At 74.8% G+C, this 55,787-nt stretch carries 53 protein-coding genes and 1 riboswitch (2 of these 54 running past the window's edge); of the genes, 20 read left to right on the plus strand and 33 right to left on the minus strand.

Annotation, left to right across the window (positions count from 1 at the left end; genetic code table 11):
• The 4 genes from NHH00_RS16210 to NHH00_RS16225 form a co-directional block, all read right to left on the minus strand.
• A protein-coding gene (locus NHH00_RS16210; RefSeq protein WP_253054934.1) for a beta-xylosidase/alpha-l-arabinosidase crosses the window boundary here: on the minus strand, positions 1-1,610 show its 5' portion. 853 nt of this gene lie to the left of the window's left edge; the window shows 1,610 of its 2,463 coding nt (coding positions 1-1,610); the start codon lies at positions 1,608-1,610; its stop codon lies off the left edge, out of view.
• Between the two features lie 170 nt (positions 1,611-1,780).
• Complete coding sequence (locus tag NHH00_RS16215; RefSeq protein ID WP_253054128.1) at positions 1,781-2,674, minus strand: carbohydrate ABC transporter permease; 894 nt, start codon at positions 2,672-2,674, stop codon at positions 1,781-1,783.
• A complete protein-coding gene (locus NHH00_RS16220) occupies positions 2,674-3,693 on the minus strand; it encodes a carbohydrate ABC transporter permease (protein ID WP_253054130.1) in 1,020 nt (339 codons plus the stop codon). Before NHH00_RS16220 ends, NHH00_RS16215 begins: the two co-directional genes overlap by 1 nt.
• Before the next feature lie 8 nt (positions 3,694-3,701).
• On the minus strand, positions 3,702-4,988 hold the full coding sequence (locus NHH00_RS16225; protein WP_253054132.1) for an extracellular solute-binding protein: 1,287 nt from the start codon (positions 4,986-4,988) through the stop codon (positions 3,702-3,704).
• Between the two features lie 265 nt (positions 4,989-5,253).
• Between NHH00_RS16225 and NHH00_RS16230 the strand changes: the two genes are divergently transcribed.
• The 3 genes from NHH00_RS16230 to NHH00_RS16240 all read left to right on the plus strand — a co-directional run bounded on the left by NHH00_RS16230 (position 5,254) and on the right by NHH00_RS16240 (position 8,591).
• Positions 5,254-6,255 (plus strand): LacI family DNA-binding transcriptional regulator, encoded by a 1,002-nt coding sequence (locus tag NHH00_RS16230; protein WP_253054134.1) that lies wholly within the window; start codon positions 5,254-5,256, stop codon positions 6,253-6,255.
• A 474-nt stretch (positions 6,256-6,729) separates the two neighbouring features.
• Positions 6,730-7,149 (plus strand): transferase, encoded by a 420-nt coding sequence (locus NHH00_RS16235; protein WP_253054136.1) that lies wholly within the window; start codon positions 6,730-6,732, stop codon positions 7,147-7,149.
• Positions 7,150-7,292: 143 nt separating this feature from the next.
• Positions 7,293-8,591 carry a PrsW family intramembrane metalloprotease gene (locus NHH00_RS16240; protein WP_253054138.1) on the plus strand — a complete coding sequence of 433 codons (1,299 nt, stop codon included), beginning with the start codon at positions 7,293-7,295 and terminating at the stop codon, positions 8,589-8,591.
• A 21-nt stretch (positions 8,592-8,612) separates the two neighbouring features.
• On the opposite strand, the gene NHH00_RS16245 is transcribed toward NHH00_RS16240, so the two are convergent.
• Positions 8,613-9,233 carry a helix-turn-helix domain-containing protein gene (locus NHH00_RS16245; RefSeq protein WP_253054140.1) on the minus strand — a complete coding sequence of 207 codons (621 nt, stop codon included), beginning with the start codon at positions 9,231-9,233 and terminating at the stop codon, positions 8,613-8,615.
• 88 nt (positions 9,234-9,321) lie between these two features.
• On the opposite strand from NHH00_RS16245, the gene NHH00_RS16250 reads away from it, so the two are divergent.
• On the plus strand, positions 9,322-10,542 hold the full coding sequence (locus NHH00_RS16250; protein ID WP_253054142.1) for a benzoate/H(+) symporter BenE family transporter: 1,221 nt from the start codon (positions 9,322-9,324) through the stop codon (positions 10,540-10,542).
• Positions 10,543-10,575: 33 nt separating this feature from the next.
• Here NHH00_RS16250 and NHH00_RS16255 read toward each other — a convergent pair whose 3' ends face one another.
• Together NHH00_RS16255 and NHH00_RS16260 are read right to left on the minus strand one after the other, a co-directional pair.
• On the minus strand, positions 10,576-12,906 hold the full coding sequence (locus NHH00_RS16255; RefSeq protein ID WP_253054144.1) for an LLM class flavin-dependent oxidoreductase: 2,331 nt from the start codon (positions 12,904-12,906) through the stop codon (positions 10,576-10,578).
• Positions 12,903-13,847, minus strand: a complete 945-nt coding sequence (locus tag NHH00_RS16260) for an LLM class flavin-dependent oxidoreductase (RefSeq protein ID WP_253054146.1) — start codon at positions 13,845-13,847, stop codon at positions 12,903-12,905. The genes NHH00_RS16255 and NHH00_RS16260 overlap by 4 nt, the downstream gene beginning before the upstream one ends.
• A gap of 91 nt (positions 13,848-13,938) precedes the next feature.
• Here NHH00_RS16260 and NHH00_RS16265 point away from each other — a divergent pair, with 91 nt between their 5' ends.
• Positions 13,939-14,496, plus strand: coding sequence for a MarR family winged helix-turn-helix transcriptional regulator (locus tag NHH00_RS16265; protein WP_253054148.1), 558 nt, complete (start codon positions 13,939-13,941; stop codon positions 14,494-14,496).
• A gap of 66 nt (positions 14,497-14,562) precedes the next feature.
• Here the strand turns inward: NHH00_RS16265 and NHH00_RS16270 are convergent, their stop codons facing one another.
• Genes NHH00_RS16270 through NHH00_RS16280 form a run of 3 tightly spaced genes read right to left on the minus strand, consistent with a single transcriptional unit; the run spans position 14,563 to position 18,166 of the window.
• Positions 14,563-16,011, minus strand: a complete 1,449-nt coding sequence (locus NHH00_RS16270) for an MFS transporter (RefSeq protein WP_253054150.1) — start codon at positions 16,009-16,011, stop codon at positions 14,563-14,565.
• Positions 16,008-16,958, minus strand: coding sequence for a polysaccharide deacetylase family protein (locus NHH00_RS16275; RefSeq protein WP_253054152.1), 951 nt, complete (start codon positions 16,956-16,958; stop codon positions 16,008-16,010). The genes NHH00_RS16270 and NHH00_RS16275 overlap by 4 nt, the downstream gene beginning before the upstream one ends.
• Positions 16,955-18,166, minus strand: a complete 1,212-nt coding sequence (locus NHH00_RS16280; protein WP_253054154.1) for an ROK family transcriptional regulator — start codon at positions 18,164-18,166, stop codon at positions 16,955-16,957. The genes NHH00_RS16275 and NHH00_RS16280 overlap by 4 nt, the downstream gene beginning before the upstream one ends.
• Positions 18,167-18,316: 150 nt before the next feature.
• Here NHH00_RS16280 and NHH00_RS16285 point away from each other — a divergent pair, with 150 nt between their 5' ends.
• Positions 18,317-18,898: a 1-acyl-sn-glycerol-3-phosphate acyltransferase gene (locus tag NHH00_RS16285; protein ID WP_253054156.1), complete on the plus strand. Its 582-nt coding sequence runs from the start codon at positions 18,317-18,319 to the stop codon at positions 18,896-18,898.
• 28 nt (positions 18,899-18,926) lie between these two features.
• On the opposite strand, the gene NHH00_RS16290 is transcribed toward NHH00_RS16285, so the two are convergent.
• Genes NHH00_RS16290 through NHH00_RS16305 form a run of 4 tightly spaced genes read right to left on the minus strand, consistent with a single transcriptional unit; the run spans position 18,927 to position 22,456 of the window.
• The gene (locus tag NHH00_RS16290; RefSeq protein ID WP_253054158.1) at positions 18,927-20,045 is read right to left on the minus strand and encodes an FtsX-like permease family protein; all 1,119 of its coding nucleotides are present in this window, start codon (positions 20,043-20,045) and stop codon (positions 18,927-18,929) included.
• Positions 20,042-20,686 carry an ABC transporter ATP-binding protein gene (locus NHH00_RS16295; protein WP_253054160.1) on the minus strand — a complete coding sequence of 215 codons (645 nt, stop codon included), beginning with the start codon at positions 20,684-20,686 and terminating at the stop codon, positions 20,042-20,044. The genes NHH00_RS16290 and NHH00_RS16295 overlap by 4 nt, the downstream gene beginning before the upstream one ends.
• Complete coding sequence (locus tag NHH00_RS16300) at positions 20,683-21,819, minus strand: peptidoglycan-binding domain-containing protein (protein ID WP_253054162.1); 1,137 nt, start codon at positions 21,817-21,819, stop codon at positions 20,683-20,685. Before NHH00_RS16300 ends, NHH00_RS16295 begins: the two co-directional genes overlap by 4 nt.
• Before the next feature lie 55 nt (positions 21,820-21,874).
• Positions 21,875-22,456 (minus strand): hypothetical protein, encoded by a 582-nt coding sequence (locus NHH00_RS16305; protein ID WP_253054164.1) that lies wholly within the window; start codon positions 22,454-22,456, stop codon positions 21,875-21,877.
• Positions 22,457-23,226: 770 nt separating this feature from the next.
• Between NHH00_RS16305 and NHH00_RS16310 the strand changes: the two genes are divergently transcribed.
• The 3 genes from NHH00_RS16310 to NHH00_RS16325 all read left to right on the plus strand — a co-directional run bounded on the left by NHH00_RS16310 (position 23,227) and on the right by NHH00_RS16325 (position 26,081).
• Entirely contained in the window at positions 23,227-23,967 is a 741-nt protein-coding gene (locus NHH00_RS16310) for a lytic polysaccharide monooxygenase (protein ID WP_253054166.1), read from the plus strand.
• A 411-nt stretch (positions 23,968-24,378) separates the two neighbouring features.
• Positions 24,379-25,122, plus strand: a complete 744-nt coding sequence (locus NHH00_RS20805) for a lytic polysaccharide monooxygenase (protein ID WP_290445540.1) — start codon at positions 24,379-24,381, stop codon at positions 25,120-25,122.
• Between the two features lie 230 nt (positions 25,123-25,352).
• A complete protein-coding gene (locus NHH00_RS16325; protein ID WP_253054168.1) occupies positions 25,353-26,081 on the plus strand; it encodes a lytic polysaccharide monooxygenase in 729 nt (242 codons plus the stop codon).
• A 114-nt stretch (positions 26,082-26,195) separates the two neighbouring features.
• Here NHH00_RS16325 and NHH00_RS16330 read toward each other — a convergent pair whose 3' ends face one another.
• Positions 26,196-26,576 carry an RNA-binding S4 domain-containing protein gene (locus NHH00_RS16330; protein ID WP_253054170.1) on the minus strand — a complete coding sequence of 127 codons (381 nt, stop codon included), beginning with the start codon at positions 26,574-26,576 and terminating at the stop codon, positions 26,196-26,198.
• Between the two features lie 130 nt (positions 26,577-26,706).
• On the opposite strand from NHH00_RS16330, the gene NHH00_RS16335 reads away from it, so the two are divergent.
• Both NHH00_RS16335 and NHH00_RS16340 read left to right on the plus strand, forming a co-directional pair.
• Complete coding sequence (locus NHH00_RS16335; protein ID WP_253054172.1) at positions 26,707-26,976, plus strand: GlsB/YeaQ/YmgE family stress response membrane protein; 270 nt, start codon at positions 26,707-26,709, stop codon at positions 26,974-26,976.
• Positions 26,977-27,127: 151 nt separating this feature from the next.
• Positions 27,128-28,312: a GNAT family N-acetyltransferase gene (locus tag NHH00_RS16340; protein ID WP_253054174.1), complete on the plus strand. Its 1,185-nt coding sequence runs from the start codon at positions 27,128-27,130 to the stop codon at positions 28,310-28,312.
• 63 nt (positions 28,313-28,375) lie between these two features.
• Here the strand turns inward: NHH00_RS16340 and NHH00_RS16345 are convergent, their stop codons facing one another.
• Positions 28,376-29,173, minus strand: coding sequence for a dienelactone hydrolase family protein (locus tag NHH00_RS16345; RefSeq protein WP_308202335.1), 798 nt, complete (start codon positions 29,171-29,173; stop codon positions 28,376-28,378).
• Between NHH00_RS16345 and pgi the strand changes: the two genes are divergently transcribed.
• Positions 29,172-30,899, plus strand: a complete 1,728-nt coding sequence (gene pgi / locus NHH00_RS16350) for a glucose-6-phosphate isomerase (RefSeq protein ID WP_253054178.1) — start codon at positions 29,172-29,174, stop codon at positions 30,897-30,899. The two genes, NHH00_RS16345 and pgi, sit on opposite strands and share 2 nt — an antisense overlap.
• Before the next feature lie 99 nt (positions 30,900-30,998).
• On the opposite strand, the gene NHH00_RS16355 is transcribed toward pgi, so the two are convergent.
• From NHH00_RS16355 to NHH00_RS16365, 3 genes are all read right to left on the minus strand, one after another.
• The gene (locus NHH00_RS16355) at positions 30,999-31,454 is read right to left on the minus strand and encodes a hypothetical protein (protein WP_253054180.1); all 456 of its coding nucleotides are present in this window, start codon (positions 31,452-31,454) and stop codon (positions 30,999-31,001) included.
• Positions 31,455-31,563: 109 nt separating this feature from the next.
• A complete protein-coding gene (locus NHH00_RS16360; RefSeq protein WP_253054182.1) occupies positions 31,564-32,187 on the minus strand; it encodes a dihydrofolate reductase family protein in 624 nt (207 codons plus the stop codon).
• A gap of 190 nt (positions 32,188-32,377) precedes the next feature.
• On the minus strand, positions 32,378-32,851 hold the full coding sequence (locus tag NHH00_RS16365; protein WP_253054184.1) for a DUF6069 family protein: 474 nt from the start codon (positions 32,849-32,851) through the stop codon (positions 32,378-32,380).
• 224 nt (positions 32,852-33,075) lie between these two features.
• On the opposite strand from NHH00_RS16365, the gene NHH00_RS16370 reads away from it, so the two are divergent.
• Together NHH00_RS16370 and NHH00_RS16375 are read left to right on the plus strand one after the other, a co-directional pair.
• Positions 33,076-34,320, plus strand: a complete 1,245-nt coding sequence (locus NHH00_RS16370; protein WP_253054186.1) for a sensor histidine kinase — start codon at positions 33,076-33,078, stop codon at positions 34,318-34,320.
• Positions 34,317-35,027 (plus strand): response regulator, encoded by a 711-nt coding sequence (locus NHH00_RS16375; RefSeq protein WP_374615145.1) that lies wholly within the window; start codon positions 34,317-34,319, stop codon positions 35,025-35,027. Before NHH00_RS16370 ends, NHH00_RS16375 begins: the two co-directional genes overlap by 4 nt.
• 117 nt (positions 35,028-35,144) lie before the next feature.
• Here NHH00_RS16375 and NHH00_RS16380 read toward each other — a convergent pair whose 3' ends face one another.
• From NHH00_RS16380 to NHH00_RS16395, 4 genes are all read right to left on the minus strand, one after another.
• Entirely contained in the window at positions 35,145-35,468 is a 324-nt protein-coding gene (locus NHH00_RS16380; RefSeq protein ID WP_155100015.1) for a DUF4235 domain-containing protein, read from the minus strand.
• A 68-nt stretch (positions 35,469-35,536) separates the two neighbouring features.
• Complete coding sequence (locus NHH00_RS16385) at positions 35,537-36,646, minus strand: ABC transporter ATP-binding protein (RefSeq protein WP_253054188.1); 1,110 nt, start codon at positions 36,644-36,646, stop codon at positions 35,537-35,539.
• Positions 36,646-38,361 (minus strand): ABC transporter permease, encoded by a 1,716-nt coding sequence (locus tag NHH00_RS16390; protein ID WP_253054190.1) that lies wholly within the window; start codon positions 38,359-38,361, stop codon positions 36,646-36,648. Before NHH00_RS16390 ends, NHH00_RS16385 begins: the two co-directional genes overlap by 1 nt.
• 91 nt (positions 38,362-38,452) lie before the next feature.
• Complete coding sequence (locus tag NHH00_RS16395) at positions 38,453-39,553, minus strand: thiamine ABC transporter substrate-binding protein (protein ID WP_253054192.1); 1,101 nt, start codon at positions 39,551-39,553, stop codon at positions 38,453-38,455.
• An 80-nt stretch (positions 39,554-39,633) separates the two neighbouring features.
• A riboswitch (TPP riboswitch) is annotated at positions 39,634-39,738 on the minus strand.
• A 177-nt stretch (positions 39,739-39,915) separates the two neighbouring features.
• On the opposite strand from NHH00_RS16395, the gene NHH00_RS16400 reads away from it, so the two are divergent.
• The 3 genes from NHH00_RS16400 (at position 39,916) to NHH00_RS16410 (ending at position 43,803) form a co-directional block, all read left to right on the plus strand.
• Complete coding sequence (locus tag NHH00_RS16400; protein ID WP_253054194.1) at positions 39,916-40,806, plus strand: ABC transporter ATP-binding protein; 891 nt, start codon at positions 39,916-39,918, stop codon at positions 40,804-40,806.
• The gene (locus NHH00_RS16405; protein WP_253054196.1) at positions 40,806-43,340 is read left to right on the plus strand and encodes an ABC transporter permease; all 2,535 of its coding nucleotides are present in this window, start codon (positions 40,806-40,808) and stop codon (positions 43,338-43,340) included. The genes NHH00_RS16400 and NHH00_RS16405 overlap by 1 nt, the downstream gene beginning before the upstream one ends.
• Positions 43,341-43,524: 184 nt before the next feature.
• A complete protein-coding gene (locus NHH00_RS16410) occupies positions 43,525-43,803 on the plus strand; it encodes a DUF4235 domain-containing protein (RefSeq protein ID WP_253054198.1) in 279 nt (92 codons plus the stop codon).
• 94 nt (positions 43,804-43,897) lie between these two features.
• On the opposite strand, the gene NHH00_RS16415 is transcribed toward NHH00_RS16410, so the two are convergent.
• Together NHH00_RS16415 and NHH00_RS16420 are read right to left on the minus strand one after the other, a co-directional pair.
• A complete protein-coding gene (locus NHH00_RS16415) occupies positions 43,898-44,416 on the minus strand; it encodes an FAD-dependent oxidoreductase (RefSeq protein WP_253054200.1) in 519 nt (172 codons plus the stop codon).
• 80 nt (positions 44,417-44,496) lie between these two features.
• Positions 44,497-45,072 (minus strand): FAD-dependent oxidoreductase, encoded by a 576-nt coding sequence (locus NHH00_RS16420; RefSeq protein ID WP_253054202.1) that lies wholly within the window; start codon positions 45,070-45,072, stop codon positions 44,497-44,499.
• Positions 45,073-45,150: 78 nt separating this feature from the next.
• On the opposite strand from NHH00_RS16420, the gene NHH00_RS16425 reads away from it, so the two are divergent.
• Together NHH00_RS16425 and NHH00_RS16430 are read left to right on the plus strand one after the other, a co-directional pair.
• Positions 45,151-45,750 carry a TetR/AcrR family transcriptional regulator gene (locus NHH00_RS16425; RefSeq protein WP_253054204.1) on the plus strand — a complete coding sequence of 200 codons (600 nt, stop codon included), beginning with the start codon at positions 45,151-45,153 and terminating at the stop codon, positions 45,748-45,750.
• A gap of 73 nt (positions 45,751-45,823) precedes the next feature.
• Positions 45,824-47,275, plus strand: a complete 1,452-nt coding sequence (locus tag NHH00_RS16430; protein ID WP_253054206.1) for a hypothetical protein — start codon at positions 45,824-45,826, stop codon at positions 47,273-47,275.
• Here NHH00_RS16430 and NHH00_RS16435 read toward each other — a convergent pair.
• From NHH00_RS16435 to NHH00_RS16460, 6 genes are all read right to left on the minus strand, one after another.
• Positions 47,264-47,689, minus strand: a complete 426-nt coding sequence (locus NHH00_RS16435; protein WP_253054208.1) for a GntR family transcriptional regulator — start codon at positions 47,687-47,689, stop codon at positions 47,264-47,266. The two genes, NHH00_RS16430 and NHH00_RS16435, sit on opposite strands and share 12 nt — an antisense overlap.
• The gene (locus NHH00_RS16440; RefSeq protein WP_253054210.1) at positions 47,686-48,645 is read right to left on the minus strand and encodes a hypothetical protein; all 960 of its coding nucleotides are present in this window, start codon (positions 48,643-48,645) and stop codon (positions 47,686-47,688) included. The genes NHH00_RS16435 and NHH00_RS16440 overlap by 4 nt, the downstream gene beginning before the upstream one ends.
• Before the next feature lie 83 nt (positions 48,646-48,728).
• Entirely contained in the window at positions 48,729-49,292 is a 564-nt protein-coding gene (locus NHH00_RS16445) for a hypothetical protein (RefSeq protein WP_253054212.1), read from the minus strand.
• Positions 49,289-49,960: a DUF4352 domain-containing protein gene (locus tag NHH00_RS16450; protein ID WP_253054214.1), complete on the minus strand. Its 672-nt coding sequence runs from the start codon at positions 49,958-49,960 to the stop codon at positions 49,289-49,291. The genes NHH00_RS16445 and NHH00_RS16450 overlap by 4 nt, the downstream gene beginning before the upstream one ends.
• Positions 49,957-50,655 (minus strand): hypothetical protein, encoded by a 699-nt coding sequence (locus NHH00_RS16455; protein WP_253054216.1) that lies wholly within the window; start codon positions 50,653-50,655, stop codon positions 49,957-49,959. Before NHH00_RS16455 ends, NHH00_RS16450 begins: the two co-directional genes overlap by 4 nt.
• A gap of 33 nt (positions 50,656-50,688) precedes the next feature.
• Complete coding sequence (locus NHH00_RS16460; protein ID WP_253054218.1) at positions 50,689-51,393, minus strand: DUF1361 domain-containing protein; 705 nt, start codon at positions 51,391-51,393, stop codon at positions 50,689-50,691.
• 117 nt (positions 51,394-51,510) lie between these two features.
• Between NHH00_RS16460 and NHH00_RS16465 the strand changes: the two genes are divergently transcribed.
• Entirely contained in the window at positions 51,511-52,737 is a 1,227-nt protein-coding gene (locus NHH00_RS16465; protein ID WP_253054220.1) for an MFS transporter, read from the plus strand.
• Positions 52,738-52,804: 67 nt separating this feature from the next.
• On the opposite strand, the gene NHH00_RS16470 is transcribed toward NHH00_RS16465, so the two are convergent.
• Entirely contained in the window at positions 52,805-54,799 is a 1,995-nt protein-coding gene (locus NHH00_RS16470; RefSeq protein WP_253054222.1) for an ABC transporter ATP-binding protein/permease, read from the minus strand.
• Positions 54,796-55,787: the 3' portion of a peptidoglycan-binding protein gene (locus tag NHH00_RS16475; RefSeq protein WP_253054224.1), read on the minus strand. The gene runs 271 nt beyond the window's last position; the window shows 992 of its 1,263 coding nt (coding positions 272-1,263); the start codon falls outside the window, past its right edge; its stop codon occupies positions 54,796-54,798. The genes NHH00_RS16470 and NHH00_RS16475 overlap by 4 nt, the downstream gene beginning before the upstream one ends.

Below are 55,787 nucleotides of genomic sequence, written 5' to 3' on the forward strand. Positions count from 1 at the left end.
ACGGGGGTGCCCGTCGCGACGACCTCCTCGACGAGCCGCCGCTGCACGCCCGGGAGCTCGAGCGACTCGACGTCGTTGCCCTCGCCGACCGTGCCGCGCCCGAACAGTCCGGCCTCGTCGCCCACGACGACGACCGCGACGTCCGCGTCCCGCGCGACGGCGACCGCCTCCGCGATCCCCGAGGTGTCGAGACCGTCCACCGTGCAGCCGACGGCGTGCGTCACGTCGGTGCCGGGGAGGGCGTCGCGCAGCGACTCCAGGACCGTCGGCAGCGCGATGCCCGCCGGGGTGCCGGGGTGGTGCGCGAGCACGTGGTTGACGAACGAGTAGCAGCCCATGAGCGCCTCGGACGAGTCCGCGTTCGGCCCGACGACGGCGACGCGCCCCGGGGCGGTCGTCGCACCGTCAGCGCTGTCGCGGCGCGCGAGCGGCAGCACGCCGTCGTTCGCGAGCAGCACGAGCGACTCCTGCGCGAGGCGGCGTGCGGTCGCGCGCTGCCGCGGGGTGTCGAGGTCGACGGTCGTCGGCGGCTCGTCGGCGTAGGCGGCCGGGTCCAGGAGACCCAGCTCCTCCTTCTGGTCGAGCACACGCAGCACCGCGCGGTCGACCCACGCCTCGTCGAGCGCGCCGGACCGCACGCGCTCGGCGAGCGGGGCGAGGTAGGCGTCGCCCGTGGGGAGCTCGACGTCGAGGCCCGCCTCGAGCGCCTGCGCGGCGGCCTCGCCGCGGTCCGCCGCGACGCGGTGCATGACCTCCAGGAACGCGACGCCGAAGTAGTCGGCGACGACGACGCCGTCGAACCCCCAGCGCTCGCGCAGGATCTCGGTGAGGTACTCCGAGCTGCCGTGCAGGGGCACGCCGTCGACGTCGACGTAGGACGCCATGACCGACCGGGCGCCGCCGTCGCGCACGGCCATCTCGAACGGCGGGAGGTAGACGTCGGCGAGCTCGCGCGGTCCCGCGCTCACCGGCGCGTGGTTGCGCCCGGCGCGCGAGCCCGAGTACCCGACGAAGTGCTTGAGCGTCGCGTGCACGCCCGCGTCCTGGAGGCCGCGCACGTACGCCGTGCCGACGGTGCCCACGAGGTACGGGTCCTCGCCCACACACTCGTCGACGCGGCCCCAGCGCGGGTCGCGCACGACGTCGAGCACGGGCGCGAGGCCCTGGTGCACGCCGAGCGCGCGCATCGACTCCCCGACCTCGCGCGCCATCTCCTCGACCAGCGCCGGGTCGAACGACGCTCCCCACGCGAGGGGCGTCGGGTACGTCGCGGCCCGCCACGCGGCGAGGCCCGTGAGGCACTCCTCGTGCACGATCGCGGGGATGCCCAGCCGGGTCTCCTCCTTGAGGCGGCGCTGCTCCGCCCACAGCCACGCCGCGCGCTCCGCGGGCTCGACGGGCCGCGTGCCGTAGACGCGCGTGTAGTGCCCCATGCCGTGCCGCGTGATCTCCGCGAGCCGGCCGCCGTCCGCCTGGCCCGCCGTCATCTCCGACTGCATCGGGGCGACGGTGCCGTTCTGGTCGAGCCAGTAGCCCACGAGCTGGGCGAGCTTCTCGTCGAGGGTCATGCGCGCGTGGAGCGCACGCACGCGCTCGGAGACGGTGGGCATCTGCGGGGGTGCCGGGCGTGGGGTCGGCGCGGCGGCGGCGCCCGGGTCCGGGCTGCCGAGGGGTGCCGTCGGGACGGCAGGGACGACGTCGGTCACGGGACCGTTCTCCTTCGGTGGTGGCCCCGTCCCGCGCGCGGCGCGGGACGGGGCGGGGTGCGGACGGGCGGTGGTCAGCCCTTCACGGCGCCGGTGAGGCCCCCGACGATGCGCCGCTCGAACAGCGAGAAGAAGACGAGCGCGGGGATCATCGACAGGGAGGTGAAGGCGAGCACACGGGCGGTGTCCACGGAGTACTGCGACGCGAACGCCTGCACGCCCAGCGGGAGCGTGTACGACGTCTCGTCGTTGAGGATGAAGAGCGGGAGCATGTAGCTGTTCCAGCTCGCGACGAACGCGAGGATCCCCACGGTGATGACGCCCGGCAGCGACAGCGGCACGACCATGCGGAAGAAGAAGCCCAGCCGGCTCGCCCCGTCGATCGACGCCGCCTCCTCGATCTCGCGCGGGATCGCGCGCAGGAACGGGACGAGGATGATGACGGTCGTCGGGAGCGCGAACGCGATCTGCGGGAGCACGAGCCCGCCCACGGAGTTCATCAGCCCGAGCGAGCGGATCATGATGTACAGCGGGGTGATCGCGACGGTCATGGGGAACATGAGCCCCGCCGCGAACAGCGCGTACAGCGCCCCGCGCCCCACGAACGAGTAGCGCGCGATGACGTAGCTCGCCATGAGACCGAGGACGACGACCCCGAGGGTCGTGAGGAGCCCGGCCACGAGCGAGTTCCCGAGCTGCTGCCAGAACAGCGAGCTCGTCAGGACCCCGACGTAGTTCTCGATCTGCCACGGGTCGGGCAGGCCCGACGGGTCGGCCGTGATCTGCGCGTTCGTGCGGAACCCGCCCACCACGATGTACGCGATCGGGGCGAGGCAGACGCCCACGAGCAGCCACGCCACCACGTAGGTCAGGGGGCCGCCCCGGCCGATGCCGGAGCCGCGCGGCTCCTTCGGGGTCTGGACGCCGGCGGCACGCTCGGGCGCGGGTGCGGCGGTGACGGTGGCCATCACTTCTTCCCTTCCGTGATCGCGCCCGCGGTGTCACGGCGCAGGACGTACCGCTGGTAGACGAGCGCCACCGCGAGGGAGATGAGGAACAGCACCACGGCGACCGCGCTGCCGAACCCGTAGTTCCCCGCGTTGCGGCCGTTCGCCACCATGTAGGTCGCCATGGTCGACGTCCCCGCCGTCGAGGCCACGTACTGGCCCCAGATGATGTAGACGAGGTCGAAGAGCTGGAGCGAGCCGATGATCGACAGGAACGCCCAGATGCGGACGGTCGGGCCGAGCAGCGGGAGGGTGACGTAGCGCTGCGTCTTCCAGTACGACGCGCCGTCGATCGCCGCGGCCTCGCCCAGCTCGTCGGGGATGCCCTGCAGGCCCGCGAGGAAGAGGATCACGGCGAAGCCGATGTACTTCCACGTGATGATGAGCAGGAGGGTCCAGATCGCGACGTCGGGGTCGGCGAGCCAGTCGACCGAGAGGAACCCGAGACCGATCTTGTCGAGCAGGTCGTTCACGGCGCCCGTGGTCGCGAGCATGAGGCTGAAGCCCGTCCCGACGATCACCTCGGACACCACGTACGGCACGAACACGAGCACCCGGATCACCGAGCGGCCGCGGATGCGCCGGTTGAGCATGAGCGCCACGACCACGGCGACCGGGCCCTGCAGCACGAGCGACATCACGACGATGAACGCGTTGTGCCGCAGCGCCGCGAGGAACTCGGGGTCGCGGAAGATGATGAGGTAGTTCTCCAGCCCGACGAAGTCCGTCGGCGGGCCGAAGCCCTTCCACTTGAAGAACCCGTAGTACGCCGCCATCACCACGGGGACGATGACGAAGGTCAGGAAGACGACGAGCGCGGGCCCGGCGAGCACCGCGATCTCGGCTCGCTGGGCCCAACGGCCGCCGCGCGGGGGGCGCCGCGCGGCGACCGGGGCGGCCGGGGGCGGCGTGACGCCGCCTCCGGCCCGGTCCTCGGGCGTCGTCGTGCTCGGCGAGATCTCGCCCTGGGACACGTTCATGGAAGGTGCTACTCCTTGGCGGCCGCGTCGTTGACGGCGGTGACGATGTCCTCGGGAGTGCCCTGGCCGGCGAGCAGGTTGACGACGGCCGTGTTCAGCGCGTTCCCGATGTTCTGGCCGTAGAGCGTGTCGAGCCAGACGGAGACGTACGGCGCCTCGTTGTACGCCTCGAGGATCGAGACGAGGGCCGGGTCGACGACGGCGGCCTGCGCCTCCTTGCTCGCGGGCAGCGTCTGGAACGCGGTGGCGTAGGCCTCCTGCGACTCCTTCGACATGGCGTAGTTGAGGAAGTCGGCGCACGCGTCCGGGGCGTCCACGTAGCACGAGTAGCCGTCGACGCCGCCCATCATCGCGCCGGGCTCGCCGTCACCGCCCTCGACCTCGGGGAACGGGAACCACTGGAGGTCGGGCAGGGGCTTCTCGTCCGGCGTGAGGGACGCGATGACGCCCGGGTCCCACGCACCCATGAGCTCCATCGACGCCTGGTGGTTCGCGAGCAGGCCGGCCGACGAGCCGGCGCCCTGCTGCGCGGACGTGGTGAGGAAGCCCTCGTTGAACGGCTCGGTCGCCGCGAAGTCCGCGAGCGCGTTGCCGGCGTCGAGCCAGCACGGGTCGTCGAAGGTCCGCGTCTCGGCGGCCTCGTTCATCGCGTCCTGGGAGCAGTACCGGAGCGCGAAGAAGTAGTACCAGTGCGCAGCGGGCCACGCGTCCTTGGCGCCGAGCGCGATGGGCGCGATGCCGGCGGCCTTGAGCTGCTCGGTCGCCGCCTCGAGGTCGGTGATCGTCCCGGGGGTCTCGGTGATGCCGGCCTGCTCGAAGAGCTCGGTGCTGTAGAACATGCCGCCGGGCAGGATCGACACCGGCATGCCGTAGACCTTGCCGTCGACCGAGAGCGCGCTCAGCGACCCGCCGACCGCCTCCTTGACCGCCGGGTCGATGAGGTCGGTCAGGTCCTTGACCTGACCCGCCTCGACGACGTCCGCGAGCTTGCCGCCGCCGCGCGCCATGAAGATGTCGGGAGCGTCACCCGAGTTCAGCGCGGTCTGGAGCTTGCCGTCCATGTCCTCGTTCTGGATGGCCTGGATCTTGATCGTCACGCCGGGGTTCTCGTCCTCGAACGCCGCGGCCGTGGTCTTCCAGTACTCCATGCCGGGGCCGGTCGTGGAGTTGTGCCAGAACGTCAGGGTGACGTCGCCGTCCTCCGTGCCGGACCCCCCTCCGCCGCCACAGGCCGAGAGCGCCATCGCACTCGCCACCAGCGCGGCCGATGCCGCCAGGAACTTCCGAGACCTCATGATTCGTCCTCTTCGTCGAGCCGCACGGGCGCGCGCTCCGTCGAGCGCGCCGGGCCGCCCCCGCGTCGGGGCCGCCAGAGCGACTCTCGCAAACGCAGGGCCAGCCTGTCAATCGTTATCGATAACGTTTTACACACGATGTGGCGGGCACGATCGACCCGCGCGGCCGCAGGGGTGCGGGCGCGGCCCGCGACGCGTCGGCGGTCCGGGCCGCGCGCCCGGCGGGGCGCCGCCGAGGCGTCGCATCACGGGCTACTGTCTCCCCATGCGCTCCACGGGAAGAGTCACGATCGGCGATGTCGCGCGCACCGCCGGCGTCTCCGTCGCGACCGTCTCCAAGGTGATCAACGGTCGCTACGGCGTCGCCCTGGAGACATCCCGGCACGTCCAGGAGATCATCGACCAGCTCGGGTACGAGTCGTCCATCGTCGCGCGCAGCCTGCGCAGCCGTCGCACCAACGTCATCGGCATCCTGGTCGCCGAGTTCGAGCCGTTCTCGACCGAGCTGCTCAAGGGCATCTCGGACGCGGTCGACGGCACCGGCTACGAGCTCCTCGCCTACTCCGGCGGGCTGCGCCGCGACGACCGCGTGGGCTGGGAGCAGCGCTATCTCTCACGGCTCGGCGGCACGCTGATCGACGGCGCCATCCTCGTCACGCCGACCGTCGTCGCGCCCGGCAACTCCATCCCGGTCGTCGCCGTCGACCCGCACCGCGGCCCGTCGGGCCCGCCGACCGTCGACTCCGACAACCTCGCCGGCGCGCGCGCCGCGACCGAGCACCTGCTCTCCCTCGGCCACCGCCGCATCGGCTTCCTCGCCGGCCGCCCCGACCTCGAGTCCGCGCGCCTGCGCGAGCAGGGGTACCGCGACGCGCTCGCCGACGCCGGCATCCCCTTCGACCCCGACCTCGTCCGCGTCGGTGGCTACCGCCCCGACCTCGCGGACTCCCCCGCGCACGAGCTCCTCTCCCTCCCCGACCGGCCCACGGCGATCTTCGCCGCGAACGACCTGTCCGCCATCCGCACCATGGAGGTCGCCGCCGAGCTCGGCCTGCGCGTGCCCGACGACGTGTCCGTCGTCGGGTTCGACAACGTCCCCGAGTCGGCCCTCACCACCCCGCCCCTGACGACCGTCGACCAGCCGATCCACCGCATGGGCGCCGAGGCCCTGCGCCTCATCGTCGACCTCGTCGAGGGCAACCCCCGCGAGCCCCACCTCCGCCTCCCCACGACCCTCGTCGTCCGCGGCACCACCCGGGCCCTCTGACCCCACCGCCCGCGAGCGAACCCCGGTCGCACGCGAGAGAAAGGCGGTCCGCCGAGGCAGAGCCCTGGTCACCCGAGGTAGAGCCGAGGCCACGCGAGGTAGAGCCGTGGTTGGGCGAGGTAGAGCCCTGGTGGGCCGAAAGAGATCCCTAGCCACGAGGCGTGCGGTCGCCCGGGCGAGCGAGGACCTGGGTGAGACGGCGTAGGGCGGGGTGGGTGGTGGTGCCGCGTCGTGGTCGGGCCTGGCGGGAGCCGCGAGGAACGAGCGGCGGATGGTAGACGCGGCACCACCACCCACCCCGCCCACCCAGGGCAACCACACGCCGTCGAACACAAGAACCACGGCTCTACCTCGGCAGACCGGGGCTCTACCTCGCGCGACCAGGGCTCTACCTCGCCGCGGGGGGCTGGAATCCTGGGCACCGCTCCGACGTTATGTCAGCAGAACACCGCCGACAGACCCTGAGGAGGTCACATGGCCCGCCTCGCACGCCGTGTCCAGGTAGAGAACGACTACGGCGAGATCATGCACTACGAGCGCCACACCGGCGGCGGCCTCGTGTCGCCGCACGCCCGCGTCCCCGAGTCCGTCCCCGTCGGGTCGGGCACGTACGTCGAGAAGGGAGCCGTCGTCGGGTACGGCTCGCAGCTCGGCGAGGGAAGCTGGATCGACCGCGACGTCACCCTCGGCCGGGACGTCCGCATCGGCGACAACGTGCGCCTCTGCCCCGAGACCCGGGTCGGCGACCGCGCCCGCGTCGGCAGCGGCGCGCGCGTCGGGCGCCGCGTGCTCGTGGAGCCGGGCGCCGTCGTCCCGCCGGACGAGATCGTCCCCGACGACGCGACCGTGCGCCGCCGGGGCGGCGTCCGCTCGGGGTACGACGTCGCCGCCTGAGCACCGCCAAACCCGGGGTCGCCGGCGTCGAACCCGGGGACGTCCCGGGTTCGACGCCGCGGGGCACCCACGGCCCCGGGTTCGGCGCCGCGGCCCGTGGACGTCCTTCCGTCGCGGCGGTCGGGTGCGTAGCCTTGCCGACCGTGACCTTCCCGCCGCACGGCCCCGCCGTCCCCCCGCCGCACCCGCAGCCGACGCCGGTGCACCCGCACCCGCAGGGGCCCGCGGGCGCCGTGGGGCCGCTCGACCCGCGCGCCGTGCTCGAGGGCCGGCCGCCGGGCCGGGCTCGCGTGGGCGTGATCGTGACGATCGCGGTCGCGAGCCTGTGCCTGCTGGTCGGCCTGGTGCTCGCGGCGCTGTCCGGGGTCGGGACGTTCACCGTCGGCCTGCTGCTGGCGCTCGTGCCGCTCGGCATCTGGGTGCCGGTCGTGCTCGCGCTCGACCGCCTCGAGCCGGAGCCGCCGAGCGCGCTCGTCGTGGCGTTCCTGTGGGGCGCCGGGATCGCGACGCTCGTCGCGGGGATCCTCAACACGCTCGGCCTGGAGCTCCTCACCGCGCCGCTGTTCGGCGAGGAGGTCGGCTGGTACGTCGTCGCGTCGTTCGGGGCGCCGTTCGTCGAGGAGATCCTCAAGGGCGCGGTGCTGTTCGGGATGCTGTGGTTCCGCCGGCACGAGATCGACGGCTGGACCGACGGCGTCATCTACGCCGCGATGGTCGCGCTCGGGTTCGCGGCGGTCGAGAACGTCACGTACTTCATCATGGCGGCGCAGGACGGCACGCTCGGCCCGACGTTCGTGCTCCGCGCGCTCGTCACTCCCCTGCTGCACCCGCTGTGCACGGCGCTCACGGGCCTCGGCGTCGCGAGCGCGGCCACGAGCCCGCCCGGCCCGCGCCGGGTCCTCGCGCCGATCGGCGGTCTGGCGGCGGCCGTCGCGCTCCACATGCTGTGGAACGCCTCGACGGGGTTCGGCACGCTCGCGCTCGGGGTCGCCTACCTCGCCGGGCTCGGGGTGCTGGTCACGCTGATCGTCCTGCTCGTGCGGGACCGGCGCCGCACGGTCGCGACGATCCAGCGCCAGCTCGTGCCGTACGTCCCGACCGGGCTGGTCACACCGGCCGACCTCACGATGCTCTCGACGCTCGCCGCACGTCGGCAGGCGCGCGACTGGGCGCGTCGCACGGGTGGTGCCGGCGCCGCGCACGCCATGCGGGACTACCAGCAGGCGGCGACCGAGCTCGCGCTGCTCCACGACCGCGTCGCGCGCGGTGCGGTCGAGGCGTGGCGCGTCGAGGGGCAGCGCCGCGCGCTGCTGCAGCTCATGCTCACGGCGCGCCAGGCGTTCCTCGTGCGGACGCCTCAGCCGCCGCCCGCACCGTGGTCCCCGGGCGCGCCGTCCGGCTTCACGACCGACGCGTGGGTGCCCGGCCAGGGCGCGTACTAGCCCGGCGGACTCCGCCGACGACTACCCGGCGCCGCCGCGGGGCGGCGTCCGGATGACGAGCACCGCGTCGACCGGGGCGCCGTCGAGCGCCCGGTAGGAGTGGTCGGCGTCCGACACCCAGCGCAGCTCGTCGCCCTCCTCGACGACCGCCTCCGCCCCGTGGCGCCCGGCACGCAGGCGACCGCGCGTGATGAGCAGGTGCTCGACGACGCCCGGCCCGTGGGGCGGCGAGGTCCGGTCCGCGTGGGCCTCGAGGTGCAGGTGGTAGATCTCGACGGCCGTGCCGCCGGGCAGGTGGTGCGCATCGAGCAGGCGCGCGGTGACGCCCTCGGACGACACCTCCGTGCCCGCCCGCTCGGCGAGGAGCGTCGCGAGCGGGACGCCGAGCGCCCCGGCCAGCGCGTAGAGGGTCGCGAGCGTCGGGTTGCGCGCGCCGTGCTCGATCTCGGAGAGCGAGCCCTTGCCGATGCCCGCCGCGGCGGCGAGCGCCGAGAGGGAGAGGCCTCGCTCCGCACGCAGCGCACGGAGCTGCGCGGCGACCGCCGCGAGCGTCCCGTCCCCGGCCCGTTCCGGCGGGCGCCCAGGCGCTCCCCCGGTGTCCTCGTCCGGCTGACCTTCCGCGCGCCCCGCCCCGTCGCTCACGGGCCGCAGCCTACCGGCGCGAGTGTCGCGAGGCCTCTGCTACCGTTCCATGAACAGAACGCTTCCTCCGCCGTCCGCCAGGAGCAGCATGGACCCCGCCCCGGACCGCCTGCGCCCCGTCCTCGCCGGCCTCGTGACCGCGCTCGTCGGCTTCACGAGCTCGTTCGCCGTCGTGCTCGCCGGGCTGCGCGCCGTCGGCGCGACCCCCGACCAGGCGGCCTCGGGGCTCCTCGCCCTGTGCGTCACGCAGGCCGTCGGGATCCTCTGGCTGACCACCCGGCACCGCACCCCCCTCACGCTCGCGTGGTCCACGCCCGGCGCCGCGCTGCTCGTGAGCACGGGCGCCGTCGCGGGCGGGTGGCCCGCCGCGGTCGGGGCCTTCTGCGTCGTCGGCGGGCTCGTGCTGCTCACCGCGCTCTGGCCGCGACTGGGCGACCTCGTCGCCGCCATCCCGACCCCGATCGCCCAGGCGATGCTCGCCGGCGTGCTCCTCACGCTGTGCCTCGCTCCCGTGCGCGCGGTCGTCGCGACACCGCTGCTCGTCGCGCCGGTGATCGTCACGTGGCTTGTCCTGCTGCGGGTCGCGCCGCGCTGGGCGGCGCCCGCAGCGCTCGCGGTGACGCTCGCGATCGTCGGGTACGAGGCCGTGCACGGCGGCACGCTCACGTGGTCCGACGCCGTCCCGCGCCTCGACCTCACGGCGCCCACGCTCTCGTGGCAGGCGGTGGTCGGGCTCGCGGTCCCGCTCTACGTCGTGACGATGGCGTCGCAGAACGTGCCGGGTGTCGCCGTCATGGCGTCGTTCGGCTATCGCGTGCCGTGGCGCGAGACGATGACCGTCACCGGGCTCGCGACTCTCGCCGGGGCGACGGCGGGCGGCCACACGATCAACCTCGCGGCGATCTCCGCCGCGCTCGCCGCGGGGCCCGAGGCGCACCCCGACCCCCGGCGCCGCTGGCTCGCCGCCCACACCGCCGGGTGGGCGTACCTCGTGCTCGCCGTCGGTTCCGCCGGCCTCGCCGCGCTCGTCGCCGCCGCGCCCGCGGGCCTCGTCGAGGCTGCGGCGGGGCTCGCGCTCGTCGCGACGCTCGGCGCGGCCGTCGCGGGCGCCGTCGCCGAGCCGCGCGGTCGCGAGGCGGCCGTCGTGACGTTCCTCGTCGCGGCGAGCGGCGTCGTCGTCGCCGGCATCGCCGCCGCGTTCTGGGCGATCCTCGCCGGGCTCACCGTCCACGCGGTGCTCACGGCTCGCCGTCGGCCGCCGAACAAGAACCCGGACCCCCGCGAGGTAGAACACCCCGTCGCGAGGTAGAACCCTGCGTCCTCTACCTCGCGACGGGGTGTTCTACCTCGCGGGTGCCGGTGCTGGCTCGAGCGGGTCCGGTCCGAGGACGGGGAGGTTGTCGCGGAAGACGTTCGTCGGGTCGACGCGGCGCTTGACCTCGCGCAGTCGCTCCAAGGTCGCGGGCGGGAACGCGTCCGTCACCCGCTCGGGGCGGCTGTCGGTGTCGAAGCTCAGGTACATGCCCTCGAACACGTCCGCCAGCGCGTCCCAGCGCGCGTCGAGCCGGGAGCGGCTCGCTCCCATCGCCACGACCGAGAAGTTCGCGGACCGGTGCGCGTACGCCGTCGCGTCCACCGGGACGTCCGACGCCGCGCCGCCGGTCGAGCGGATCTGGAAGAAGTACGTGTCGCCGCTCGCGACGAGGCCCGCGAGCCGGGCCGCCGCCTCGGGCGTGAGGTGCTCCAGCAGGCCGGAGCGCGACACCGGCTCGCCCTGACCGCCGTGCGGGCCGGGCGCGGGCGCGGAGACGACGGCGTCGTACGGCACGATCTGCGCCGTCGCCTGCGCGAGCAGCGGGGAGATCGCCGCGAACGGCTGCAGCCGGGCGAGGACGGTGTCGGGGTCGTCGGAGTCGACCATGGTCATGGACTGTGCGACGACCGGCTGCCCCGGCCGCGGGCGCCCGACGATCAGGAAGCTCGTCGTGTCGCGCGGCGACGCCTCGACCGTCGCACCCCAGCGCTCGAGGAACCCGGCGAGGTCGGAGGCGTCGTGCACCATCTGCGCGAACCCCACCGCGGACACCTCGTCCGCGACGAGCTCGAACGACGTCACGATCCCGACCTGCGACCCCGCGCCGCGCACGGCCCAGAACAGGTCCGGGTTCTCCTCCGCGCTCGCCCGCACCACCGACCCGTCGGCGAGCACGACCTCGACGGCGCGCACGTGGTCGATCGTCAGACCGTGGGCGCGGCCGAGGAAGCCGATGCCGCCCGCGGTCGCGAGCCCGCCCACACCGACGCCGCCGTAGTCGCCGGACGTGATCGCCCAGCCCCGCGGCGCGAGCGCCGCCGCGACCTCGCCCCAGCGTGCGCCGGGCCCGACGCGCACGAGGCGCGCGGCGTCGTCGAGCACCTCGACGGCGTCGAGCGCGCCCAGGTCGAGGACGATCCCGCCGTCGTTCGTCGAGCGCCCGCTGATGCCGTGGCCGCCGGAGCGGACGGACAGCGGCACGGTGCGCGTCACCGGCTGGGCGCGTGCGAAGGCGAGCGCCTCGACCACCTCGGCGGTGTCGCGCGGGCGGAGCACGAGCCCGGGTGAGCCGCCGCGCAGGTAGTTCGAGCGCACGCCCGCGTACGCCGCGTCCCCGGGCTCGACCGCGCGCTCCGCGAGCGGGGCGGGGACGTCGTCGTACGCGATGCCCGGACGGCGCGCCGTGCGGACGGCGAGCGGCACGACGCGCGACGTGTCGGTCCCGCGCGCGGCACGCCCGGCGGCGACCGCGTCGCGCAGCGCGGGCGCGACCTCCTCGGCGAACCGGCGGGTCGTGCTTTCGTCGTCGGTCGCGAGGATCAGCGTCGAGACGCCCTCCTCCAGGACGAGCGGCACGAGCCGCTCCACCCAGGCCTCGGGCGGTCCGGCGAGGTCGGGCGCGCCGCCCAGGCCGCCACCGCCGTCGTCCGCCCCGAAGGTCCCGGACACGTTGAGCAGGCGCGTGACCTCGCGCGGGTCGCGCCCGACGGCGGTCGCGGCCTCGTCGATGCGCGCGTTGCCCGCGCGCAGCCCGTCCAGGCCGATGCGACCCAGCGACGGGAGCCAGCCGTCGGCCTTCTCGCCGACGAGGCGCAGCATGCGGGGGCCGAGCGCGCCCAGCCACACGGGGATGCGGCGCGTGGTGCCCGGGCCGGGGGTCGCGCCGTCGAGCCGGTGGTGGCGCCCGGGGACGAACAGATCGCCGGCACCGTCCTCGCCCCAGATCGCGCGGATCACCTCGATCGCCTCGGCGAGCGCGTCGACCGACTCGCCCGGGGTGAGCCGCTCGACGCCCATCGAGACCATGGCGTCCCAGAACGCGCCGGCACCCAGGGCGAGGTCGACGCGCCCGTCGGACAGCAGGTCGAGGCTCGCCGCCGCGCGCGCGAGCACCCCGGGCTGGCGCATCGGGACGTTGACGACGTCGGGCGCGACGTGGATGCGCTCCGTCGTGGACGCGACGTACGACAGCAGCGTCCACGTGTCGAGGAAGCGCGGCTGGTAGGGGTGGTCCTGGAACGTCACGAGGTCGTAGCCGAGGTCCTCGGCGAGACGCGCGAGCCCGACCGTCGCGTCCGGGTCCTGCGCCGAGGGCGTGACGAACGTGCCGAGCCGGAGCGGGTGGCCGTAGTCGGTCATGCGCGGACCTCGCCGTCGGTCGTGGCGCCCGAGGCCGGGCCGCCGGCGCCCCGCGCGGCCGCGACCAGCTCGCGCGCCGCGGGGGCGACCTCCTGACCGACGACGGCGAGCGTCGTCGGGTCGTCGCCCGCGACGATCCACGTGGACACGCCGTGCTCGAGCGTCACCTCCGCGACCTGCTCGGCCCACTGGCGCGGCGAGCCCTGGAGGAAGCCCGCACCGCCGTCGGCGGTGAACCGGCCGCCGACGTTGAGCAGCCGACGCACGGCGCGCGGATCACGACCCGCGGCCTCGGCGGCGGCGTCGATCGTCGCGTTGCCCTGCGCCAGCGCCTCGAAGCTCTGCAGGTACGCGAGCGACGGGAGCCAGCCGTCGGCCTTCGCCCCGACGAGGCGCAGCATGCGGGGCTTGAGCGCGCCGACCCAGATCTCCACGTCGTGCGCGGGTGCGGGCCCACGCTTGGGCCCGTCGACGCGGTGGTGCGTCCCGCCTGCGACGAGGCGGTCTCGGGTCGACGTGTCCCACAGCCCGCGGACGACGTCGATGCCCTCGGAGAGCGCGTCGACCGACTCCCCCGGTGTCAGGCGCTCGCCGCCCATGGCGACGATCGGGTCCCAGAACCCGCCCGCGCCGAGCCCCAGCTCGACGCGCCCGCCCGAGAGCCGGTCGAGGCTCGCCACGGCCCGCGCGAGCACGGCCGGCGGGCGCAGCGGCAGGTTGAGCACGTTGCCCGCGATCCGGACGCGCTCGGTGCGCGCGGCGACCCAGGACATCAGCGTCCACGTGTCGAGGAACGCCGCCTGGTACGGGTGGTCCTGGAACGTGACGAGGTCCAGCCCCACCTCCTCGGAGAGCTGAGCCAGCGCGACGGCCTGGTGCGGCGCCGCGGCGGTGGGCGTGACGAAGGACCCGAAGCGCAGGTCGTGGCCGTAGTCGGGCATAGCTCCTCGCGATCTCGGAATGCGTTGTTGAGCAGAACATATCTGTAACAGATAGGTGGTGCAACCGCATTCCCGGCGGTAGGCTGGGCGGATGAGCACGACCACGACGACCGCCGCACCCACCGGCCCGGCCGAGCTCCCCGGGCGCCTCGAGGACCTCGGCTGGCACCTCGGCGTGCTCCTGCGTGCCTACCGCGCGACGGTCGAGCAGGCCCTCGACGACGTCCCCCACGGCACGCGTGGCTACCAGGTCCTCGTCACCGTCGCACAGGGCGACCACCCCACCCAGCTCGCGCTCGCCGAGCACCACGGCATCGACCGGACCGTCATGACCTACCTCGTCGACGACCTCGTCGCCGCAGGCCTCGTCGAGCGGCAGCAGAACCCCGCCGACCGCCGCGCGCGCCGCGTCGTCGCGACGCCCGAAGGCCGCCGTCGGCTCGCCGGGTGGGCCTCCGCCGTGCACGACGCCGAGGAGCACCTCCTCGACATGCTCTCCCCCGACGAGCGCAGCGCCTTCCGCACACTCATGCGCCGCGTCGCGTGCGACCTGCGCGACGTCGACGCCACCACCGACCCCTGCACCGTCGCCGAGCACACCCTCGGCAACACCACTCCGCCGAAGCAGACCCCCGCTCGACCGAGGTAGAACCCTGGTCGCGCGACCCGGGTTGCACCGCGTGCAACCACGGCTCTACCTCGCGCGGGCGGGGTTCTACCTCGGGAGCGGGTCGGCCGCGGTGGGCGAGGCGTCGGCCTCGGTGAGGGCGGCGTCGGTGTCGTCGGAGTCGTGGCCGCGGAGGGGGTAGAACCAGAAGCACACGAACGCGAGCGCGGCGAGGACCACGGGCACGCCGCCGAGGAGGAGGCGCACGCCCGTCGCGACGCTGTCCGGCTGCACGACGTCGCCCGCGCCCTCGACGTACCCGCTGGCCGAGAGCACTCCGGCGACGAGCACGGCCTGGACGATGACGGACCCGCGCACGACGAACCCGTTGGCGCCGAAGTACATGCCCTCGCGGCGCAGGCCGGTGCGGCGCTCGTCGTCGTCGATGACCTGCGCCAGCGCCACCTCGAGCACCTGCATGAGGCCCGCGACGCCGACGCCCACGGCGAGGCCGGCGAGCGCGGCGCCGAGGACGGTGGACGGGATCAGGTAGAGGCACGTCGCGAGGCCGTACACGGCGACGACCCACAGCATGGCCGAGCGCGGGCCGATGCGCCGCACGACCCACGACCACCCGACGATCGACGGGATCGCGGCGACGAAGATCGGGGCGAGCAGCAGCGTCGCGTCGGCCTCGGCGCCGCCCAGCGTGTACCGCACGTAGAACGGGATCGCGGCGAGCACGATCGCGGTCGTGCTCTGGAGCAGGAGCGACCCGAGCACGTAGGTGACGAACGCCCGGTTGGCGAACGTGTACCGGAGCTGGTCCCCCAGCCCGACGGCGGCCTCGCGCTCGCGCACGGTCGCGACGTCGACCGGGCGCTCGACCATGCCGGCGAGGGACCACACGAAGAACGCGAGGCTCACGACCGCGAGCAGCAGCGCCATCCAGGTCCACCCGAGCGTGCCGTACAGCAGGGGCGCGCCGGCGGTGCCCAGGATCATCCCGACGAGGCCGAAGATCTGGCGCGGGGTGTTCCCGCGGGCGCGCTCCGCCGTCGTGCGGAAGATCTCGGGGAACAGCGCCGAGATGTTGAGCGCGACGACGACGTACGCGACGTCGAACAGGGCCACGACGACGAGGAACCACACGACGAGGCCGACGGGGCCGACGGCGGGCGGCATCCACACGAGCGCGAACGCGACGACGAGCGGCACGATCCCGAGCACGATCCAGGGGACGCGGCGGCCCCACCGCGTGCGACGCCGGTCGGAGGCGGCGCCGACGAGCGGGTTGAGCAGGGCGTTGAGGATGCCGTGCGCGACCATCGCGCCCGCGACCCAGCCCGCGCGCACGCCGAGGTGGTCGACGTAGAAGTAGACGACGAACGCGGAGAACGTCTGCATGAGCAGGTTCGAGGGGAACGCGGACGCTCCGTAGGCGATCGTCCGTGCGCGCGAGGGCGCGCCGACGAGCCGGCGGTCCCGCGTCCGGGCGAGCAGCCCTCCGCCCGCCGTCGGCACGCTGCCCGACGGCGCCGGCTGCGGGGCGCTCACCGCTCGCCCCGCTGCACCGCGCGCAGGTCCCGCCAGCCGACGCGGACGATGCCCTCCTCGGCGATCACGGCCGCGACGGCCGGGTCCGCGAGGAGCCGGTGCTCGAAGCCGCGCTTCGCGACGCCGTAGTCGGCGACGTCGCCGAGCTCGTCGTCGTCGAGCATGGGGTGGAGGAAGATCTCGGTCACGCCGGACGGGACGCGGCGCAGCAGGTCGAGGAAGTCGGCCCGGACGTCCTCGTAGTCCTCCTCCTCGACCGTCCCGGCGCCGTCGAGCTCGAACGGGTGGGTCCAGAGCCGGTCGACCAGGACGACGCCGAGCGCGTCCGCGGCGGCCGTCGCCTCGTCGAGCAGCGGCTGGAAGTCGCCCGGGGGCAGCACCATCCCGTCGGTCGTGCGGGGCAGACGGAACGGCAGCCGGTGCCGGGCGGCGAGCTCGAAGACCTGCGGCAGGAACGAGCGCCCCGTCTCGAGCCCGTAGACGGAGCCCATGTGGTTGTCGAGGTGCGAGACGTCGACCCCGGCCGCGAGCGCCGCGTCGAGCTGGGCCGTGAGCTCGGCGACGACGTCCTCGACGCGCGCCTGGCGCTCGACGGTCAGCACGTCGCGCGGGAAGTAGCCCGCGTCGTCGACCAGGGACGTGCCCGTGCCGGTGAGCGGGCGCCACCGGTACCGCGTCCACTCGCTGGTCAGCACGAGGTGCACGCCCACGTCGACGGGGTGCGCGGCCGCGAACGCGAGCGCGTCCGGCGCCCACCCGCACGGGACCATGACCGTCGCGGAGTCGACGTGCCCCGCGAGGAGGAGCTCGGAGACCGCGCGGTTGGCGGCGCGGCACATGCCGTAGTCGTCGGCGTTGAGGATGATCGCGCGCGCGTCGGCGGCGAGGCCCAGCCGGGAGACCAGGTCCGACGGCGGCGCTCCGCCGCCCGGTGCTGCCGCGGTCACGACGCCGCCTCCTCGCGCTCGTCGGCGATGTCGCCCTCGCCCGGCGCGGGGTGGGCGGCGGCGGAGCGGAACACCTCGTCGCGCAGCGCGTCGCTGGCCGAGCGGGCGGCCCCCACCACGACGGCGTCGCACGTGAGGTCCGACGAGACGACCCGGACGGGGAGGACGGCGATCTTCTCCGCGAGGAAGCGCGTCACGCGGTCCGCGATCGGCGCGCGCGCCGCCTGGTTGGTGAGGACGAAGAGCTCCGGCTCCACCACGAGCGCCACCGACGCGGCGACGACCCCGATCCGCTCGGCGACCTCGTCGAGCACGTCGTTCGAGGCGCCGTCGCCGTGCTCGGCCCGGTCCACGACGTCCTTGACGGTCACGTCGTCGGGCAGGCCGTGCTCCTTCGCGAGCGACGCGAGGGACGACGCCCCCAGCGCCTCGGAGCCCAGCGCTCGGGCGGGGTGCGGCAGGAACGAGACCTCGCCGGCACCGCCCGCGAACCCGCGGTGGAGCTTCCCGTCGAGCACCAGCCCGGCCCCGAAGCCGTCGCCCAGCCCGAGCACGACGAACGAGCGCGCCCCGGCCGCGGCGCCGTCGCGCTGCTCGGCGAGCGCCGCGAGGTTGAGGTCGTTCTCGAGGGTCACCGGGCACCCGAGGGCGTCCTCGAGCGCGTCGACGAGCTCGGTCCCGCCCTTCTCGTAGCCGGGGACGCGGCGGATCGTCCGCAGGTCCGACCCGACGATCAGCGGGACGGCCGCGACCGCGCGCGTCACCTCGATCGTCGGCCCCTCCGCGAGCCGCGCCTGGGCGTCGCTCACGCACGCGCGGGCGAGCTCCGCGGCCGCACGGGCGCGCGCCGTCGTCGTCGGCTTGACGTCCCGGCGCTCCGCACGGGCCCGGATCGCACCCGTGACGTCGACGAGCGCGACCCGCACCCGGTCGCGCGCGACGTCGATGCCCAGCCCGAACGCGTAGTCCGGGTCGACGCGGTACAGCGTCGCGGCGGGCCCCCGCCGGTCCCGGTCGAGCCCGGCCTCCGTGACCACGCCCGTGGCCTCGAGCGCCCGCAGCGTCTGCGCCACGGTCGTCTTGGACAGACCGGTCGCCGAGACGACGTCGGGCCGCGCGACCCGCGCGCCCGTGCCGAGCACGTCGAGCACGGCGCGTGCGTTGAGGGTGCGCAGGAGGGCGGGCGTACCGGCGGGAGTGGTGTCCATCTGGTCTCCGTCGAGCAGTGGGTGGGTCGATCAGACATGTCCGGGGCCGTGCGGGTAGAGCGGGAAGTTCCCTACCCGCCCGGAGACTAACCAAGGTCCCGGAGGTTGTCGACGGCAACCGGTCTCCCTGTGGACGGCCTGTACCGTGGCGTGGTGATCCGCCGAGCCCTCGCCCGCGCCTACTGGGCGACCAGCCGGTGGTCCCTGCGCTCCGAGCCGTACGACACCCGCCGCCCGACGCTCCTCGTCGGCGCCCCGCACACGTCGAACTGGGACTTCGTCCTCATGCTCGCCATCGCCTGGAGCACGGGCATCCACGTGCGCTGGCTCGGCAAGCACACGCTGTTCGCGGGCCCGGCCGGCCCGCTCATGCGCGCGCTCGGCGGCATCCCCGTCGACCGGCGCGATCCGAGCCGGGTCGTGGCCGACGTCGTCGCGCGCCTCCGCGCCGGCGAGGTGTTCTCGCTCGTCGTGACGCCCGAGGGCACGCGCGGCGCGGGGTCGTACTGGAAGTCGGGCTTCTACCGGATCGCGCGCGAGGCGCACCTGCCGGTGACCCTCGGGTACGTCGACCGCACCACCATGACGACCGGCCTCGGCCCGACCATCGAGCTCACGGGCGACGTGCGCGCCGACATGGACGTCGTGCGCGCGTTCTACGCCGACAAGTCCGGCCTCCGCCCGGCGCTGCGCACCGAGCCGCGGCTCCGCGAGGAGGACGCGGCCGCCTGACGCCCGCGCATCGGCCGGCCCGCCGCGCTCAGGGAACCCGGAGGATCCGCACCGGGTCCCGTCGAGCGGCGACGACCGCGGGAGGGACCGCGCCGACGACGCAGACGGCCAGGGCGAGCACCGCGACGCCGACCAGGAACGACGCTGACGGGAGCTCGCCCGCGAGCACGACCACCGTCGCCGCGCCTGCCGCCGCGCCGAAGGCCACTCCCAGGGACGCCGCGACCGCCGTCTGGACGAGCACGAGGACCACGATCGCGCTGCGCGTCGCGCCGAGCGCACGTCGTCGTCCGAAGTCCCGTCGCCGGGCCGAGACCGCACCGAACACCGTCGCGCACACGATCACGAGGCCGACGGCGAGGACCGTCGTCATGAGCCGTCGCGACGCCGCGCCGAGCTGACCGGCGACGACGTCCCGCAGCGCGATCGCACCCGTGGGTTCCTCGACCACGACGCCACCGGGCGACCGTGCGGGCAGCACGTCGGGGAGCAGCCGCGCCAGCGCGGGGACGGTCGCGACGTCGCGCGCCATCGCGTAGACGTAGCGCACCTCGTGACCCGCCGGGTCGGTGGCGACGAGCGCCGTCTCGCGCAGCGACGCGAGCGGACCCGCCGCGTCGACCACCCCGACGACCTCCCACGACCGCACGCCGTCGGTGAGGACGCCGACCCCGTCCACGAGCCCCAGCGCTCTCGCCGCGTCCACGCCGACGACGGCCTCGCCCTCCGCCGGCGCGCGCCCGGAGACCGTACCGACGTCGGCGGGAAGAGACCCGTACAGAGCCCGCAGCGGGACGACGTCACGCGCCGTGGCGTTCGCGTTGCGCACGTCCGTCGCCGAACCGGTCCCGAAGGCCCATGTGACGCCGTCGATCCGTGCCAGGGCCGCGACGCCGTCCGCGGCGACGCCGGCGTCGCCCTTGGCGTCCGCCGCCGTGACCAGTCGCGTACCGGTCGAGTCGATCGTCGCCATGACGGCGCGCTCCCCCGCCGCAGACTGCCCGGTCGTCGCGAGCACGACGAGGCAGACGACGGCGACGACGACCGCCGTCGTGAGGGTCGCGACCGGTTGCGCCAACGCGGACCGGACGCCGTCGCGGACGAGCGCCGTCGGACGTGGGCTGCCGGGCGCGCGGGACGTGCTCACGAGAGCACCAGCCGGTGGTCCGCCTCGGCCGCGAGCTCCTCGTCGTGCGTCGCGACCACCACGGTCGCGCCGTCGCGCGCGTGCTCGACGAGCGCCTCCCACACGACACGCGCCGACGCGTGATCGAGGTTCCCGGTCGGCTCGTCGCCGAAGAGGACGCGCGGCGACGTGAGCAGCGCGCGGCACAGAGCGACGCGCTGCGCCTGGCCTCCGGAGATCTCGCCGGGTCGGTGGGTCGCCCGGTGTCCGACGCCGAACCTCGCCAGGAGCTCCTCGGCCCGCGACCGTGCGGCACGAGTCCCCATCCCGGCGAAGAGCGCCGACTCGCACACGTTGTCCAGGATCGAACGCGCCGGGTCGAGCATCGCGTCCTGGAACACGAAACCGACGTGGGCAGCGCGCAGTCGTGCCGCCTCCGCGTCTGCCAGGCCCGACGCCGGCTCGCCGTCCCACAGCACCTCGCCGCTCTCGGCACGCAGCATCAGGGCGAGCACGTACAGCAGCGTCGACTTGCCCGACCCGGACGGCCCCGTCACGGCAGTCACGGCACCGGGCGCGAAGGCGGTCGTCAGGTCGTCGATGACGGGCGGCGTGCCGTGGCGGTACGCGAACGTCAGACCGTCCGTCGCCAGGACGGTCACCCCGTGTCCGCCTCGAAGAGTCGGACGACGTCGCCGACCTCGACGCCCTCCACCACCGAACGGCCCGAACCGCTCGACACGATCGTCACCGCGGCCTCGCGCCCGTCGGCGGTGCCGTCCTCCACGACGACCTGCACGGAGCCGTCCGCCCGCGTGCGCAGCGCCGCGGCGGGCACCGTAGGCCCGGTCGCCTCCTCGACGACGACGATCTCTCCGTCGAGGACGACGGACGCGACCACGTCAGCGGATGGCGCAGGTCCGCCGCCGGCGGTCCCGCCCTCGACGGCCCGCACGACGTCGAGCGCGGCGCAGTCCGACCCGCACACCGGGCCTCCGTCGGGCGCCGTGAGCAGCAGCCGCAGCGACCCGTCGCTCGTGCTCGTCGCGGACGAGATCGTGGCGTCCCAGGTCGACTCGCCGCTCCGCACGCGCGCAGGACCGCTCGTGGGGACGAGCGACGCCTGCTCGACGCTCAGCACCATCTCGAAGACCGGGTCCCCGGTGATCGTCGACACCAGGCGCTCGCCCGGCGCGAGCACCGCGCCGACGACCACACCCGGATCGAGCACGATCCTGGCCGGGAGGTCGGTGACGAAGTAGACGTCGCCCGTGCGCACGACACCGTCGACCGGGAACCCGGCATCCTTCTGCCACGCGCGCACCGCGCGCTCGGTCGCGGGCCCGAAGACGCCGTCGCCGCGACGCGCCGTCAGGTACCCGGCCTCGCGGAGGTACGCCTGGAGCTGGGCGACGTCCTGCCCCTCGGTACCCGCGCCGAGGTCGCGGAAGGCGGGCACACTGCCCGCGAGGACGACGACGGGGCGCAGCCCGACCGTGAGGAGCCGGTCCCCGGCCGCGACCGTCGCGCCCGGCTCCACGTCGACCGTCGTGACCGTGCCGGTACTCGCCCCGGCAACGAGGTCCGCCGTCGGCCAGGTCACCGTGACGGGCACGCTCACTGAGTGCCCGACGGTCTCCTCCGCCACGGTGTAGGTGAGCGCCTCCACCGAGGCGGTCTCGACCGTGGGCGGGGCGAGCGTCGCTCGCCCCGCCCACGCTCCGGCGCCGAGCGCCACCAGCACCGCGAGGACCCAGCCCGTCGTGGTGCGCCACGACCGACGTGCCGCTCTCACGGAGCCGTCCTGCCGCGTCGGGCTCGACTCCTAGCGTCTCGCTCCGGTGCCGAGATCACGACCCGAGCCCCGCCGGTGGGTCGCTGAGATCAGGAGAGAAGACGATTCCGGACTCGACACAGATCCCCTTGAGCCGGAACCACTCCGACTCCTCGATCTCGGGATCCTGCTCGTAGAGGTCCATGTAGGGCGCCCAGACCTCCTCGCCGGCGTCGAACCCCTCGACCCACGACGCCTTCGACGGCGGATCCGGCAGGTCGTACCCCTGCGCCGCGAGGCACTCCCACGTCTCGACGGACTGGTCGTAGACCGTCCCCGTCGGATAGTCGACGAAGCCGGCGAGCGGCTCGGACTCCTCCCAGCACTCGTAGGCCGCGGCCTGGAGCCGCTCGACCTGCGCGGGCGGCACGCCGTCCGCCGAGTAGCTCGCGCTCCCGTCGACCTCGGCCTGCGCGTACGGCAGCCCACGTTCTCCCATGCACGCGGCGACGGCACGATCGAGCCGCTCGTGGGCCTGCAGGGTCTCGAGCATCCACCCCGGCTGCGCGTAGGACGCCGTGGGTGCCGGAGCAGGGAGCTCCGCGGTGCACGCCGTGGCACCCCCGAGGAGCGCGACGAGCACGACGGCACGTCGCACGCTGCGCGCTCGGCACCCGCGACCTGCGCCCTCCCGCGCGACTGCCCGACGGTCAGCGGACACTGCAGTCACCCGACCCCCGGGGCCACTCGTCGTCGTCGACGCCGCTCGACACGGACCAGCCCGTGAAGCGAACTCCCGCACGCACGATCCCGTAGACCCGAGTCTTCGACGATCCCGACGTGATGTCGATCCTGTCGTTGGCGTTCACCCAGACCCAGCCGAGTGCGTTCCCTCGCGTGACGACCTGACGGTCGGCAGGGCAGTCCGTGTAGTCCGCGATCAGCGCGGCGGAAGCCGTCCCTGCACCGCCGAGAACCAGTCCGGCACCCAGTGCGCCCGTGACAAGTCCTGTGAGAACTCTCTTCATCTCAGCCCCCTCACTGAAGACACGGCGGAGGCCAGACACCTGCGTCAACCCCCTGCCGACCAGCGCACACGCGCCGACCACCTGACGCTAGGGGGCACTGCTCGGATAATGCAAGCACCCCTTCCCAATGCGTGGCCGCTCGATGCCACCCGCTACGGGGTCCCCGCACACCTCGGGCCCCGCAGCCCCTCTCCCGTGTGCGTTCCTCGACCCGCCAGGTGCGTCCTGACCTGCGCCGTCGTACAACCCGGCGGCGTGCTTAGGGGCAATCACCTACCTCCCGTAATCCTCGCGGAACCGTTGCCCGGGGAAGCGGGCGTGCCTAGCGTCCGTCGGGTCAAGGCCGACGAACCGGGCTTCGCGCCGCCGTCGGCACCCCGACCAAGGAAGCGAGACCCTCATGAGACGACTCCGCGCGACCCTCGTCGCCGCCGTCGTGGGCGCGGCCGCGATCGTCGCCCCGGTCGTGGTCGCCCCGAGCGCCTCGGCGCACGGCTGGATCACCTCGCCCGCGAGCCGCCAGGAGCAGTGCGCCAGCAGCGGCACGCTCTCGTTCGACTGCGGCGAGATCAAGTACGAGCCGCAGAGCGTCGAGGCCGTCAAGGGCTCGATGCAGTGCTCCGGCGGCAGCCGGTTCGCCATCCTCGACGACAGCAGCAAGCCCTGGAAGCGGACGACCGTGGGCAGCACCGTGACGTTCCAGTGGGAGCTCGAGGTCGCGCACGCCACGAGCACGTGGGAGTACTTCGTCGACGGCGTGCTCTTCAAGACGTTCAACGACGGCGGCAAGCGCCCGGCGTACGACGTCTCGCACACGCTCACCGGCCTGCCGTCGGGCAACCACACGATCCTCGCGCGGTGGAACATCGCCGACACGAACAACGCGTTCTACAACTGCGTCGACGTGAACGTCAACGGCACCGGCGGCAACGATCCGGACCCCGAGCCGACCGACCCGGAGCCCACCGACCCCGGGCCCGGGGAGTGCACCGCCCCGGCGTGGGCCGCCGGCTCCGTCTACCTCGGCGGCGCCACGGTGTCGCACGACGGCCGCACCTACCAGGCCAAGTGGTGGACGACGGGCGAGAACCCCGCCCAGAGCGGCCAGTGGGGCGTCTGGAAGGACCTCGGCGCCTGCTGACCTGACACCTCTCACCGAGCGCTGCACACTCGCGGCCGGGAGACGCACCTCTGTGCGCATCTCCCGGCCGCGGGCGCATCCCTGACCGGCGGACGCACGACGTTTCTCCGAGGTCCGCCGCCCGGACGCCGAGGACCGGTCCCTGCGGAGACGGCCGGGCTACGTGGTCCCCACATGTTTTTCACCCGCCGAGGGGCTCGGGACGGGCTCTCCGCCCCCGCGGGCACGACCGCGCAGGCGCACGATCCCGGCGAACCGGGCCCGCCGGGTACGGGACTTCCCGTACCCGATCCCGGTCGTGCGTAGTCGTTGAGCGGACGCGTCCGGGCTGCCTACGGTCCACCCCGTCACGGCCGACGGTGCGGGCTCCGCACGGCGTCGGCCCTCCCCGACACAGGAAGCGAGTCCCCCATGAAGCGACTTCGCGCGGCGCTCCTCGCCGCCGTCGTGGGCGCGACCGCGATCATCGCCCCGATCGCGATCGCCCCCAGCGCCTCGGCGCACGGCTGGATCACGTCCCCCCCGAGCCGGCAGGACCAGTGCGCCACCGGCGCCACGTCCTTCGACTGCGGCGGGCTCAAGTACGAGCCGCAGTCCGTCGAGGCCGTCAAGGGCTCGATGCAGTGCTCCGGCGGCAGCGGCTACACGATCCTCGACGACGCGTCGAAGCCCTGGCCCCGCACGACCACCGGCCAGGAGGTGACCTTCCAGTGGAAGCTCACCGCGAACCACGCGACGAGCGTGTGGGAGTACTTCGTCGACGGCCAGCTCTTCGCGTCGTTCGACGGCGGCGGCGTGCAGCCCCCCAAGGACATCTCGCACACCCTCAAGGGCCTGCCCCTCGGCAACCACACGATCCTCGCGCGCTGGAGCGTCGCGGACACGGTGAACGCGTTCTACAACTGCGTCGACCTCACGGTCACGGCGGACGGCACGAACCCCGGCGGGGAGAACCCCGGCGGCGGCGAGGGCGAGAACCCGGGCGGCGGCGAGCCGGGCCAGTGCACCGACCCGGCGTGGTCCTCGACCGCGACGTACACCGGCGGGGCGAAGGTCTCGCACGACGGGAACATCTACGAGGCGAAGTGGTGGACGCTGAACAACGTCCCGGGCGCCGAGCAGTGGGGCCCGTGGAAGCTGGTCGGCGCCTGCTGACCCGCTGACCCCGCGACGGCGGGTGTCCTCGTCCCTCGGGGCGAGGGCACCCGCCGTCGTGCGTGCCGGGCGTGGACGGCGCGCCGGGGTACGCGGAAGCACGTACGAGCTTTGCCCAATTGTCCGCACTCCGCACATTTCGTAGCGTCGACAGTGCCCGATCCGAGAGCGGCCCGCGACGAAGCGCGCCGCAGGACCCATGCACCACCGGATGGAGAGCGAGACAACTCATGCGAAGACTGAGAGCGGTACTCCTGGCGGCCGTCGTCGGCGCGGTCGCGATCATCGCCCCCGTGGCCATCGCCCCCAGCGCGAGCGCGCACGGCTGGATCACGTCCCCGCCCAGCCGGCAGGACCACTGCGCGAAGGGCACGACGTCCTTCGACTGCGGCGGCATCAAGTACGAGCCGCAGTCCGTCGAGGCGCCCAAGGGCTCGATGAAGTGTTCCGGCGGCAGCGGGTTCAGCATCCTCGACGACACGAGCAAGCCGTGGCCGCGCACGCAGACCGGCACGTCGGTGACCTTCCAGTGGAACCTCACCGCGGCGCACAACACGAGCACGTGGGAGTACTTCGTCGACGGCGTGCTCTTCAAGACGTTCAACCAGGGCGGCGCACAGCCCCCGAGCAACATCTCCCACACGCTGACCGGTCTGCCCGAGGGCAACCACACGATCCTCGCGCGCTGGAACGTGTCGAACACGGTGAACGCGTTCTACAACTGCGTCGACCTCAAGATCGGCGCCGGCGGCACGGACCCGGGCGACCCGGACCCCGAGCCCACTGACCCCGAGCCCGGCGAGTGCACCGCGCCCGCCTGGGCCGCCGGGTCGGTGTACGTCGGCGGCGCGAACGTCTCGCACGAGGGCCGCAACTACCAGGCCAAGTGGTGGACGACGGGCGAGAACCCCGCCCAGAGCGGCCAGTGGGGCGTCTGGAAGGACCTCGGCGCCTGCTGACCTGACACCTCTTCACCGAGCGCTGCACACTCGCGGCCGGGAGACGCACCTGCGCGTGCGTCTCCCGGCCGCACGCGTCTGCCGCTCGGTCCTGGGCCGCTCGCCGAAGCGGCGTCAGCCGCGGCCGCGGAGGCGGTCGAGGTCGCGGCGCTCGCGCTTCGTCGGGCGGCCCGCGCCACGCTCGCGGACCGCGACGCGGACGGTCAGCTCCCGGGGCGGAGGGGGCGGGCTCTGGTCGACCACGGCCTGTGCGGCCAGAGGCGCGGAGACGCGCTTCACCAGCACCTTCTCCACGACGAGGATCCGCTCGGCCGGGCCGCCGCGCACGACGACGCGGTCGCCGACCTTGACGCTCGTCGCCGGCTTCGCGCGCTCTCCGTTCACCCGCACGTGCCCGGCCTTGACCGCCGCGGTCGCCTGCGAGCGGCTCTTGAACACCCGGACCGCCCAGAGCCAGCTGTCGACGCGCGCGCTCGTCGCCTCCGTCGTCGCCATCCCCCGAGCCTAGCGACCACGCGCGCGGCTCCCGGCGTGCGAACCGCCCCGCCCCGTGCCACCGTGAAGTCAGGCATACGGGGCAGTTACGCCGTATGACCGTTTCGTCCCCCAGAGAACGGAGACAGGGATGAGCTTCATCGGGTGGATCCTCATCGGCCTCATCATGGGCGCGATCGCACGCGCCATCCTGCCGGGCAAGGCAGCAGGGGGCTGGATCGTCACGCTGATCGTGGGTGTGCTGGGTGCCCTCCTCGGCGGGTGGATCGGCGGCGCGCTGTTCGGCGCGGACGCCAACGACGAGTTCTTCTCGCTCACCACGTGGTTCTGGGCCTTCGTCGGCTCGCTGCTCGTGCTGCTCATCTGGGGCGCGATCGCAGGACGTTCGGCGCGCAAGTAGGCGGCGCGCGACCGCCGCGACCGACGGCGTCCCCGGCCCGGGCTCCCTGGCGGAGCCCGGGCCGTCGTCGTCCCGGCCGTCGTCGCCCGGTCCCGCGGGCCGCCGCCAAAAGCGTGGACACCCCGGACGCGCCGCGGTCACGCTGGACCGCATGAGCAGCGTCGCCCGCACCGCCCCCGAGGTGCCCCTCCCGCCGGGGTACACGCTCGTCGAGGCCCCGCACCCCGCGTCGCTCGACGACGCCGACGCGTGGGCCTACCACGCCGTCGCGGACGTCGGCCGGGAGCACGAGCTGGAGGTCCACGGGTACGACGACCTCGCGCTGCGACCGCGCGACGTGCTCTCCGGGATGGACCACCAGGAGTACGCGGCCAAGCGCCGCTTCGTCGTCGTGCGCTCCGCCGCCGCGCGCGCCCTGATCGCCGACGGCGTCCCGCCCGCGGTGCACGACGTCGTCGCGTACCTGTTCGTGCTCCAGCCCACGACGAGCAACGCGCACCTGAGCGACGCGTTCGCCGTGGTCCGCCCGCAGGAGCGGGGTCGCGGCATCGGGACGCCGCTGCTCGCGCTCGCCGAGCGCCTCGCCGCGGACGCCGGGCGCACGGTGCTCCTCTCGAACACCTCGCACGGGACGGAGCCGCCGCCCGGCCCGGACGCGCTGGCCGCCACCACCGGCGCGGGCCGCGTCCCCGCCGACGCCCCCGGTCCTCGCTTCCTGCGCGCCCACGGGTACGTCCTGGAGCAGGTCGAGCGCCACTCGGTGCTCGACCTCCCGGCCAACCCCGCGGGCCTCGACGCGCACCGCGCCGCCGCGCGGGAGCACGCCGGCCCGGACTACCGCGTGCACACGTGGACCGACGAGGTCCCCGAGGAGTGGCTCGACCAGGTGGCCGTGCTGTTCACCCGCATGAGCACCGACGCGCCGACGGGAGGCGTCGAGTTCGGCGAGGACCCGTGGGACGCGCGGCGCGTGCGCACGTGGGTGGGCGAGCAGGCCGAGAAGCGCAACGGGTTCCTCGTGAGCGCCGCGGAGCACGTGCCGACCGGCACGCTCGCCGCGTTCACCGTCTTCCTGTACCCGCACGACCGGGACGACTTCGCGTTCCAGGAGGACACCCTCGTGCTCCGCGAGCACCGGGGGCGCCGCCTCGGGATGCTCGTCAAGGTGGCCAACCTCGACGCGCTCGCGCGCGAGCGCCCCGCGACCCGGCGCGTCCACACGTGGAACGCGCAGGAGAACGACCACATGCTCGCGATCAACGTCGCCCTCGGGTTCCGACCGGCGGGCGTGTGGGCCGCGTGGCAGCGCAGGACGACGTCGGAGGACGGCGACTGATCGCGCCCCGGGAAGGACGGGCGCGACCCGCGTGACCCCGGAGGCCGCCGCGTCGTCGGCCGCTCAGCGGATGCCGTCGAGGAAGCGGATCACCCGCTCGGTGACGAGCGCGGCGGCCCCCGGCTCGTACGACGGCAGGCTCGGGTCGGTGAACAGGTGCCGGTCGCCGGGGTAGACGAACAGCTCGGCGTCGGGCGTGGAGTCCACGAGCTCGCGCGCGGCGTCGAGGTCCCCCTCGCCCGCGAACGACGGGTCGCCGTCCATGCCGTGCACCTGCACGGGCACGGCCTCGGGCCACGCCTCGCCGAACTCCGAGACCGGCACGCACGCCTCCAGGAGCACCGCGCCCTTCGCGCCCGCGCGCGTCTGCGCGAGCATCTGCGCCGGGAGCACGCCGAGCGAGATCCCGGCGTACACGACCGCGGGGTCGTATCCGTCCGCCACCGCCCGACCGCGCTCCAGGACCGTGCCGAACCCGAGCTCCTGCACGTGCGCCATGCCCTCGTCGAGGGTCGCGAACGTGCGTCCCTCGAACAGGTCCGGCGTGTGCACGACGTTCCCCGCGCCGCGCAGCGTCTCCGCGATCGTCCGTACGCCCTCGGTCAGTCCCTGCACGTGGTGGAACAGCACGACCTCGGCCATGGTCTCCTCCTCCGGTGTCCGTCGGTGGCCCGGCGGCACCGTCGCCGCGCGGTGCGCGCCGCCACGGCGCACGCCCACCATCGTCGCGCGGACCACCCACGTCCGCCCGGGCCCGGGGTCCAGGGACCGACGGCGGCCGTTCGTGAGGCCACCGGACCATGGACCGCGGGACGGTCGGGGTGGGCGAGGGCCGACGTCGGTCAGTAGTTTGGTGGTCATGACCTCGCAGCCCGTGCCGCCGCCGATCGACCCCACCACCACGCCGTCCTGGACCGCGCTCACCGTGCACCGTGACACCGTGGAGCCGGACCTGCGCACCTGGTTCGCGGTGGACCCGGACCGCGCGCGCCGTCTCACGCACCAGGCCGCCGACCTCACGGTCGACCTGTCGAAGAACCTCGTCACCGACGAGACGCTCGAGCTGCTCGTGCGCCTCGCTGAGGAGGTCCACCTCGACGACCGCCTCGAGGCGATGTTCACGGGCGAGCACATCAACGTCACGGAGGACCGCGCCGTCCTGCACACGGCCCTGCGCCGGCCGACCCCGCTGGGCGACGACGAGCACCTCGTCGTCGACGGGCAGGACGTCGACGCGGACGTGCACGGCGAGCTCGCCAAGGTCTACGCGTTCGCGGACAAGGTGCGCTCGGGCGAGTGGACGGGCGTCACGGGCGAGCGCGTGCGCACGGTCGTGAACATCGGGATCGGCGGCTCCGACCTCGGGCCGGTCATGGCGTACGAGGCGCTGCTGCCGTACAAGCACGAGGACATCGAGGTCCGGTTCGTCTCGAACATCGACCCGACGGACGTCGCGGAGAAGACCGCGGGCCTCGACCCGCGCACGACGCTGTTCATCGTCGCCTCCAAGACCTTCGGCACGCTCGAGACCCTGACCAACGCGCGCCTCGCGCGGGACTGGCTGTGGACGGAGCTCGCGGCGGTCGGCGCGATCGAGGACACGGACGAGTCCCGGCAGGCCGCCGTCGCGCAGCACTTCGTCGCGGTCTCGACCGCGCTCGACAAGGTCGCGGCGTTCGGGATCGACCCGGCGAACGCGTTCGGGTTCTGGGACTGGGTCGGCGGGCGCTACTCGGTCGACTCCGCGATCGGCACGTCGCTCGCGATCGCGATCGGGCCGGACCGGTTCGCCGAGCTGCTCGCGGGCTTCCACGCGATCGACGAGCACGTGCGCCGCACGCCGTTCGAGCGCAACGTCCCCGTCCTCATGGGGCTGCTCAACGTCTGGTACGTCAACTTCCTCGACGCGCACACGCACGCCGTGCTCCCGTACGCGCAGTACCTGCACCGCTTCCCGGCCTACCTCCAGCAGCTCACCATGGAGTCGAACGGCAAGCGCGTGCGGTGGGACGGCTCCCCGGTCACGACGGAGACGGGCGAGATCTTCTGGGGCGAGCCGGGCACCAACGGCCAGCACGCGTTCTACCAGCTCATCCACCAGGGCACCCGCCTCATCCCGGCCGACTTCATCGCCGTCGCGAACCCGGCGCACCCGCTCACGGACGAGGTCGGTGACGGCGGCGCGGTCCAGCCCGGCGCGGACGTGCACGGCCTGTTCCTCGCGAACTTCTTCGCCCAGACCAAGGCGCTCGCGTTCGGCAAGACCGCCGACGAGGTCCGCGCCGAGGGGACGGCGGAGGCGCTCGTGTCCGCGCGGACCTTCCCGGGCAACCGCCCGACGACGTCGATCCTCGCGCCGGCCCTCACGCCGTCGGTCCTCGGCCAGCTCATCGCGCTCTACGAGCACATCACGTTCGTGCAGGGCGTCGTGTGGGGCATCGACAGCTTCGACCAGTGGGGCGTCGAGCTCGGCAAGAAGCTCGCGCTCGAGATCGCGCCGGCCGTCGCGGGCGACGAGGACGCCCTCGCCGCCCAGGACCCGTCGACGGCGGCCCTCATCGACCGCTACCTCGACCTGCGCAACTGACCCACCCTCCCGCGCCGAGCACGACCTTGGTGTCGTCATCCGTCGGATGACGACACCGAGGTCGTGCTCGCGGGCGCGCAGGGTCGTGGTCGGGCGGGCTCAGGCCTCCTGGCAGGTCCCCGGCGCCGCGGCCGACGTCGCGTCCGGGCAGAGCAGGTGCGCCCACTCCCGCGGCCCGTACGCGTCCCGGGTCGCGTCGACGAAGATCTCGACGCCGTCGATCCGCGGCCCCACCCGGTAGTAGCTCACGATCGGGTCGCCCTCCGTCGTCGGCATGGTGACCACGAGCTCCGCACCCGTCGCGGCGGCGGCGTCGAGGCAGCGGAACAGGTCGTCCGGGACGCTCTCCCCCTGGTCGAGCCGGACGTCGCCGCACAGGTCGAGCGGCTCCCGGTCGACGAACGCCGCCGGGGCGACCGCGTCGCCGTCCCCCCGGGCTCCCGACGGCGTGGGTACGTCGGCCGGCGGCTGCGAGCCCGTCGTCGCGCACGCGCCCACGACGAGGATGCCTGCCAGCACCTGGACCAGGATCGCGACGCGCGTCGTCCGGCTCATACCCGGGACGTGTGGTGACACCCCGCGACCTTGCACCTCGTCCCCGTTCCCGGTGATCGACGGCGGTCGTCACGACGGAGGCGACGCGCGTCGAGCCCGGGGCCGGGGATCAGCCCGCGTCCCCGGACGGCACCTTGTCCGCGACGTCGTCGTACGTGACCTCGGCCGGAGGCTCGGCGGGCGCGTAGACGAGTCGCACGACGCCCGTCGGGAAGGTCTCGGAGCGCAGGAGCGTGAGCGGGTAGTAGGGCTCGCCCTCGTCGAAGAGCCGTTCGCCCGAGCGGGCCGCGACGGGGTGGACGAGGAGCCGCAGCTCGTCGAGCAGCCCGGCGGCGAGGAGCTGGCGCACCACCGAGATCGACCCCGCGACGAGCACCTTGCCCAGTCCGGGCTCCTCCTTGAGCGCACGGACGGCGTCGACGAGGTCGCCGTCGATCCGCTCGACGTGCCGCCACCCGAGGTCCTGGTCGCCGCGCGTCGCGACGATCTTGCGCATGTCCCCGAGCCGCGCGGCGAACGACGCGTCTTCGCCCCCGGCGGTCTCCCGCTCGGGCCACGCGCCGGCGAAGCTGTCGTAGGTGACCCGCCCGAGGAGCAGCGCGTCGACGTCCTGGTAGTCCTCGTCGACGGCGGCGGCCATGTTGTCGTCGAAGTACGGGAAGTGCCACGCCGGGTCGATCTCGGCGACGCCGTCGAGCGAGAGGAACAGGGTGGAGACGAGCGTCGCGCTCATGGGAGTGGCCTTCCGGTCGGGTGGTCGAGACGACGGGGCAGACCCTCGCGCCCGCGCGAACTCATCGTCCCGCCGAGCACGACCTCACGCGCGGTCGAGCACGATGTTCCTGTCGTCATCCGACGGAAATCGACAGCAACATCGTGCTCGGCTGAACCGCGGGGGGCTGGGGCCGGTGGCGGAGGGGAGGTCAGCGGCGCAGGGCCAGCGTGAGGGTCAGGCCGACCGCGAGGTGCTCGACGGCGAGGAGCGCCACCGCGGCAGGCGTCACCGCGCCGAGCGGGCCGAGCAGCGAGACGAGCAGCACGACGGCGCACGTCACGAGCCACGCGCGCTCGCCCCGCCGCGGGCGACGGGACGCCAGCCGGCCGAGCAGGGCGCGCACGCCCCACGCGGCGTACCCGACGACGAGCGCCGTGACGACCGCGGCGACGACGCCGACGGTCTGGGTGCCGGTCGCGGTACGCACCTCCGGGTCGACGCCGAGCGCCGTCCCGACGAGCAGGACGACGGCGGCGACCGCCGCGGCGACGAGCGGGACGGACCAGCGGGGGACGCGGCGTCGGACCTCCCCGGGGACCTGCCGCCCGACGGTCGCGGTGGACGAGCCGGGATGGCGGGGGACGTCCGAGGTGCGGTACGTGGTGGTCGGCGTCGTGGACATGGCACTCCTCCTTCGTCACGCGACGGTGCCGCGTGCTCTCACGGCCGAGGCCGCCGCCGGCGGGGTGCCGACGTCGTCCACCCTCGCGGCGGCGGGGCTCCCGCCGCACCGACCGGACGTCGGTGCGCGACCCGACCGGCGTCCACCCCTGCCCCTCCTGCCGGACCCCGACCCCCGACCTTGGTCGGTGGTCGACCGTGACGGCGCCCCCTAGCGTCCGGAGCATGACCACTCGCACCGACTGCCCTCCGTACCCCGGGCGCCCCGTCCTCGCGACGGCCGCCGCACGCCGCGACGGGAACCGCCCGCTCGTCCCGTGGTGGACGTTCGCCCTCGCGTGGCTCGCCGTCGCGGCGCTCACGGTGCTCGCGACGGCCGGGATCGTCGGCCAGGACGACCCGGGCGCGCAGCCCGCGATCGACGTCGCCGTCGCGGCGCTGGCCCTCGCCGTCCTCCCGCTCCTGTGGTCGCGGTCCCCGCGCAACGCGCCGGTGCTCGGCGCCCTGATGCTCGCGTCGCTCGCGGCGTACTCCGGTGCGGCGACCCCCGCCTCGACGGTCGCGACCCTGCAGGTCGCGCGCTGGTACCCGGCGCGCACGGCGGTCCCGGTCGCGGTCGCGGGCTTCCTCGGCCACGCCGTGCAGGCGCTGTGGCGCCCGGAGGCGCTGCCGCTCGGCTGGTGGCTCCTGTGCGACCTCGCGGTGCACGCCGCCCTGCTCGGCTGGGGGCTGTACTGGCAGGCGCGGGCCCAGCTCATGTGGTCCCTGCGCGACCGCGCGCGGCGCGCCGAGGCCGAGCAGGAGCACCGCGTCGCGGAGGCGCGGGTCGCGGAGCGCACGCGGATCGCCCGCGAGATGCACGACACCCTCGCCCACCGCCTCTCGCTCCTCGCCGCGACGGCGGGGGCGCTCGAGTACCGCCCCGACGCCGACCCGGCGCAGCTCGCCCGCGCCGCGGGCCTGGTCCGGGCCGGGGTGAGCTCCGCGCTCGGCGACCTGCGCGACGTCGTACGGGTGCTCCGCGCCGACCCCGACGAGGTCGACGGAGGCGCCCCCGCGCCGCAGCCCACGCTCGACGACGTCGACCGCCTCGTCGCCGAGGCGCGCGCGGCGGGCGGCGACGTCGCCTACGAACGGTCGGGCTCGGCGGACGTGCCGCGGACCGTCGAGGTCGCGGCCTACCGCGTCGCGCAGGAGGGGCTGACGAACGCCCGCCGGCACGCGCCGGGCAGCCCGGTCGTGCTGCGGGTCACGGCCCGGGCGGGCGAGGTACGCGTCACGGTGTCCGACGGCGGTCCGCGCCTCGTCGCGGTCGGTGGCGTCGGTGGAGCGCGGGACGCGGCGGGAGAGGGCACCGGCACCGGGCTCGTCGGGCTGCGCGAGCGGGTCGACCTGCTCGGCGGGACGCTCGACGCCGGAGCGCGGGACGACGGGTTCGTCCTCGATGTCCGGCTACCGTGGGACGCGTGAGCGATCAGGGTGGACGCGGAGGCGGCGCGCGCGCGGACGGGCGGGCACCGGGCGACGCGCCACGCACCCGGCTGGTGATCGTCGACGACGACGCGCTCGTCCGCGCCGGGCTGCGGCTCATGCTCGACGGCGCGCACGGGATCGAGGTCGTCGGCGAGGCCGCCGACGGGGCCGAGGTCACGTCGGTGCTCGACGCCCACCCGACCGACGTCGTGCTCATGGACCTGCGGATGCCGCGGGTCGACGGGATCGAGGCCACGCGGCGGGTGCGTTCGAGGGCCGGCGCGCCCGCCGTCGTCGTGCTCACGACGTTCGACAGCGACGAGGAGGTGGTCGGCGCCCTGCACGCCGGGGCGTCCGGCTACCTGCTCAAGGACATGCCGCCGGAGCGGATCGTGGCGGCGGTGCGCGCGGCGGCCGCGGGCGAGCCGGTCCTGTCGCCGGAGATCGCGCGGCGGCTCATGACGTCGGTCGCCGACGCGGGCGGCGAGCGCGATCGTGCCCGCGCGGCGCTCGACGCGCTCACCGGACGCGAGCGCGACGTCGCGGTCGAGCTGGGCCGCGGCGCGGCGAACGCCGAGATCGCGGCGACCCTGTTCCTCAGCGTCCCGACGGTGAAGGCGCACGTGTCGAACGTGCTGCTCAAGCTCGGCCTGGAGAACCGGACGCAGGTCGCGCTGCTCGTCCACGCCGCCGACCTGACCTGACGACAGACCTCCCCGCCTCCGTGTCCGACCACGTCCTGGCCCGCCGTCGAGCACGACATGGAGGTCGTTCTGGCTCCGACAACGACCCTCATGTCGTGTTCGGCCAGAGGGGTGAGGTCAGTCGCCGGGCCACTCCCCCGTCCAGCGCTCGAACGCCCGGGCGCCACCGCGGTCGATGAGTGCCTTGACCGCCGCGAAGATGGCGCCCTGGATCAGCGCCGCGACGAGGATCTCGCGCAGCCGGTACTCGGACTCGAGCGGCTTGGGCGCGTCCGTCCGGTGGCCCGGGGTCACGCGCTTGTAGACCTGCTTGAACACCTGCCCCGCGACGAGCCCGCCCACGATCGAGCTGGCGAGCCCCACGGGGCGGTAGAGGATCTTCGCGGCCTTGCCGCCGGTCTTCTCCGGGGGATGCGTCCCCGCCGTCACGTCGTCGCTCATCCCTCGACGCTAGGTCGGCTGCGGCTCTCTCGCCCGTCGCACGACCGCGAGCGCCGTCCGCGTGGGGGTCAGCCCGGGACGACGGCGCAGCCCGCCGGGTCGGGCGCGACGCGCACGCGGGCACCGGGTTCGTGCCCTGCGTCGGCACCGCCACCCGCGAGCGCCACGAGGCGGGCCGGTGCGCCGTGGTCGGCGCCGGGGAGGACGACGTCGACCGTGACCTCGACCGCTCCTCGCCGGAACACGCTGCCGACGACCGTCGCGGCCCACGTGTCGTCGGACGGCGCCGGGACCTCCGCGGGCACGAGCCGCAGCCCGCGCGGCCCGATCGCGAGCACGCTCCCGTCGCCGCGGGGGACGAACGCCTGGTAGCCGAGGAACTCCGCGACGCGGCGCGAGGCGGGGGCTCGCCACAGGTCCTCGGGCGGCGCGACCTGGAGGAGCCGGCCCGCGTCCATGACGGCGACGCGGTCGGCGACGGTGAACGCCTCGTCGTGGTCGTGGGTGACGAAGACGGCGGTCGTGCCGGTCGCCCGCAGCGCCTCGCGCAGGTCGAGCGCGAGGCGCTCGCGCAGCCCCCGGTCGAGCGCGGAGAGCGGCTCGTCGAGCAGGAGCAGGCGGGGGCGCGGCGCGAGCGACCGCGCGAGCGCGACCCGCTGGCGCTCGCCCCCGCTGAGGGTCGCGACGGCGCGCCGCTCGTACCCGGCCAGCCCGACGACGTCGAGCAGCTCGGTCACGCGCGCGTCGCGCGCGGCGCGCGGCAGACCCGCGATCCCGTAGGCGACGTTGCCCGCGACGTCGCGGTGCGGGAAGAGCTGGCCCTCCTGGAACATGAGCCCGAACCCGCGCCGGTGCACGGGGACTCCCGTGAGGTCGCGGCCGTCCCACGCCACGGAGCCCGCGGCGACCGGCTCGAGCCCCGCGACGGCGCGCAGCAGGCTCGACTTGCCGCACCCGCTCGGCCCGAGCAGGGCGAGCACCTCGCCGGGCGCGACGTCGAGCGTGACGCCCGCGACCGCCGTCGTGCCGGGGTCCGTGCCCGCTCCCCCGGCGCCGCGCCCGCCGTACCGCACGACGACGTCGCGCACCGCGAGCCCGGCGGCCTCCCCGGTGCCGGGGCCGGCGCGCGACGGCTCCGGCGTGCCCGCGCGCGCGGGGGCGGGGTCGGTCTGCACCATCAGAACTCTCCTCCGGGTCGGTCGCCGCGCAACCGCTCGGCGAGCAGCATGACGGTCGCGGTGAGCAGCGCGAGCACGACGCTCGCCGCGAGCGCCATGCCGTAGTTCTCGGCCCCCGGGCGCCCGATGAGCCGGAAGATCACGACGGGCAGCGTGGCGCTGTCCGGGCGGGCGAGGAACGACGTCGCGCCGAACTCCCCGAGCGAGACGGCGAACGCGAACCCGACGGCGAGGCCGAGCGACCGCGCGGCGATCGGCCCGTCGACCGTGCGGAACACGCGGCCGGGGGCGGCGCCGAGCGTCGCGGCGGCCTCGCGCAGGCGCGGGTCGATCGCGCGCAGCGTCGGCAGGACCGTGCGCACGACGAGCGGGGTCGCGACGACCGCCTGCGCGATCGGCACGAGGAGTCCCGACGTGCGCAGGTCGACGTCGAGACCGAGCGGCCGGTCGAGCGTGAGGAGGAAGCCGAAGCCGACGGTCACGGCGGACACCCCGAGCGGGAGCATGAACACCGAGTCGAGCACCGAGATCGCGCGACGGCCCCCGCGCGAGCGCGGGCGCCGGGACACGACGAGCGCCACGAGGCCGCCGATCACGACGGCGAGCACGGTCGCGAGCGCCGCCGTCCGCAGCGAGTTGCCCGCCGCCTCCCACACCGTGACGGACAGCGCGTTGCGCCCGCCCGTCGTGCCGAGGTTCGCGTAGTTGTCGAGGCCCCAGCCGCCGCCCGGGACGCGGAACGAGCGCACGACGAGCGTGCCGAGCGGCAGGCCGACGAGCACGACGACCACGGCCGCGGTGAGCGCCGCGGGGGCGAGGTCGCCGGTCGGGCGGCCGTCGCGCCACAGCCGCAGCGGGTGCGCGGACGACGCGGAGGACGAGAGGTTCAGGGCCCGCTCGCGCCGCGCGCGCGTGCGGTTCGCGACGGTGAGCGCGGCCGCGACGACGACGAGCTGCACGACCGACAGCACCGCCGCGGTGCGCAGGTCGAGGAACTGGGTGGTCTGGATCCAGATCTCCGTCTCGATCGTCCCGTAGCGGATGCCGCCGAGCACGAGCACGACGCCGAACGCCGTCGCGCAGAAGAGGAAGACGATCGACGCGGCGCTCGCGATCGCGGGAGTCAGCGCCGGGAGGGTCACGGTGCGGAACGCGCGCCACGGCGTCGCGCCGAGCGCCCGGGCGGCCTGCTCGGCGCGCGGGTCGAGGTGCTCCCACAGCCCGCCGACCGTGCGCACGACGACCGAGTAGTTGAAGAACACGAGCGCGACGACGATCGCCGCGAACGTCTCGTCGAGCCGCAGGAACCCGAGCGGGCCGCCCTGCACGAGCAGCGACCGGAACGCGACGCCGACGACGACGGTCGGGAGCACGAACGGCACCGTGACGAGCGCGCGCACGACCCGCCGCCCGGGGAACCGGCACCGGTACAGCACGTACGCGCCGGGCACGCCGAGCAGCACCGAGAACGTCGTGCCGAGCACCGCCTGCCAGAGCGTGAGGCCGAGGATCCGCCACGTCCGCGGCTGCGAGAACACCTCCGCGAACCCCGAGAGGTCGAGGCCGCCGTCGTCCCCGACGAACCCGCGCGCCACGAGCGTGACGACCGGCCACGCGAAGAACACCCCGAGGAACGCGAGCGGCACCGCCGCCGCCAGACCCCACAGCACCGCGCGTCCGACGCCGCCCCGCCAGACCGCCCGACCCCTCACCACGGCTCTACCTCGCGCGACCACGGCTCTACCTCGGCAGACCGGGGCTCTACCTCGCGAGGTAGAGGCGTGGTCACGCAGCGCGCACCGGGCGTCAGTCGACGACCGTGGCCGTCCATGCCTTGATCCACTCGTCGCGGTGCGCCGAGACGTCGGCGGGCGCGACCTCGAAGGGCTCGTCGGCGAGCGGGGCGAACTCGGCCCAGCCGTCGGGGAGCGCGACGGAGTCGTCGGCGGGGTACATGTACATCTGCTCCGGGACGTCGGCCTGGAACGCCTCGCTCACGAGGAAGTCGACGAGCTGCTGCGCGCCCTCGGGGTTCTTCGCGTTCGCGAGCACGCCCGTGTACTCGACCTGGCGGAAGCACGTGTCGAGCAGCGCGCCGGTCGTGGACGCGGAGCCGTCCTCGGTGAGCGTGAACGCGGGCGACGTCGAGTACGACAGCACGAGCGGGCGCGGCCCGGCGCCCTCGGAGCCGGAGAAGTCGACGTAATACGCGTCGGACCACCCGTCGACGACCTTGACGCCGTTGTCCCGGAGGTCGGCCCAGTAGTCCTCGTAGCCGTCCTCGCCGAACGCGCCGATCGTCGCGAGGAGGAACGCGAGACCGGGCGACGACGTCGCCGGGTTGGTCACGACGAGGAGGTCCTCGTACTCCGGCTTCGCGAGGTCCTCGAGCGAGACGGGCTCCGGGATCCCGGCGTCGGCGAACCACGCGTGGTCGACGTTGACGCACACGTCGCCGAGGTCGACCGCCGTGAGCTCGTCGCCGTCGCCGACGGCGTACGAGGCCGCCGAGTCGGACAGGCCCTCCGGCGTGTAGGGCGCGAGGACGCCCTCGTCGATCGCCCGCGAGGCGAACGTGTTGTCGATCCCGAACACGACGTCGCCCAGCGGCGAGTCCTTGGTGAGGATCAGCTGGTTGACGAGCGCGCCGCCGTCGCCGGGGGCGACCTGCTCGACGGTGAGCCCGCTCTCCTCCTCGAACGCGGCGAGCACCTCGTCGCTCACGGCGAAGGAGTCGTGGGTGACCAGGGTGACCGTGCCCCCGGTGCCCGACGACGTGTCGTCGCCCCCGGAGCCTGAGGTCGCGTCCTCGCCGCCACTGCACGCGGCGAGGGCGAGGAGGGCGAGGGTCGTGCCCGCGCCCGTGACGAGGGCGCTCCGGCGGGTACGGGCGGTCGTGCGCTGCATGTGTCCTCCCAGGACGTTCAGGAGGGGTTCACCGGCTCGCGCGACCGTGCCCCGCGAGCGCGGGCGACCGCACGAGCAGGTGATCGAGATTCCCGACTTCCTCCACCGGTGCTAACCGGATCAGGTTCGAGGGTCTGCGGTGGTCCGCACTCTCAGCTCCTCCAGGAGCTCCCCTGTCGTTCCCGTCGAGCCTACACCGGGCCGCGCCTGGGGAATCCCCCTGAGAGAACCCTGAGCGCGGCCCCGCGGCGACCAGGGAGGGGTTCCGGGCCGGTCCCCGATGCCCCGGGGCGCACCGCCGCGGGAGGGTCGAGACGACCGGACCGGGACACCCGGCCGACGACGCAGGAGGGGAAGGACCGATGAGCAGCAGACCTGGGACGACGGGTGCGACGACGACCGTCGCGACGTCCACCGAGAACGCCGAGAACGCCGAGAGCGCTGCGGGAGACGCCGGGACGACGCCGGAGCGGCCCGTGATCGCCACCGCGCGGGGGCTCGTGAAGACCTACGGGCGCGGCGAGGCGACGGTCCGCGCCCTGGACGGCGTCGACGTCGACCTCGAACGGGGACGCCTGACCGCGATCATGGGCCCGTCCGGGTCGGGCAAGTCGACCCTCATGCACTGCCTCGCCGGGCTGGACTCCCCCACGGCGGGGACCGTCGTCGTGGACGGCGAGACGGTCTCGGCGATGAGCGAGCGGCGCCTGACGCGGCTGCGGCGCACACGCATCGGGTTCGTCTTCCAGTCGTTCAACCTCGTGCCGACGCTCACGGCGGAGGAGAACATCGTGCTCCCGCTCGCCGTCGCGCGCCGGCCCGTGGACCGGGAGTGGTTCGACCGCGTGGTCGACGCCGTCGGCCTGCGCCCGCGGCTCGGGCACCGCCCGGCGGAGCTCTCGGGCGGGCAGCAGCAGCGCGTCGCGTGCGCGCGGGCGCTCGTGTCCCGGCCGGCGGTCGTGTTCGCGGACGAGCCGACCGGCAACCTCGACTCGCGCGCCGCCGCGGAGGTGCTCGGCTTCCTGCGCGCCTCGGTGGACGACCTCGGCCAGTCCGTCGCCATGGTCACGCACGACCCGACGGCGGCGTCGTACGCGCACCGCGTGCTGTTCCTCGCGGACGGGCGCCTCGTGACCGAGCTGCGCGACCCGACGCCGCAGGCCGTCCTCGACACGCTCGGTTCCCTCACGCCGGGGGCGTCGGCGGGCGCACACGCCGCACCGGTCACCCACGAACCGGCGGCCGTCCGATGATGGGCCGGATCGCGCTGCGCGGCGTGCGGGCGCACGGCGCGCAGCTCGTGCTGTCCGTGCTCGCGGTGACGATCGGCGTCGCGTTCGTCACGGGCACGTTCGCGCTGCGCGCGATGCTCGCGTCGACGTTCGACGGCATCGTCGCGTCGTCGATCCAGGCCGACGCGTACGTGCGCGGCGCCGCCACCGCCGGGTCCGCGCTCGAGTCGTCGTCCGCGCAGCTCGGTGGCGCACGGAGCCTCGTCCCGGCCGACCTGGCCGGCACGCTCGACGAGCGCGACGACGTCGACCTCGCGCTCGCGGAGGTGAGCGGCCCCGCCGTCCTGGTGGGCGCCGACGGCACCGCGGTGCTGAGCACCCAGGCGCCGAGCATGGCGGTCGGGTACGACCCGCGCGACCGCGGGCCGCGCGTGGTCGACGGCCGGGCGCCGGAGAACGGCGGCGAGGTCGCGCTCGAGTCCGCGACGCTCGAGGCGTCGGGGCTCGCCGTGGGCGACACGACCGACGTCGTGCTCGGGGACGCGGTGCGCCCGGTGCGCGTGGTCGGCGAGCTCTCGCTGTCCGCGCCCATGGCGGGCGCGACGATCGTCCTGCTCGACGCGGCGACCGCGGCCGCGACGTACGCGCCGGACGGCATGGTGCCGTCGATCGCCCTGCACGCCGCCGACGGCGTCTCGCCCGAGGCGCTGCGCGACGCCGTCGCGACGTCGCTGCCCGACGGCGCCGAGGCCGTGACGGGCGCGGAGCTGCGCGACGAGACGAGCAGCGCCGTCGCCGACCAGCTCGGCTTCGTCTCGACGTTCCTGCTCGTGTTCGCCGGGCTCGCGCTGTTCGTCGGCACGTTCATCATCACCAACACGTTCGCGATGCACGTGCGCCGCCGCACGCGCGAGCTCGCGCTCCTGCGCGCCGTCGGGGTGTCGCCCGGGCAGGTGTTCGCCTCGGTGCTGGGGCAGGCCGCGGTCGTCGGGGTCGTCGGCGCGGTGCTGGGCGTCGCGGCCGGGTTCGGGCTCGCCGAGCTCGCGCGGGCCGGGCTCGGCGCGGTGGGCATGGAGCTCGCCGGCTCGCTGCCCGTGACGACGGCCGGGATCGTGGTCCCGCTCGTCGTCGGTGTCGTGGTCTCGGTCGTGGCGGCAGCCCTGCCCGCGCGCCACGCGGCGCTCGTCCGGCCCGTCGAGGCGATGCGGGCCGACGTCGTGCGGCCAGCCGGCCCGGGCGTCGCCCGGGTGGTTGCGGGGACGCTGACCCTGCTCGCCGGCACCGGTCTCGTGGTGGGCGCAGCGGTGGTCGGGAGCGGCGGCGCGCCGCTCCTCGGGCTCGGCGCCGTCGGGGTGATCGCGGGCGTGCTGCTGCTCTCCCCGCTCGCGGTCGGTCCCGTGCTCGGAGTCCTCGCCGCGCCGTTCGTCGCGCTGGTCCGGCCGCTCGGCGGGCTCGCGCGCGGCAACGTGACGCGCCAGCCGCGGCGCACGGCCGCGACCGCAGGGGCGCTCGTCGTGGGGATGGCGCTCGTGTCGACGACGTCCGTCCTCGCGCTCTCGGCACGCGAGTCCGTGACCGGCATCGTCGACGAGGAGACGGCCGCCGACCTCGTCGTCCGGTCCGCGACCCCGTACCTGCCCGAGGGCGTCGCGACCGACGTGCGCGCCGTGCCCGGCGTCGCGTCCGTCGACCTCACGACGTACGGGCAGGTCGTCGTCGACGGCGAGCCGCAGCTCGTCGTCGGGTTCCCCGCCGAGGGCTTCGGCCGCTCGGTCCGCACGACGGCCGTCGAGGGCGACCTCGACGCGTACGCGCACGGCGAGGCGGCCGTCATGGCGGACGCGCTCGACGAGCACGGCTGGGCGCTCGGCGACGTCGTGACGATCGCCGACCCCACCCGGCCCGACCTCCCGGCGCACGACGTCCGCATCGGCGCCGTGATCGACTCCCACGCGTTCTCGGTCGACATGCTCCTGCCGCCGGACGTCGCCTCGGCCGTCGGCGCGACGACCCCCGAGATGCTGTTCCTCGACGTCGAGCCGGGCGCCGACCTCGCGGCCGTGCGGGGCGCGGTGACCGAGGCCGTCGCGCCCTACGTCGTCGCGAGCGTGCTCGACGCCGACGAGTTCGCCGGGGAGGTCGCGTCCCAGGTCGAGTCGATCCTCGCGATCGTCTACGCGCTGCTCGGCCTGTCCGTGCTCGTCGCGGTGCTCGGGATCGTCAACACGCTCGCCCTGTCCGTCGTCGAGCGGACGCGCGAGATCGGGCTCCTGCGCGCCGTCGGGCTGGGGCGCGCCCAGCTCGCCACGACGATCGTCGTCGAGTCCGTGCTGGTCGCGGTCTTCGGGACGGCGGTCGGGCTGGTCGTGGGGACCGGCCTGGCCGCCGCGCTCCCGTCCGTCCTCGCGGACGAGGGCTTCACGACCCTCGCCGTGCCGTGGGCCCAGCTCGGGGCGATGCTCGCGCTCGCCGCCGTCGTCGGGGTCGTCGCGGCGGTCTGGCCCGCGACGCGCGCGGCCCGGCTGCCCGTGCTCGACGCGGTGAGCCAGGAGTGACGCGAGGGCGGTGACGAGAGGCGAGAAGTGGCCCTCCACGGTGGCGTCCAGAGGGCCACTTCTCGCGTCTCGCGACGTCGGGCCGTGGCCACGTGCGCGCGCCGCGCGACGCGGGCGCCGACCGTTCGCACTACGGTGGGAGCACGCCCGCGCCGACCGGCGCCCCGACTCACGGAGGACCCTCGTGGCCGACACGACCGAGACCGAGCAGACCCTGGCCGTGAAGGTCGGCACCGTCGCCCTCACGTTCGCCGCGGGCTGGGTGGCGCAGAAGCTCGTCACGTTCGTCTGGGCGAAGGTCACGGGTCACGACGCCCCCAAGGACCTCGACGACGAGGAGGTCGGCATCGTCTCCGCCGTCACCTTCGCGGCCGTCGCCGCCGGCGTCGGCGTCCTCGCGCGCCGGTTCGCCGGCAAGGAGGCCAAGCGCGTCGTCGCCCGCCTCGCGTCGCGCGCGTCGTAGCCGCCGCTCGAGCCCGGGGTCGTTCCTCACGATCGTCGCGACGTGGGGAGGGACCCCGGGTTCGGCGTACCCGACGGCGAGAGTCGGCGCTGGGTCAGCACACCGGGGGTGCCGGATCGGGCGGGGTCCAGCCCATCGCGGCGCGCGCCCCGCGCGTGACCGCGGAGGCCGGGGTCAGGCGCATGAGCCCGTTCCGGACGGTCTGCCGCCAGCCACCGCCGAGGTGCGAGCCGAAGCGACCCGTCGCGACCGATGCCCGGGCGAGCGCCCGGCACCGGGGCCGGCGCGCGGCGTCGTACCCCGCGAGCGCCAAGGCGAGCCGACCGCCCGCCGCGACGGGCGACCCGACCAGGAGGCCGACGCACAGCCCGTCCTCCAGCGCCGTCGCCGCACCCTGCCCCATCGTCGGGAGCGTGCCGTGCGCGGCGTCGCCGACCAGGACGACGCGGCCCGTCGCGTAGCGCGGGAGGCCGCCGGGCAGGTGGTGCACGTCGTGGCGCAGGACGGCGTCCGGCGACGTCGCGGCGAGGACCTCCTGCACCGGCGGCGCCCACCCGGCGAACCGCTCACGGGCCGCGCCCAGCTCGTCGTCCAGCCGCGTCCGCTCGGGCATCGCGACGTAGCCGTACCAGTAGGTCTCGTCGGCGGCGGTGCGCAGCAGGCCGAACTCCGCGTGCGCGCCCCAGTACTGGGTCAGGGCCTCCGCGCCCCAGGCACCGGGGTGATCGCGCGCCAGCTCGAGTAGCCGCTGTACACCGGCACGCTCGCCGGGAACAGGGTCGCGCGGACGGCGCTGCGCATCCCGTCCGCGCCGACGACGAGGTCCGCCTCCCGACCCGCGACGACGGCGGGCGACCCGGCGGGGTCGCCGGGATCCAGCGCGGTCACCGGCGTCGCCGTGACGATCTCGACGCCCAGGTCGGTCGCCCGGCGGTGCAGCGCCTCGTGGAGCCGACGCCGGTGGACGCCGACCAGCCCGACGGACGCGCGCACCTCGGGGGTGCCGGGCAGCGTGAGGATCGGGCGCCCGTGGAGGTCCCACGTCCCGCCCGCCCAGGTCGCGTACCCGAGCCGGGCGACGGCGTCGTCGTCGAACCCGAGGCCGCGGAACGCCGCGACCGCGTTGCGCGACATGGCGAAACCCGCGCCGACCTCGCCCAGCGCGGGCGAGCGCTCGAGGACGGTGACGCCCCACCCCGTGCCCGCGAGAGAGATCGCGGACGCGAGACCGGCGATCCCGGCTCCGACGACGATCGCGGTAGGGGTCATGGGTGCCTCCAGGTCGACGAGCCCGAGCGCGCATACCACTACGGGCGTTGTAGTACCGATGTTGCCATACTGGCAGTCATGCCGAGGACCAACCCCGGGCGGCGGGCCGCTCTCGCGGACGCCGCCGTCGCCCTCCTCGCCACGGACGGCGTGCACGGCCTCACCCACCGCACGGTCGAGCGCGCCGCAGGGCTCCCGGCAGGGACCGCGGCCAACTACGTCCGCAGCAGGGAGGAGCTCCTCGTCGCCGCGGCCGAGCGCGTCGTCGACCTGCACCTCGCCGCCATGCGGCGGATCGACCGGACGCTCGACGTCTCCGGCTCCCCGGAGCCGCTGACCGAGCTCCTCGCCGCATCCCTCGAGGACGCCGTCACGACGTCGCGCGAGCGGTACCTCGCGATCTTCGAGCTCCAGCTCGAGGCGCGCCGCCGCCCGGCGCTCGCCACGGCGCTGGCGCGGCTCGGCTCCGTCGCGACCGCGTTCACCGCCGACGAGCACGCCACGCTGGGGCTCGACGTCCCGCCCGACGCGATCCCCCTGCTCGTCACCCTCTACGGCGGCGCGCTGTTCTCCCTGGTCAACGCCCCGGGAGACGTCGACCGCGAGACGACCCGCCGCCTCGCCCGCGCGATCGTGCGGGGAGCCCTCGGAGCCGACCCGTCCGCCCCGCCGACGTGATCGCCACCGCCCGCGGGCGAGGCGCTCGCGGGCCGGCAGCGCCCGGCACTCCCGCCCCGGTACCCTGGCGCGCGTGACGGCCCCACCGGCAACCCCTGCGAGCGCCACGCCGGTCCCCCAGGACCCGGTCCTGCGATCCGGCGTGCGCGTCCTCGCCGACGCCGGCCGCCTGCTGTCCCGGCACTGGCCCGCGCTCGTCGCGGTCGCGCTCCTCGCCGAGGTCGTGCACGAGCTCGCGCTGCGGGCGGCGCTCGCGGTCGCCCCGTCGTCCGGCGTGCTCGGCCTGCTCGTGCTGTGCTTCTCGCCGCTCGCGACGGTCGTCGGGATCGTCGTCATGCTGCACGTCCTGCGCCGCGAGCCGCGGACGGAGCGCGACCGCCTCGAGGTCCGGGCGCTCCTCGGCTCGATCGCGTCGGTCCTCGTCCCGTACCTCGTCATCTACGAGTTCTACGGCGGCCTCTCGTCCGACTGGCAGTCGTACATCGACTCCGCGGCGCTCGACCACGCGTTCGCGGCCGGGTCGGGGATCGAGACGGCGAGCCCGATCCCCGAGGGCTTCGGGCTCACGGTCGTGCTCGTCGTCGGGGGCGCGCTGCTCGCCCGGACGCTGCTCGAACGTCTCGCCAAGCGCGTCGACCGCGGCATCTCCGCCGCGGGCGGCGACACGCGGCGCAGCGCACGCTCTGCCGCGGTCCGCATCGCGGCGGGCTACTGCGAGGTCGTGTGGATCGTCGTCGGCGCGTTCACCGTGACCGCCGTCGTCGGCCGCGTGCGCGAGTGGTGGACGTCGCGCGTCGTCGTCGTCGAGACCACGACGTGGTGGGACGGCGTGGTGGCGCGCGTCGACGTGCTCAAGCCGCTCGTCGACGCCCTGGGCCCGACGACGTCGCTCCTCCTCGCGGGCGTCGTCACCGGCCTCGTCGTGCCGCTCGCCTGGCTCACCCTCGGCACGATCGTCTACGGCGTCGAGGCGATCGACGTCGTCGACCCCGCGCACGCGACGCAGGGCGGCGGCGAGCCGGCGGGCCGCGCGACGCGCGTCGTCGACCGGTTCAACCGGACGCTCGGCGAGAGCGGCGCGCGCAGAGCGTGGGAGCTCATGCTCGACCCCGGCCGGCGGTTCGGCGGCCTCGTGGGCGCGGTCGGCATGCTGTGGCGCAGCCGGTGGAGCGCCGTGCTGCTCTTCTGCGTCGCGTTCGCCCTGCTCACGCTCGGCGAGCAGGTCGTCTACACGGCCGCGCAGGCCGTCGTCGGCCAGCCGGGCATCGTCGCCTGGCGCGCGCTCGTCGGCCCGCTCGAGATCGTCGCGACGGTCGTCGTGCAGGTGCTCACGACCGTGCTGCTCGCGGCCGCCGCGGACGCGCTGCTCGCGAGCCTCGGCCTGCCGTCGGCGCTGCGCACGCGGCGCGTGGCCCGGTCCCGGACAGCGGTCGGCACAGGGGCGGGCACAGAGGTCGGGGCCGAGGCCGGCGCCGAGGTCAGCACCGTGGCCGGCACGACGGCGGACGGCACGTCAGCCGGCTGAGACCGTCGCGGACAGGTCGTCACCGGACCGGTCGTCGTCGGGCCGCCCCTCGACGAGCAGCGCCGCCGCGACGACGTCACGGATCTCGGTGTCCGTCAGCGCGTGGTCGCGTGCCAGGCGGACGAAGCGCGCCGCCGCGTCCGTCACCGCCGCACGCGACAGCGTCGCGGCCGGAGCCGTCACGAGGGTCCCGACCCGTCGCCGCGTCGTGACGAGCCCGGCGGCCTCCAGGTCGCGGTAGGTCCGCGCGACCGTGCCCGGCGCGATCCCCAGGTCGTTCGCGAGCGCCCGCACCGTGGGCAGGCGCTGCCCGTCGGCGAGGTCGCCCGCCGTGACGAGGGCCGCGAGCTGGGCGCGGAGCTGCTCGTAGTGCGGCGTCGGGGAGTCCAGGTCGATGCGGACGGCGAGGCTCACGCGACCGCCCCCGCCGGCTCGCGCGCGGGCGCCGCCGTCGGCGCAGGGTCGCGGGCCGGCCAGAGCAGGACCACGACCGCCACCACCATGACCGCCAGCGCCACGAGGAGCAGGGCGTTCCCGGCCTGGAGGTGTCCCGGGCTGAGCCCGGGCCCCCTCCGCACGCCGTCGCCGTTCCCCAGCCCCAGCCAGCGCAACGAGAGCCCGGCCAGCGCGACGAGCCCGCCGAGCGTCAGGCCCAGGACGAGCTGGGTCGCACGCTCGACGCGGCGGGCGACCCGGCGGCGCAGCCACATGTCCCACCGCTCGTCCACGTCCTCGACCGCCGGTCGCGACGCGACGAGGCGCAGCACTACCTCCGAGGCCACGACGGCGACGACCGTCCCGACCAGGAGCGGTACCGTCCACAGCCACCCGGGGAAGGGTGCGACGGTGTACGCCTCGTACCGGCCGACGACGCGGGAGATCGAGCGCGGGCCGTCGGACAGGAGGCCGAACGCCACGCTCGCGACGACGAGGCCCCCGGCCCAGGTCCACGTCAGGCGACGGGTGAGCGTCGGGACGACGTCGGCCGTCGAGCGCGCGACGAGCCGCGCCTCGCGCTGGCGGTGCGTCGGGCGCGGCCACGTGAGCTCGCCCACCGCGTGGACGGCCAGGGCGCCGACGAGCGCGACGAGCGGCAGCACCGCCGTCGTCCGCGCGCCGAGCGGGACGAGCCCGAGGTACCAGTACAGCGACGGCAGCAGGACCCCCGCGGCGACGAGCAGACCCGAGCCGGCGCTCGTCACCGCGGAGTGCCGCACCGCGCGCCGCCCTGCCGAGCTCGGCACGACGGCACGTCGGCCGTCCCACCACAGGAGCCCGGCGACGACGGCCGCGGCGAGCAGCGCGCCGTCGACCGCGAGGGCGACCGGGAACGGCAACGGGTTCCCCAGCATCCACGACACCCAGCTCATGTCCACCTCCGTCAGAGATTATTGATCATGAACTATGATCATTTAGCAGAGGCTTGTCAACCGTCTCGTCGGGGTGCGGACCGTCAGGCCGCGTCAGGGACGGGCAGCGACCAGTAGGCGGGGAGCAGCTCCGGCTCGACGAGACGCACCTCGGTTGGCACGGCGTCGTCGGGCGTGAGGAAGTACTGCGTGCTGCGGCTCGAGACGGCGCCCGTGCAGACGGGGGCCTCGGGGAACGGCATGCCCGGGAGCGCCGACGCGCCCGCCGTGAACTCGCGCCCGGCGGCGTCGAGCAGCACGACCTCGCACGACGAGTACGTCTCCTCCTCGCTCGCCGGGGCGTCGGGCGCGTCCGACCGCAGCGACACGTCGGCGGCCCAGAGCGTGTAGCCGTCGGGCGCCTCGATGCGGTCCCCGTACCCGTCGTCGAGCCAGTCGACCTCCTCGAGCCCGGCGAGTCGCGCCCGGACGTCGCCGACCTGCGCCCAGCCCTCGGCGTCGGCCGTGTGGGCGCGGTGCGGCGCCGACGCCCACCACCCCTGCACCGCGTCGGAGCGCCACGTGAGGGTGCCGAGCGCCGCGAGCGCCCCCGCCAGCACGACGAGCCACCACCGGTTCGCGCGCCACCACCCCACGCTCCCGCTCATCCGTCCCACCCCCCGGGGACGAGCGCGGGCCGCACCACGTCGACGACGGCGTCGGCCGCGGGCCGCTCCAGGCGACCGAGGTCGATCTCGGCGACCGCCTGCGGGCGGTCGATGTCCGCGTCGTCGTGCTCCGTGAGGACCCGCAGCACGACGTCCCCGTCGAGCGCACGCCCGGGCACCTCGACGACCACGGTCCCGGCCTCGGGGACGTCCGGGTCCACGAACGTGCTCATCATCGTGTTGCTCGCGCGGTGCGACGCCGCGTGGTCGCGCCCCGCGGCGTCGCGCAGCTCGAGCGCCTCGATGCCGGCCTCCTTCGTGGTGCCGGACACCGCGAGATCGACGGCGACCCACGCGCCGTCGGTCGTCAGCGTGTCGAACCCGTCCTCGAGCACCGTGCCCGTGCGCACGTCGTCGACGCGCACGCGCAGCGGGCCCGCGGTGACGACCTCGCCGACGCCGCCGCGCGTCGTCGTCGCCGTGAGCGTGGGCCACCACGTGTCGACGCGCGCCACCGCGGCCCCGACGCCCACGGCGAGGAGGAGCAGGACGACGGTCACGACGACGTCCGCACGCCGCGGGCGCACGGGCGCGGCGGGCTCACCGGCGGTCGCGGGATCGCCCGCGGTCGCCGGGGTGGTCGCCGTGTCCACGGTGGGCTCGGTCACCACGCCTCCTCGTCCTCGGGCGGGTCCACGATCTCCGGCGGGACGTCGCCGGGCGGGACGTCCACGAGCACCACGGCGCCCGTCTCGGCCCACCGGCGCCCGCCGCCGACCGTCATGTCGCGGTAGCGGAAGCTCGGGACGGTGACGGTGAGCGGCTCGTCGGGGGCGGCGGACGTCGCGCCGCCCTCGGGGACCGTCACAGGCCACAGCAGGGCGACGTCCTCGGCCAGGCCCGGCTGCAGCTCGGGGTAGACCGAGGCGTCGCGCACGAGCAGCGTCGGGTCCGGGCGGTCCGGTTCCGCGTCGCCCGCGAGCGCCAGCCCGCCCGGCAGCGCGTCGGGGAGCGTCACCGCGGTGCGGTCCAGACGTCGGGGCTCGCGGTCGGTGTCCAGCGCACCCACCACCACGACCAGCCACGCGTCGGCGCCGGAGTCCTCGAGCGCGGAGACCTGCACGGCGTCCGTCACGGACCACGACCGCACCGTCAGGTCGAACGGTCCCGTCGGGACGGGCTCCCCCGCGGCGGCGTGGGCGGGCCCCGCCTCGGCGGCGACGTGCCGCGCGAACCCGCCGGCCGCCGCCGTCCCCGCCACGAGGCCGAGCACGACCGCCAACGCGACACGGCGGGGCCACGTCCCGACGACCGCGCGGAGCAGCGGGATGCTGCGGGCGGCCCTCGGCGCGGTCGACGTCACGGCGCGCATCCTACGGGGCGGGCGGCGTGCCCGTCAGGCCCCGCGGACGAGGAGCGTCGTGACGGGTCCCATGACGATCGCGTACATGAACGCGAAGAACAGCGTGTGCAGCAGGACGAACAGGAGCGCGGCGCGCACGGCGCCCCGGGCCCGGAAGTGCGTGCCGAGCTTGCGCACGAACTCGACGGGGTGGGCCAGGTCCCAGCTGTTGAAGCGCACGTACCGGCCCAGGTAGATGCCCACGGACACGAGCGCGAGCACGACGAGCACGGCGATCCACGAGGACGCGTGCCGGAACGGGTCGTCGTCGTTCGGGTACAGCACGAGGGCGAGCAGCGCCTGCGCGAGGAAGACGTTGACGACCGTGTTCATGACGCCCGACATCGCGAGCGTGAGCACGGCGACGATGTCGTACCAGAGCGGGACGTCCTCGCCCTCCTGCCGGTGGCTGTAGTTGAGCTCCGTGACGAGGTACCCCGCGTTGGGCAGCAGCAGGAGCCACACGAGGAACCCCGCTCCCGCGACCGTGAGGACCACCCACGGCGGGGCGCCGCCCGCGATGAGCACGGCGTCGAGGACGACGACGAGCCCGAGGACGATGACGGGCGCGATCGACAGCCCGATGTTGAGCAGCATCGGCCGGTACAGGCGCGTGCGGTAGAGCGGGGCGCGCAGCACCACGAGGGCGAGCGCGTACACGTTGAGCAGGGCCACGCCCCCGAAGAGCCAGTCGAGCACGCCCCCACGGTACGGGTGGTTCGCCGCGCGGGGCGCGACGAGCGTCGTTAGCGTGGAGTCGCTCGACGCAACGACCTCCCCGTGCCCGACGACGGGCACCTCCCACCAGGAGTCGCCATGGCGCAGCAGCACGCGAGCGGGACCGCGGGCCCCGCCCCGACGACGACCTCCTCGACCGCCTCCCCGACCCTGATGCTCGTCCTCGCGACGATCGGGTTCGCCGTGAACTTCTGGGCATGGGCCCTCATCAGCCCGCTGGGCGCGGCGTACGGGCAGCTCTACCACCTCACCGACGTCCAGGTGTCCGTCCTCGTCGCCGTCCCGGTCGTCGTCGGCTCCCTCGGGCGCATCCCCGTGGGCGCGCTCACCGACCGCTACGGCGCGCGCATCATGTTCCCGCTGGTCAGCGCCCTGACGATCCTGCCCGTGCTGTTCGTCGGGCTCGTCGCGGACAGCTTCGTCGCGCTGCTCGTCGGCGGCTTCTTCCTCGGCCTCGGCGGGACGGCCTTCGCCGTCGGCGTCCCGTTCGTCAACGCCTGGTACCCGCCCGCGCGCCGCGGCACCGCCGTCGGGATCTTCGGCATGGGCATGGGCGGCACCGCGATCTCCGCCTTCACCACCGTGCGCATCCGCGACGCGTGGGGCGACGCCGCGCCGTTCCTCCTCGTCGCCGCCGTCCTCGCCGTGTTCGCCGTCGTGTCGTGGCTCCTGCTGCGCGTCCCGCCCGGCCGCGCGACCGCCCCCGCGGGCGGGTTCTGGGCCCGCACCTGGGCGACGTTCCGCCTGCCCGCCACCCTCCAGCTCTCCTGGCTGTACGCCGTCGGGTTCGGCGGGTTCGTCGCGTTCTCCGTCTACCTGCCGACGTTCCTCGTCAACGCCTACGACCTCACCGCGTCCGACGCCGCCGCCCGCACCGCGGGGTTCGTCGTGCTCGCCGTCCTCATGCGGCCCGTCGGGGGCGCGCTGTCCGACCGGTTCGGCGGCGTGCCCGTCTCCGTCGGGTGCTTCGCCGTCGTCACGGCGCTCGCCGCCGTCGTCGCGTTCCAGCCGTCGCTCGTGCCGGTCGGGACGATCGCGTTCCTCGGCCTCGCCGCCGCGCTCGGCGCGTCGTCGGGCGCGACGTTCGCCCTCGTCTCGAAGGTCGCGCCGGTCGAGAAGGTCGGGGCGGTCACCGGCCTCGTCGGCGCGGCCGGCGGCCTCGGCGGCTTCATCCCGCCGCTGCTCATGGGCGTCGTCTACCAGCTCGAGGGCACCTACGGCCTCGGCTTCGCGCTCCTCGCGCTCACCGCTCTCCTCACCCTGTTGTTCACCCTCGGCCCCGTCCGCCGCGCCGCCGCGACGTAGCGACCCGCGGCCTCGATGGTGGCCGGGGTCGCTATCTCGACCCGGGAGTCGCCATCTCGACGGGGGGTCACACCCGGAGCGCCTCGCTCGGTTGGATGCGGCGCGCGCGCAGGGAGGCCGCTACCCCGCCGAGCACCCCGACGACGACGCCACCCGCGACCGCGACCGGGACGTGTCCCAGGTCGAGGACCGGGGTCCAGCGTCGGGCGATGGTGATCGCCAGGAGGGCGGCGACTCCCGTGGCCGCGCCTGCGACGCCGCCGACGACACCCACGAGCGCGGCCTCCGTCATGACGAGCCGGCTCACGTGGCGCGCCTGGGCGCCGATCGCGCGCCGCATCCCGATCTCCCGGGAGCGTTCGAGCACGGACATCGTCATCGCGCTCGTCAGGGAGACGACCGAGGCGAGGATCGCTACCCCCGTGAGGACGAGGAGGATCGTCCGGACGTCGTTCTCGATCTCCCCGCGCAGGCCGCGAGGGTCGGGCGGCGCGACGATCGTGAACGCCTCGGGTGTGCTGGGCCGCAGCACGAGGGGGGCCTGCGCCGCGACCTGCTGGGCTGCGCCGGTCGCGGTGAAGACGTAGACCTCGTGCTCCGCGGCGGGTCGCAGCGCGGCCGCGACGTCGACGGGCACGAGGACCGCCTGGATGACGTTCGTGACGCGATAGCCCTGGTCGACGATGCCGCGCACCACGAACGACCGTCCGTCGAGCACGACCTGCGGGCGCGCGCTGAGCGGCCCGAGACCGAGCCGGTCGGCGATCGCCCGCCCGAGCAGCACCTCGCCGTCCCCGAGCGGGCCCGGCGTCCCGCCTGCCCAGTCGACGCCGAGCTCCGCGGCATGGTCGATGCCGTCGCCGACGCCGAGCAGGAAGGCGTCCGGCACGCTGGCGGCCTCGCCCGGCAGGGCGACCGTCATCATCCCGTTCCGGGACACGAGCGCCGCGGCGTCCACACCGGGCAGGTCCGCGAGCCGGGCGACGGCCTCCCCGGGCACGCCCGGCGCGGTCCCGTCGACGACGACGGGCAGCCCCGCCTCGGCAGCGGCGAGGGGCATCGTCAGGGTCACGGCCCGGTTGAGCCGGGCGTCGAACCGCTCGGAGACCTGGGCCTGCGCCGACGCCGAGAGACCGACCGTCGTCAGGGCCAGGGCCACCCCGACCGCGACGGAGGCCGCGAGCGTGGCGGTGCGGCCGCGTCGGGAGGCGACCGACGCGGCCGCGTCACGGACCACCGTGCGGAACCCGACCCGGTGTCGTGCCCGACGTCGGTCCTCGCCCCCGGCCGGTCCCGTCGCCTCCGGCGACGGCCCGGCGAGCAGCAGGTCGAGGCCCGCGACCGCCGTGGTGGCGGTGCCGACGCCCTCGGCCGCACCTGCACCGACGCCTCCGGTGTCGGTGACGACGAGGCCGTCGCGCACCACGAGCCGCCGCTGCGCGCGAGCCGCGATCTCCGGCGAGTGGGTGACGAGCACGACCGTCGTGCCGGTGCGGTGCAGGTCGGTGAGAAGCTCCAGCACGGACTCCGACGTCGCGGTGTCGAGGTTGCCGGTCGGCTCGTCGGCCACGATCGTCCCAGACCCGACCGAGAGCGCACGCGCGATCGCGACGCGCTGCCGCTGCCCGCCCGACAGGTCGCTGGCGCGACGGTGCGCGGTCTCCGAGAGCCCGACACGGTCCAGCGCCTCCAGCGCCCTGAGGCGACGCTCGTCGGCGGGCACGCCGGCGTAGAGCATGCCGAGCTCGACGTTGTCCACGACCGTCCGGTGGTCCATGAGGTGGAACCCCTGGAACACGAAGCCGAACGTCTCCCCGCGCAGGCGCGCCCGCTCACGCTCCCCGAGGGAGGCGACGTCCCGGCCGTCGAGCCGGTACGTGCCCGAGGTCGGCGCGTCCAGGAGGGCGAGGATGTTGAGGAGCGTCGACTTGCCGCTGCCGGACGGGCCCTCGACGGCGAGGAACTCCCCCGGGCCGATCCTCAGGTCGACCCCTCGCAGCGCCTCGACCGGCTGCGCGCCCGGGTACGTCTTGGTGACCCCCGCGAGGTCGAACGTCGTCACTCGACCTTCACCTCGTCGCCCGCCGACAGGGCGTCGGCGGTGACGGGTTCGACGGCGCTGGTCCCGCCCAGGCGCCCGAGCTCGCGGACCTCGACCTCGCGGAACGAGCCGTCGGGCTCGCGCCGCTGGACGACGGCGGTGCCGTCGGAGTGCACGGCGACGGCACGGGCCGGGACACGCAGAGCCTCGTCGGCCACCGCGGACACCGTGATCGTCGTGAGCACGTTCGCCCCCAGCCACGTGCTGTCGATCGGCTGCGCCGCCACCAACGGCACCCCGACCTCGACCGGGGCCGCCTCGTCCCCCGTCGCCGTCGGCGGGGCGGGGATCGCGCCGAGCGTGGCGTCGAGCACCGTGCCGTCGGGGCCGGAGAGCGTCGCGGTCATCCCCTCGCCGAGGACGGGAAGGACCGAGACCGCCACCTTCGCCTGCGCGACGACGGCGCCCTGGCCCAGGGTGATCGTCGCGTTCTCGGCCGTGAGCACGTCCCCCACGTCCGGCGTCGTGCCGACGACGGCGGGCAGCGAGCCCGTGACGACGAGCTCGCCGCGCGGCACGACCACGAGCTGCGCGGGGGCCGCCGGCGCGACGGAGCCGGTCGTGCCGTCGACCGGAGCGGCCGGGTCGGTGCCTGTGCCGTCGGTCGGAGCAACCTCAGATACCGCATCGCCGGTGGACGGCGCCGGCGCGTTCTGACCCGGCGTCTGCAACTCGTCGGCGGGCGCCTCGCGGGTGGTCGGCTCGTACCCGATGTCCTTGTAGAGGGCGCGCACGGCCTGGGCAGTCTGCGGGCCGAACTCCCCCAGGCCGCCCACGCGGTAGCCGAGGTCACGCAGGAACCGCTGCAGCTGCTCGACGTCCGGGCCGGTCGCTCCCTCGACGAGGTCGCGGTAGTACGGGAACGCCCCGGTGGTGGCGATGACGGGACGGCCGCTGACCTCCAGCACGACAGCGCCCGCCCGCAGCTCGGAACCCGCCGGGACCCCGA

This window comes from Cellulosimicrobium cellulans, assembly GCF_024124905.1.
Classification (GTDB): domain Bacteria; phylum Actinomycetota; class Actinomycetes; order Actinomycetales; family Cellulomonadaceae; genus Cellulosimicrobium; species Cellulosimicrobium cellulans_G.

Coding starts and splice junctions, on each gene's coding strand:
- NHH00_RS16260 (WP_253054146.1), bottom strand. CDS start 13,847: ATGCCCGACTACGGCCACGACCTGCGCTTCGGGTCCTTCGTCACGCCC.
- NHH00_RS16360 (WP_253054182.1), bottom strand. CDS start 32,187: ATGAGCGCGACGCTCGTCTCCACCCTGTTCCTCTCGCTCGACGGCGTC.
- NHH00_RS16365 (WP_253054184.1), bottom strand. CDS start 32,851: ATGTCCACGACGCCGACCACCACGTACCGCACCTCGGACGTCCCCCGC.
- NHH00_RS16395 (WP_253054192.1), bottom strand. CDS start 39,553: ATGCAGCGCACGACCGCCCGTACCCGCCGGAGCGCCCTCGTCACGGGC.
- NHH00_RS16420 (WP_253054202.1), bottom strand. CDS start 45,072: ATGACCCCTACCGCGATCGTCGTCGGAGCCGGGATCGCCGGTCTCGCG.
- NHH00_RS16325 (WP_253054168.1), top strand. CDS start 25,353: ATGCGAAGACTGAGAGCGGTACTCCTGGCGGCCGTCGTCGGCGCGGTC.
- NHH00_RS16230 (WP_253054134.1), top strand. CDS start 5,254: ATGCGCTCCACGGGAAGAGTCACGATCGGCGATGTCGCGCGCACCGCC.
- NHH00_RS16465 (WP_253054220.1), top strand. CDS start 51,511: ATGGCGCAGCAGCACGCGAGCGGGACCGCGGGCCCCGCCCCGACGACG.
- NHH00_RS16215 (WP_253054128.1), bottom strand. CDS start 2,674: ATGGCCACCGTCACCGCCGCACCCGCGCCCGAGCGTGCCGCCGGCGTC.
- NHH00_RS16235 (WP_253054136.1), top strand. CDS start 6,730: ATGGCCCGCCTCGCACGCCGTGTCCAGGTAGAGAACGACTACGGCGAG.
- NHH00_RS16310 (WP_253054166.1), top strand. CDS start 23,227: ATGAGACGACTCCGCGCGACCCTCGTCGCCGCCGTCGTGGGCGCGGCC.
- NHH00_RS16335 (WP_253054172.1), top strand. CDS start 26,707: ATGAGCTTCATCGGGTGGATCCTCATCGGCCTCATCATGGGCGCGATC.
- NHH00_RS16250 (WP_253054142.1), top strand. CDS start 9,322: ATGGACCCCGCCCCGGACCGCCTGCGCCCCGTCCTCGCCGGCCTCGTG.
- NHH00_RS16370 (WP_253054186.1), top strand. CDS start 33,076: ATGACCACTCGCACCGACTGCCCTCCGTACCCCGGGCGCCCCGTCCTC.
- NHH00_RS16345 (WP_308202335.1), bottom strand. CDS start 29,173: ATGACCACCAAACTACTGACCGACGTCGGCCCTCGCCCACCCCGACCG.
- NHH00_RS16280 (WP_253054154.1), bottom strand. CDS start 18,166: ATGGACACCACTCCCGCCGGTACGCCCGCCCTCCTGCGCACCCTCAAC.
- NHH00_RS16330 (WP_253054170.1), bottom strand. CDS start 26,576: ATGGCGACGACGGAGGCGACGAGCGCGCGCGTCGACAGCTGGCTCTGG.
- NHH00_RS16440 (WP_253054210.1), bottom strand. CDS start 48,645: ATGAGCTGGGTGTCGTGGATGCTGGGGAACCCGTTGCCGTTCCCGGTC.
- NHH00_RS16445 (WP_253054212.1), bottom strand. CDS start 49,292: ATGAGCGGGAGCGTGGGGTGGTGGCGCGCGAACCGGTGGTGGCTCGTC.
- NHH00_RS16385 (WP_253054188.1), bottom strand. CDS start 36,646: ATGGTGCAGACCGACCCCGCCCCCGCGCGCGCGGGCACGCCGGAGCCG.
- NHH00_RS16400 (WP_253054194.1), top strand. CDS start 39,916: ATGAGCAGCAGACCTGGGACGACGGGTGCGACGACGACCGTCGCGACG.
- NHH00_RS16255 (WP_253054144.1), bottom strand. CDS start 12,906: ATGACCGACTACGGCCACCCGCTCCGGCTCGGCACGTTCGTCACGCCC.
- NHH00_RS16425 (WP_253054204.1), top strand. CDS start 45,151: ATGCCGAGGACCAACCCCGGGCGGCGGGCCGCTCTCGCGGACGCCGCC.
- NHH00_RS16265 (WP_253054148.1), top strand. CDS start 13,939: ATGAGCACGACCACGACGACCGCCGCACCCACCGGCCCGGCCGAGCTC.
- NHH00_RS16405 (WP_253054196.1), top strand. CDS start 40,806: ATGGGCCGGATCGCGCTGCGCGGCGTGCGGGCGCACGGCGCGCAGCTC.
- NHH00_RS20805 (WP_290445540.1), top strand. CDS start 24,379: ATGAAGCGACTTCGCGCGGCGCTCCTCGCCGCCGTCGTGGGCGCGACC.
- NHH00_RS16225 (WP_253054132.1), bottom strand. CDS start 4,988: ATGAGGTCTCGGAAGTTCCTGGCGGCATCGGCCGCGCTGGTGGCGAGT.
- NHH00_RS16380 (WP_155100015.1), bottom strand. CDS start 35,468: ATGAGCGACGACGTGACGGCGGGGACGCATCCCCCGGAGAAGACCGGC.
- NHH00_RS16415 (WP_253054200.1), bottom strand. CDS start 44,416: ATGCCCGAGCGGACGCGGCTGGACGACGAGCTGGGCGCGGCCCGTGAG.
- pgi (WP_253054178.1), top strand. CDS start 29,172: ATGACCTCGCAGCCCGTGCCGCCGCCGATCGACCCCACCACCACGCCG.
- NHH00_RS16220 (WP_253054130.1), bottom strand. CDS start 3,693: ATGAACGTGTCCCAGGGCGAGATCTCGCCGAGCACGACGACGCCCGAG.
- NHH00_RS16355 (WP_253054180.1), bottom strand. CDS start 31,454: ATGAGCCGGACGACGCGCGTCGCGATCCTGGTCCAGGTGCTGGCAGGC.
- NHH00_RS16340 (WP_253054174.1), top strand. CDS start 27,128: ATGAGCAGCGTCGCCCGCACCGCCCCCGAGGTGCCCCTCCCGCCGGGG.